General features: G+C 52.9%; 52 protein-coding genes, 1 rRNA gene and 1 pseudogene (1 of these 54 running past the window's edge). 17 read left to right on the forward strand and 37 right to left on the reverse strand.

Features of this window, described 5'->3' with window-relative positions; all coding sequences use genetic code 11:
- Together OGV75_RS04920 and gmhB are read right to left on the reverse strand one after the other, a co-directional pair.
- Positions 1-454 (reverse strand): 16S ribosomal RNA (locus OGV75_RS04920); the annotation flags it as partial.
- A gap of 364 nt (positions 455-818) precedes the next feature.
- A complete protein-coding gene (gene gmhB / locus OGV75_RS04925) occupies positions 819-1385 on the reverse strand; it encodes a D-glycero-beta-D-manno-heptose 1,7-bisphosphate 7-phosphatase (protein ID WP_016151783.1) in 567 nt (188 codons plus the stop codon).
- 189 nt (positions 1386-1574) lie between these two features.
- Here gmhB and metN point away from each other — a divergent pair, with 189 nt between their 5' ends.
- The 7 genes from metN to OGV75_RS04960 all read left to right on the forward strand — a co-directional run bounded on the left by metN (position 1575) and on the right by OGV75_RS04960 (position 8046).
- Positions 1575-2606, forward strand: a complete 1032-nt coding sequence (gene metN, locus OGV75_RS04930) for a methionine ABC transporter ATP-binding protein MetN (RefSeq protein WP_016151782.1) — start codon at positions 1575-1577, stop codon at positions 2604-2606.
- Entirely contained in the window at positions 2599-3252 is a 654-nt protein-coding gene (locus OGV75_RS04935) for a methionine ABC transporter permease MetI (RefSeq protein WP_016151781.1), read from the forward strand. Before metN ends, OGV75_RS04935 begins: the two co-directional genes overlap by 8 nt.
- 44 nt (positions 3253-3296) lie before the next feature.
- Positions 3297-4112: a methionine ABC transporter substrate-binding lipoprotein MetQ gene (gene metQ, locus OGV75_RS04940; RefSeq protein WP_006686809.1), complete on the forward strand. Its 816-nt coding sequence runs from the start codon at positions 3297-3299 to the stop codon at positions 4110-4112.
- A gap of 116 nt (positions 4113-4228) precedes the next feature.
- Positions 4229-4633, forward strand: coding sequence for an envelope stress sensor lipoprotein RcsF (rcsF, locus tag OGV75_RS04945; protein WP_016151780.1), 405 nt, complete (start codon positions 4229-4231; stop codon positions 4631-4633).
- Complete coding sequence (gene tsaA / locus OGV75_RS04950) at positions 4630-5337, forward strand: tRNA (N6-threonylcarbamoyladenosine(37)-N6)-methyltransferase TrmO (protein ID WP_047417110.1); 708 nt, start codon at positions 4630-4632, stop codon at positions 5335-5337. Before rcsF ends, tsaA begins: the two co-directional genes overlap by 4 nt.
- Positions 5338-5450: 113 nt before the next feature.
- Positions 5451-7169 carry a proline--tRNA ligase gene (gene proS / locus OGV75_RS04955; RefSeq protein ID WP_016151778.1) on the forward strand — a complete coding sequence of 573 codons (1719 nt, stop codon included), beginning with the start codon at positions 5451-5453 and terminating at the stop codon, positions 7167-7169.
- 52 nt (positions 7170-7221) lie between these two features.
- Positions 7222-8046 carry a YaeF family permuted papain-like enzyme gene (locus tag OGV75_RS04960; protein ID WP_115190976.1) on the forward strand — a complete coding sequence of 275 codons (825 nt, stop codon included), beginning with the start codon at positions 7222-7224 and terminating at the stop codon, positions 8044-8046.
- Positions 8047-8093: 47 nt separating this feature from the next.
- Here OGV75_RS04960 and nlpE read toward each other — a convergent pair whose 3' ends face one another.
- Genes nlpE through OGV75_RS04975 form a run of 3 tightly spaced genes read right to left on the reverse strand, consistent with a single transcriptional unit; the run spans position 8094 to position 9790 of the window.
- Complete coding sequence (nlpE, locus tag OGV75_RS04965; protein ID WP_087121852.1) at positions 8094-8795, reverse strand: envelope stress response activation lipoprotein NlpE; 702 nt, start codon at positions 8793-8795, stop codon at positions 8094-8096.
- Between the two features lie 30 nt (positions 8796-8825).
- Entirely contained in the window at positions 8826-9248 is a 423-nt protein-coding gene (arfB, locus tag OGV75_RS04970; protein WP_016151775.1) for an alternative ribosome rescue aminoacyl-tRNA hydrolase ArfB, read from the reverse strand.
- On the reverse strand, positions 9245-9790 hold the full coding sequence (locus tag OGV75_RS04975) for a YaeQ family protein (protein WP_046275338.1): 546 nt from the start codon (positions 9788-9790) through the stop codon (positions 9245-9247). Before OGV75_RS04975 ends, arfB begins: the two co-directional genes overlap by 4 nt.
- Positions 9791-9978: 188 nt before the next feature.
- Here OGV75_RS04975 and OGV75_RS04980 point away from each other — a divergent pair, with 188 nt between their 5' ends.
- Together OGV75_RS04980 and rof are read left to right on the forward strand one after the other, a co-directional pair.
- Positions 9979-10179 (forward strand): YaeP family protein, encoded by a 201-nt coding sequence (locus OGV75_RS04980; RefSeq protein WP_003018499.1) that lies wholly within the window; start codon positions 9979-9981, stop codon positions 10177-10179.
- Positions 10166-10426: a Rho-binding antiterminator gene (gene rof, locus OGV75_RS04985; RefSeq protein WP_016151773.1), complete on the forward strand. Its 261-nt coding sequence runs from the start codon at positions 10166-10168 to the stop codon at positions 10424-10426. The genes OGV75_RS04980 and rof overlap by 14 nt, the downstream gene beginning before the upstream one ends.
- 54 nt (positions 10427-10480) lie before the next feature.
- Here rof and tilS read toward each other — a convergent pair whose 3' ends face one another.
- From tilS to rpsB, 20 genes are all read right to left on the reverse strand, one after another.
- Entirely contained in the window at positions 10481-11773 is a 1293-nt protein-coding gene (gene tilS, locus OGV75_RS04990; RefSeq protein WP_080859351.1) for a tRNA lysidine(34) synthetase TilS, read from the reverse strand.
- Positions 11774-11834: 61 nt separating this feature from the next.
- On the reverse strand, positions 11835-12224 hold the full coding sequence (locus tag OGV75_RS04995) for a VOC family protein (protein ID WP_016151771.1): 390 nt from the start codon (positions 12222-12224) through the stop codon (positions 11835-11837).
- A 66-nt stretch (positions 12225-12290) separates the two neighbouring features.
- Positions 12291-14429 (reverse strand): lysine decarboxylase LdcC, encoded by a 2139-nt coding sequence (ldcC, locus tag OGV75_RS05000; RefSeq protein WP_046275340.1) that lies wholly within the window; start codon positions 14427-14429, stop codon positions 12291-12293.
- A 99-nt stretch (positions 14430-14528) separates the two neighbouring features.
- Entirely contained in the window at positions 14529-15488 is a 960-nt protein-coding gene (accA, locus tag OGV75_RS05005) for an acetyl-CoA carboxylase carboxyl transferase subunit alpha (RefSeq protein ID WP_003018513.1), read from the reverse strand.
- A gap of 12 nt (positions 15489-15500) precedes the next feature.
- Positions 15501-18983 (reverse strand): DNA polymerase III subunit alpha, encoded by a 3483-nt coding sequence (gene dnaE / locus OGV75_RS05010; RefSeq protein ID WP_286480409.1) that lies wholly within the window; start codon positions 18981-18983, stop codon positions 15501-15503.
- A gap of 24 nt (positions 18984-19007) precedes the next feature.
- Positions 19008-19604, reverse strand: coding sequence for a ribonuclease HII (gene rnhB, locus OGV75_RS05015; protein ID WP_019078405.1), 597 nt, complete (start codon positions 19602-19604; stop codon positions 19008-19010).
- On the reverse strand, positions 19601-20749 hold the full coding sequence (gene lpxB, locus OGV75_RS05020; protein ID WP_080859352.1) for a lipid-A-disaccharide synthase: 1149 nt from the start codon (positions 20747-20749) through the stop codon (positions 19601-19603). Before lpxB ends, rnhB begins: the two co-directional genes overlap by 4 nt.
- Positions 20749-21537, reverse strand: a complete 789-nt coding sequence (lpxA, locus tag OGV75_RS05025; protein WP_003018525.1) for an acyl-ACP--UDP-N-acetylglucosamine O-acyltransferase — start codon at positions 21535-21537, stop codon at positions 20749-20751. The genes lpxB and lpxA overlap by 1 nt, the downstream gene beginning before the upstream one ends.
- 3 nt (positions 21538-21540) lie before the next feature.
- Complete coding sequence (fabZ, locus tag OGV75_RS05030; protein WP_003018528.1) at positions 21541-21996, reverse strand: 3-hydroxyacyl-ACP dehydratase FabZ; 456 nt, start codon at positions 21994-21996, stop codon at positions 21541-21543.
- Positions 21997-22099: 103 nt separating this feature from the next.
- On the reverse strand, positions 22100-23125 hold the full coding sequence (lpxD, locus tag OGV75_RS05035) for a UDP-3-O-(3-hydroxymyristoyl)glucosamine N-acyltransferase (RefSeq protein WP_003018531.1): 1026 nt from the start codon (positions 23123-23125) through the stop codon (positions 22100-22102).
- Between the two features lie 3 nt (positions 23126-23128).
- Complete coding sequence (gene skp / locus OGV75_RS05040) at positions 23129-23614, reverse strand: molecular chaperone Skp (RefSeq protein WP_016151765.1); 486 nt, start codon at positions 23612-23614, stop codon at positions 23129-23131.
- Positions 23615-23736: 122 nt separating this feature from the next.
- The gene (gene bamA, locus OGV75_RS05045) at positions 23737-26151 is read right to left on the reverse strand and encodes an outer membrane protein assembly factor BamA (RefSeq protein WP_016151764.1); all 2415 of its coding nucleotides are present in this window, start codon (positions 26149-26151) and stop codon (positions 23737-23739) included.
- 29 nt (positions 26152-26180) lie between these two features.
- Positions 26181-27533 carry a sigma E protease regulator RseP gene (gene rseP, locus OGV75_RS05050; RefSeq protein WP_046275344.1) on the reverse strand — a complete coding sequence of 451 codons (1353 nt, stop codon included), beginning with the start codon at positions 27531-27533 and terminating at the stop codon, positions 26181-26183.
- 11 nt (positions 27534-27544) lie between these two features.
- Positions 27545-28402: a phosphatidate cytidylyltransferase gene (gene cdsA / locus OGV75_RS05055; protein WP_047358501.1), complete on the reverse strand. Its 858-nt coding sequence runs from the start codon at positions 28400-28402 to the stop codon at positions 27545-27547.
- Between the two features lie 12 nt (positions 28403-28414).
- Complete coding sequence (ispU, locus tag OGV75_RS05060) at positions 28415-29173, reverse strand: (2E,6E)-farnesyl-diphosphate-specific ditrans,polycis-undecaprenyl-diphosphate synthase (RefSeq protein ID WP_137352557.1); 759 nt, start codon at positions 29171-29173, stop codon at positions 28415-28417.
- Positions 29174-29485: 312 nt separating this feature from the next.
- Positions 29486-30682, reverse strand: a complete 1197-nt coding sequence (gene ispC / locus OGV75_RS05065) for a 1-deoxy-D-xylulose-5-phosphate reductoisomerase (protein ID WP_046275346.1) — start codon at positions 30680-30682, stop codon at positions 29486-29488.
- A 219-nt stretch (positions 30683-30901) separates the two neighbouring features.
- Positions 30902-31459: a ribosome recycling factor gene (gene frr, locus OGV75_RS05070; RefSeq protein WP_016151760.1), complete on the reverse strand. Its 558-nt coding sequence runs from the start codon at positions 31457-31459 to the stop codon at positions 30902-30904.
- Between the two features lie 139 nt (positions 31460-31598).
- On the reverse strand, positions 31599-32324 hold the full coding sequence (gene pyrH, locus OGV75_RS05075; protein ID WP_005132114.1) for a UMP kinase: 726 nt from the start codon (positions 32322-32324) through the stop codon (positions 31599-31601).
- 145 nt (positions 32325-32469) lie between these two features.
- Positions 32470-33321 carry a translation elongation factor Ts gene (gene tsf, locus OGV75_RS05080; protein WP_016151759.1) on the reverse strand — a complete coding sequence of 284 codons (852 nt, stop codon included), beginning with the start codon at positions 33319-33321 and terminating at the stop codon, positions 32470-32472.
- Positions 33322-33455: 134 nt separating this feature from the next.
- Positions 33456-34181 (reverse strand): 30S ribosomal protein S2, encoded by a 726-nt coding sequence (rpsB, locus tag OGV75_RS05085; protein WP_016151758.1) that lies wholly within the window; start codon positions 34179-34181, stop codon positions 33456-33458.
- A gap of 449 nt (positions 34182-34630) precedes the next feature.
- On the opposite strand from rpsB, the gene map reads away from it, so the two are divergent.
- The 4 genes from map to OGV75_RS05105 all read left to right on the forward strand — a co-directional run bounded on the left by map (position 34631) and on the right by OGV75_RS05105 (position 39564).
- Positions 34631-35425, forward strand: a complete 795-nt coding sequence (gene map / locus OGV75_RS05090; protein ID WP_016151757.1) for a type I methionyl aminopeptidase — start codon at positions 34631-34633, stop codon at positions 35423-35425.
- A gap of 114 nt (positions 35426-35539) precedes the next feature.
- A complete protein-coding gene (gene glnD, locus OGV75_RS05095) occupies positions 35540-38212 on the forward strand; it encodes a bifunctional uridylyltransferase/uridylyl-removing protein GlnD (RefSeq protein ID WP_286480410.1) in 2673 nt (890 codons plus the stop codon).
- A gap of 31 nt (positions 38213-38243) precedes the next feature.
- Entirely contained in the window at positions 38244-39068 is an 825-nt protein-coding gene (gene dapD, locus OGV75_RS05100; protein ID WP_003829186.1) for a 2,3,4,5-tetrahydropyridine-2,6-dicarboxylate N-succinyltransferase, read from the forward strand.
- Between the two features lie 109 nt (positions 39069-39177).
- On the forward strand, positions 39178-39564 hold the full coding sequence (locus OGV75_RS05105; RefSeq protein ID WP_003018562.1) for a DUF3461 family protein: 387 nt from the start codon (positions 39178-39180) through the stop codon (positions 39562-39564).
- A gap of 42 nt (positions 39565-39606) precedes the next feature.
- On the opposite strand, the gene cdaR is transcribed toward OGV75_RS05105, so the two are convergent.
- From cdaR to dgt, 3 genes are all read right to left on the reverse strand, one after another.
- Positions 39607-40764, reverse strand: a complete 1158-nt coding sequence (cdaR, locus tag OGV75_RS05110; protein ID WP_016151755.1) for a DNA-binding transcriptional regulator CdaR — start codon at positions 40762-40764, stop codon at positions 39607-39609.
- Positions 40765-40912: 148 nt separating this feature from the next.
- Positions 40913-42346: a serine endoprotease DegP gene (gene degP / locus OGV75_RS05115; protein ID WP_016151754.1), complete on the reverse strand. Its 1434-nt coding sequence runs from the start codon at positions 42344-42346 to the stop codon at positions 40913-40915.
- Between the two features lie 129 nt (positions 42347-42475).
- Entirely contained in the window at positions 42476-43993 is a 1518-nt protein-coding gene (gene dgt / locus OGV75_RS05120; RefSeq protein ID WP_016155724.1) for a dGTPase, read from the reverse strand.
- Positions 43994-44076: 83 nt separating this feature from the next.
- Between dgt and mtnN the strand changes: the two genes are divergently transcribed.
- The 3 genes from mtnN to OGV75_RS05135 are packed head-to-tail and all read left to right on the forward strand — an operon-like array spanning position 44077 to position 46230.
- Complete coding sequence (gene mtnN / locus OGV75_RS05125; protein ID WP_016151752.1) at positions 44077-44775, forward strand: 5'-methylthioadenosine/S-adenosylhomocysteine nucleosidase; 699 nt, start codon at positions 44077-44079, stop codon at positions 44773-44775.
- Positions 44768-45568 carry a vitamin B12 ABC transporter substrate-binding protein BtuF gene (gene btuF / locus OGV75_RS05130; protein WP_016155723.1) on the forward strand — a complete coding sequence of 267 codons (801 nt, stop codon included), beginning with the start codon at positions 44768-44770 and terminating at the stop codon, positions 45566-45568. The genes mtnN and btuF overlap by 8 nt, the downstream gene beginning before the upstream one ends.
- A 38-nt stretch (positions 45569-45606) precedes the next feature.
- On the forward strand, positions 45607-46230 hold the full coding sequence (locus OGV75_RS05135) for a TRIC cation channel family protein (protein WP_006686772.1): 624 nt from the start codon (positions 45607-45609) through the stop codon (positions 46228-46230).
- A gap of 119 nt (positions 46231-46349) precedes the next feature.
- Here the strand turns inward: OGV75_RS05135 and erpA are convergent, their stop codons facing one another.
- From erpA to clcA, 3 genes and pseudogenes are all read right to left on the reverse strand, one after another.
- A complete protein-coding gene (erpA, locus tag OGV75_RS05140; protein WP_003018581.1) occupies positions 46350-46694 on the reverse strand; it encodes an iron-sulfur cluster insertion protein ErpA in 345 nt (114 codons plus the stop codon).
- Positions 46687-46752 (reverse strand): annotated as a pseudogene (yadW, locus tag OGV75_RS05145) (small protein YadW). The gene erpA and the pseudogene yadW overlap by 8 nt, the downstream one beginning before the upstream one ends.
- Positions 46753-46775: 23 nt before the next feature.
- The gene (gene clcA, locus OGV75_RS05150; protein ID WP_019078400.1) at positions 46776-48197 is read right to left on the reverse strand and encodes a H(+)/Cl(-) exchange transporter ClcA; all 1422 of its coding nucleotides are present in this window, start codon (positions 48195-48197) and stop codon (positions 46776-46778) included.
- A 168-nt stretch (positions 48198-48365) separates the two neighbouring features.
- Here clcA and hemL point away from each other — a divergent pair, with 168 nt between their 5' ends.
- Positions 48366-49646, forward strand: a complete 1281-nt coding sequence (gene hemL / locus OGV75_RS05155) for a glutamate-1-semialdehyde 2,1-aminomutase (protein ID WP_016151749.1) — start codon at positions 48366-48368, stop codon at positions 49644-49646.
- A 100-nt stretch (positions 49647-49746) separates the two neighbouring features.
- Here the strand turns inward: hemL and fhuB are convergent, their stop codons facing one another.
- The 6 genes from fhuB to OGV75_RS05185 all read right to left on the reverse strand — a co-directional run.
- Positions 49747-51729 carry a Fe(3+)-hydroxamate ABC transporter permease FhuB gene (fhuB, locus tag OGV75_RS05160; RefSeq protein ID WP_019078398.1) on the reverse strand — a complete coding sequence of 661 codons (1983 nt, stop codon included), beginning with the start codon at positions 51727-51729 and terminating at the stop codon, positions 49747-49749.
- Complete coding sequence (fhuD, locus tag OGV75_RS05165; RefSeq protein ID WP_200013962.1) at positions 51726-52616, reverse strand: Fe(3+)-hydroxamate ABC transporter substrate-binding protein FhuD; 891 nt, start codon at positions 52614-52616, stop codon at positions 51726-51728. The genes fhuB and fhuD overlap by 4 nt, the downstream gene beginning before the upstream one ends.
- Positions 52616-53413, reverse strand: a complete 798-nt coding sequence (fhuC, locus tag OGV75_RS05170) for a Fe3+-hydroxamate ABC transporter ATP-binding protein FhuC (RefSeq protein ID WP_003845793.1) — start codon at positions 53411-53413, stop codon at positions 52616-52618. Before fhuC ends, fhuD begins: the two co-directional genes overlap by 1 nt.
- A gap of 47 nt (positions 53414-53460) precedes the next feature.
- Positions 53461-55710: a ferrichrome porin FhuA gene (gene fhuA, locus OGV75_RS05175; protein WP_016151746.1), complete on the reverse strand. Its 2250-nt coding sequence runs from the start codon at positions 55708-55710 to the stop codon at positions 53461-53463.
- 223 nt (positions 55711-55933) lie between these two features.
- Positions 55934-56929 (reverse strand): fimbrial protein, encoded by a 996-nt coding sequence (locus OGV75_RS05180; protein WP_082137235.1) that lies wholly within the window; start codon positions 56927-56929, stop codon positions 55934-55936.
- A gap of 14 nt (positions 56930-56943) precedes the next feature.
- Positions 56944-57671, reverse strand: partial view of a fimbria/pilus outer membrane usher protein gene (locus tag OGV75_RS05185; protein ID WP_131405610.1) — the final stretch only. The gene runs 1759 nt beyond the window's last position; only the last 728 of its 2487 coding nucleotides appear in the window; its start codon lies beyond the right edge, outside the window; its stop codon occupies positions 56944-56946.

Here is a 57671-nt window from a genome sequence, read left to right on the forward strand (position 1 = left end):
CCTTCCTCCTCGCTGAAAGTACTTTACAACCCGAAGGCCTTCTTCATACACGCGGCATGGCTGCATCAGGCTTGCGCCCATTGTGCAATATTCCCCACTGCTGCCTCCCGTAGGAGTCTGGACCGTGTCTCAGTTCCAGTGTGGCTGGTCATCCTCTCAGACCAGCTAGGGATCGTCGCCTAGGTGAGCCGTTACCCCACCTACTAGCTAATCCCATCTGGGCACATCCGATGGCAAGAGGCCCGAAGGTCCCCCTCTTTGGTCTTGCGACGTTATGCGGTATTAGCTACCGTTTCCAGTAGTTATCCCCCTCCATCGGGCAGTTTCCCAGACATTACTCACCCGTCCGCCACTCGTCACCCAAGGAGCAAGCTCCTCTGTGCTACCGTTCGACTTGCATGTGTTAGGCCTGCCGCCAGCGTTCAATCTGAGCCATGATCAAACTCTTCAATTTAAGTTTGATGCTCGTGAATTAAACTTCGTAATGAATTACGTGTTCACTCAGAGACTTGGTATTCATTTTTCGTCTTGCGACGTTAAGAATCCGTATCTTCGAGTGCCCACACAGATTGTCTGATAAATTGTTAAAGAGCAGTTGCGACGCGCTTTAGCGCTCTGTCGCGAGGTGGCGTATATTACGCTTTCCTCTTTCAGAGTCAACCCTCATTTTCAGGTTTTTCTCTTCAACCGAACCGGCTGTTTGTGTGAAGTGATTCACATCCGCCGTGTCGATGGAGGCGCATTATAGGGAGTCGACTCAGGAAGACAAGCGGAAAAATGCATTTTTGTTTCAACCGCTCACCTTTTATCCATTGCGCTTACTTTTGCTGCTTTTTTATCGCCATTGGCAGGTCTGCCAGACTGTTTATGACCAAATCTGCCGCATTTTCTGCTTCCGGCGTAACAGGTTTGCCCGTGCGCACCAGAACCTTCGTTCCAACATTCGCCGCTGCCGCTGCCTGCATATCTTCTATCTTGTCGCCTACCATATAGGAAGCGGCCATATCGATATGCAGGAAGTCTCGGGCGGAGATCAACATTCCAGGATGCGGTTTACGACAGTCGCAGACCTGACGATACTCTTCTACTGTGCCCTGCGGATGATGCGGGCAATAGTAGATACCATCCAAATCAACGTCGCGATCGGCCAGCGACCAGTCCATCCATTCGGTCAACGTTTCAAACTGTGCCTCAGTAAATTTGCCACGAGCGATACCAGACTGGTTTGTCACGATAATGAGCGCGTAACCCATATTTTTAAGTTCACGCATGGCATCAATAACGCCGTCGATAAACTCGAACTCGTCAATCTCGTGTACGTAACCGTGGTCCACATTAATGGTGCCGTCGCGGTCGAGAAAAATTGCGGGTACAGATTTTGCCACCTTTTATAGCTCCTGAATAAGGCATGTGGCTCTAGTATCGCATGTTTCGGCGGGCAAGAAAGTGCTCATCGTGCAAAGCTAGATTGATTTAGACGTCTGGATGCCTTAACATCCATCTTGTTGACGGCTTCGACCGTCCCAGACAGACGAAAATGCCACGGCTAACTTAATTACGATAATAAATAACCAATGATTAAACTTTCGAATATCACCAAAGTGTTCCAGCAGGGGACTCGCACCATTCAGGCGCTAAATAAAGTCAGCCTGCACGTTCCTGCCGGGCAGATTTATGGCGTCATTGGTGCCTCCGGTGCCGGTAAAAGTACGCTCATTCGCTGCGTTAACTTACTTGAACGCCCAACCGAGGGCAGTGTTCAGGTTGGCGGTCAGGAGCTGACGACGCTTTCTGAATCCGAGCTGACTAAAGCTCGCCGTCAAATCGGCATGATTTTCCAGCACTTTAACCTGCTTTCTTCCCGTACCGTGTTTGGCAACGTCGCGCTGCCGCTGGAACTGGATAACACGCCAAAGGAAGAGATCAAACGCCGTGTAACAGAACTGCTGGATTTAGTCGGCCTTGGCGACAAGCACGACAGCTACCCGGCCAACCTTTCCGGCGGACAAAAACAGCGAGTGGCGATTGCGCGTGCGCTGGCCAGCAATCCAAAAGTGTTGCTGTGTGATGAAGCCACCAGCGCACTTGATCCGGCAACAACCCGCTCGATTCTGGAATTATTGAAAGACATTAACCGTCGTTTGGGACTCACCATTCTGCTGATCACCCATGAGATGGACGTTGTAAAACGCATTTGTGACTGCGTGGCGGTCATCAGTAATGGTGAGCTGATTGAGCAGGACACCGTCAGCGAAGTGTTCTCCCACCCGAAAACGCCGCTGGCACAGAAATTTATCCAGTCCACGCTACACCTGGATATCCCGGAAGATTATCTGGAACGTTTAAAAGCAAAGCCAGAAGCCGACAGCGTGCCAATGCTGCGCATGGAATTCACCGGTCATTCGGTTGATGCGCCATTACTTTCGGAGACGGCCCGTCGTTTTAACGTGAATAACAACATTATTAGCGCGCAGATGGATTACGCCGGCGGCGTGAAGTTCGGCATCATGCTGACTGAAATGCACGGCACACAGGAAGATACACAAGCAGCCATTAACTGGTTGCAGGAACACCATGTAAAAGTAGAGGTACTGGGTTATGTCTGAGCCGATGATGTGGCTACTGGTTCGCGGCGTATGGGAAACGCTGGCAATGACCTTTGTGTCCGGTTTTTTTGGTTTTGTGATTGGCCTGCCGGTTGGCGTGTTGCTGTACGTAACGCGGCCGGGGCAAATCATTGAGAACGCGAAGCTCTACCGCACGCTCTCTGCACTGGTGAATATTTTCCGTTCCATCCCGTTCATTATCTTGCTGGTGTGGATGATTCCGTTCACCCGCATGATCGTTGGCACCTCTATTGGGCTGCAGGCCGCTATCGTCCCGCTGACCGTTGGCGCCGCGCCGTTTATCGCCCGTATGGTGGAAAACGCGCTGCTCGAAATCCCGACCGGGCTGATTGAGGCCTCCCGGGCAATGGGCGCCACGCCGCTGCAAATTGTACGTAAGGTATTACTACCAGAAGCACTGCCTGGACTGGTCAATGCGGCCACCATCACCCTTATCACGCTGGTGGGTTATTCCGCGATGGGCGGTGCCGTCGGTGCCGGTGGTCTTGGCCAGATTGGTTATCAGTACGGTTATATTGGCTACAACGCTACCGTCATGAATACAGTGCTGGTATTGCTCGTCATTCTGGTTTATTTAATTCAGTTATCCGGTGATCGCATCGTCCGGGCTGTCACGCACAAATAACGTTGCACACAACACTAAAAACTCATTAAGAAAAGGAAATAAGCATGGCGTTCAAATTCAAAACCTTTGCGGCAGTTGGGGCCCTGATCGGTTCTCTGGCACTTGTGGGTTGCGGTCAGGATGAAAAAGATCCTAACCACATCAAAGTGGGCGTTATTGTTGGCGCAGAGCAGCAGGTCGCAGAAGTCGCGCAGAAAGTGGCTAAAGAAAAATACGGTCTGGACGTTGAGCTGGTCACGTTTAACGATTACGTCCTGCCTAACGAAGCGCTGAGCAAAGGCGATATCGATGCTAACGCCTTCCAGCACAAACCGTACCTGGATCAACAGATCAAAGATCGCGGCTACAAACTGGTTGCCGCAGGTAATACTTTTGTTTACCCGATTGCGGGCTACTCTAAAAAAATCAAGTCACTGGATGAGTTGCAGGAAGGCTCTCAGGTCGCGATTCCAAACGATCCGACTAACCTTGGCCGCTCCCTGCTGCTGCTGCAAAAAGTGGGCTTAATCAAACTGAAAGACGGTGTTGGTCTGCTGCCGACCGCGCTGGACGTGATTGAAAACCCGAAAAACCTGAAGCTGGTTGAACTGGAAGCGCCGCAGCTGCCGCGTTCCCTGGACGATGCGCAAATCGCACTGGCGGTCATCAACACGACCTACGCCAGCCAGATCGGCCTGACCCCGGCTAAAGACGGTATCTTTGTTGAAGATAAAGATTCTCCGTACGTAAACCTGATCGTGACTCGTGAAGACAATAAAGATGCTGAGAATGTGAAGAAATTCGTTCAGGCATACCAGTCTGACGAAGTGTACGAAGCAGCAAACAAAGTCTTCAACGGCGGTGCTGTTAAGGGCTGGTAATTTTAGGCTGTTTCCAGAATCTGTAATATCATCAGGACGGGCGCTTGCCCGTCTTGTCATTTATGCAAGCACCTGATTCAATATCTGACGTTTAGATCATTCATTGAGGAAATATTATGCGTGCTTTACCGATCTGTTTAGTAGCACTCATGCTGAGCGGCTGTTCTATGTTAAGCAGATCCCCTGTTGAACCCGTTCAAAGCACCGCTACCCCGCCTAAAGCGGAGCCGGAAAAACCCAAAGCACCGCGCGCGGCGCCGGTAAGAATCATTACTAACGCTGAAGATTTAGTTGGCAAACCGTTCCGCGATCTCGGCGAAGTCAGCGGCGAATCCTGCCAGGCATCCAACCAGGATTCTCCGCCGAGCATTCCAACCGCACGCAAACGCATGCAGATTAACGCATCTAAAATGAAAGCAAATGCGGTATTGCTGCACAGTTGCGAAGTAACCAGCGGAACGCCGGGTTGCTATCGCCAGGCGGTTTGCATCGGTTCTGCACTGAACATTTCGGCGAAATGAGCCATTTTCAGTTCGAGCAAATAGGCGTTATCCGCTCACCTTATAAAGAAAAGTTCGCCGTTCCACGCCAGCCTGGTCTGGTGAAAAGTGCCAGCGGTGAACTGCATTTGCTCGCACCTTATAACCAGGCCGATGCCGTTCGCGGCCTGGAAGCCTTCAGCCATTTGTGGGTGATTTTTGTTTTTCACCAGACAATGGAAGGTGGATGGCGTCCAACCGTGCGCCCTCCCCGTCTTGGCGGCAATGCCAGAATGGGCGTCTTTGCCACGCGTTCAACGTTTCGTCCGAACCCTGTTGGCATGTCGTTGGTTGAGCTGCGGGGCATCCGTTGCCATAAAGAGCACGTAATCCTTGAGCTCGGCGGGCTGGATCTTGTTGATGGCACGCCGGTAGTGGATATAAAACCGTATCTGCCGTTTGCCGAATCGCTGCCTGATGCTCGCGCCAGCTATGCTCAGGACGCGCCGCAGGCCAGTGTAGACGTGACGTTCAGTGAAGAGCTCGCTGAGCAACTACCAAAGCTCGAACAGCGTTACCCGCATCTTCGTCAGTTTATTGCCGAAGTGCTGGCGCAGGATCCGCGTCCTGCCTACCGTAAAAACGAGGAAGAAGGCAAAACCTATGCCGTCTGGTTGCTGGACTTTAACGTCCGCTGGCGCGTGACGCCGTCAGGATTTGAGGTCTTTGCTCTGGAAGCCCGCTAATTTGCATCGCGTACTCTTTTGACATCCCCTTCTCGCTGGTAAACTAAACCACTTTTGTTTTGTGCCAGGCTCATTTTGAGCCTGTTCGATCGTTCAACTGGAACCGTAACAACATGCGTACTAGCCAATATCTGCTCTCCACTCTGAAGGAGACACCTGCCGACGCCGAGGTCATCAGCCACCAGCTGATGCTGCGCGCCGGGATGATCCGCAAGCTGGCCTCCGGGTTATATACCTGGCTGCCGACCGGCGTGCGCGTCCTGAAAAAAGTCGAAAACATCGTGCGTGAAGAGATGAACAACGCCGGTGCGATCGAGGTGTTGATGCCGGTCGTTCAGCCTTCTGAACTGTGGGAAGAGAGCGGCCGTTGGGAACAATACGGCCCGGAACTGCTGCGTATTGCTGACCGTGGCGATCGTTCGTTCGTACTCGGCCCAACGCATGAAGAAGTGATCACCGACCTGATCCGTAATGAGCTGAGCTCTTACAAACAGCTGCCGCTGAACTTCTATCAGATCCAGACCAAATTCCGTGACGAAGTGCGTCCGCGCTTCGGCGTGATGCGTTCCCGCGAATTCCTGATGAAAGATGCCTACTCTTTCCACACTTCTCAGGAATCTCTGCAGGAAACCTACGACGCGATGTACGCTGCGTACAGCAAAATCTTCAGCCGTATGGGGCTGGATTTCCGTGCGGTACAAGCGGATACCGGTTCTATCGGCGGCAGCGCCTCTCACGAATTCCAGGTGCTGGCGCAGAGCGGTGAAGACGATGTGATCTTCTCTGACTCTTCCGACTATGCGGCAAACATCGAGTTTGCCGAAGCTGTTGCACCGAAAGAACCGCGCGCCGCTGCAACACAGGAAATGACGCTGGTTGATACACCGAACGCTAAAACCATCGCCGAGCTGGTTGAACAATTCAACCTGCCTATCGAGAAAACCGTGAAAACCCTGCTGGTGAAAGCGGTTGAAGGCAGCAGCTACCCGCTGGTTGCGCTGCTGGTTCGTGGCGATCACGAGCTGAACGAAGTCAAGGCGGAAAAACTGCCGCAGGTTGCCAGCCCGCTGACCTTCGCCACCGAAGAAGAAATTCGTGCGCTGGTTAAAGCAGGTCCAGGATCTCTGGGTCCGGTGAACATGCCGATTCCGGTGGTTATCGACCGTACCGTTGCGGTAATGAGCGATTTTGCTGCCGGTGCCAACATCGATGGTAAACACTATTTCGGTATCAACTGGGATCGCGATGTGGCCACCCCGGAAGTGGCTGACATTCGTAATGTGGTCGCCGGCGACCCAAGCCCGGATGGCAAAGGTACGCTGATGATCAAACGCGGTATCGAAGTGGGCCACATCTTCCAGTTGGGTACCAAGTACTCTGAAGCGATGAAAGCCGCCGTTCAGGGAGAAGATGGTCGTAACCAGACGCTGACCATGGGCTGCTACGGTATCGGGGTCACTCGCGTTGTGGCTGCTGCGATTGAACAGAACTACGACGATCGCGGCATTGTATGGCCAGACGCCATTGCCCCGTTCCAGGTTGCTATTCTGCCGATGAACATGCACAAATCCTACCGTGTGCAGGAGCTGGCTGAGAAGCTGTACGCGGAGCTGCGCGCGCAGGGTATTGAAGTGTTGATGGACGATCGTAAAGAGCGTCCAGGCGTGATGTTTGCTGATATGGAGCTCATCGGTATTCCGCATACCATCGTGCTGGGCGACCGTAACCTCGACAACGACGATATCGAATACAAATACCGTCGTAACGGCGAGAAAGAGCTGATTAAAACCGGCGACATCGTCGACTACCTGGTCAAAGCTATTAAAGGCTAATACCAGCACAAGGCCCTGAGGATCAGGGCCTTTTTTACATGGATTGTATAAAATGGCTAAACCAACGGCGTATTACCGCCTGCTCCTCCCCTTCGTTCTTCTGCTTTCAGCCTGCACGATTGACGTCAGTCAGCAAAATTCATCAGCAACCGCTGTTGATGCCCAGGCAAAGAAATGGGAGGTAAAACTCCAGCATCAAAGTTCATTTACCGATCAAGCGCTGCATGAAATTACGGATACCGACCTCAGGCCGGGCGACCTGCTGTTCTCCTCCAGTCTTGGGGTGACCTCATTTGGTATTCGCGCGTTCAGCACCTCTTCTGTCAGCCATGTCGCCGTTTACCTTGGCGATAATGAAGTTGCCGAAGCGACCGGGGCGGGAGTACAAATCATTTCGCTTAAAAAGGCTGAAAATCACAGCGATAAGCTTTTTGCTCTGCGGGTCCCCAACCTCACACCGCAGCAGGCCGAAGAAATCAAAACATTCGCTTATAAAATCAAAGATAGCGGCTATAACTACCGCGGCATCGTCGAATTTATTCCGTTTATGGTGACCCGGCAAATATGTTCATTGAATCCTTTCTCAGAGGATTTTCGCCAGCAATGCGTCAGCGGGCTGGCAAAAGCACAGTTGAACAATACCAGCGAAGGAGAAAAGAAGGTGTGGTTTTGCTCCGAATTTGTAACCGATGCGTTTGCCACAGCCGGGCATCCGCTAACAATGGCGCAGCCGGGTTGGATTAGCCCTTCCGACCTGATGCATATGCGCGAAGGTGACATTTCCGCGTTTAAGTCTGAAACGCAGCTACAGTATATCGGCCACCTGAAGTTAGGGATTTATATCAAAACCAGCCGTTTTGTTGGATTGATCCGATAAGAAAAAACTGTCCGGGCGATCGCCGGACAGTTTTTATAAGCTGCAGATTAATCATCGCAACTCTGGCCAGGGATAAACTTAATTTCTTTATCCGCTCTTAAGGTTTTCACTGGCGTGCCTGTATCAGGATTTTCTTCCATCGTGAAGTGCCCTTCCACAGTAAGCAGAACTGCCTTATCCGTTGCACCACGCGCAGTCAGATAATCTCGCTCCAGTTGTGCATTGTTCGCGACAGAGACTCTTTTACCCGTCGCACAATCAGTGAAGGTTGCCGCGTCAGCCATATAGAAGTACATCCCCCGCATCGGCATTGGCGTCACCGGTAAGCTGGCGGAAACTGGCTCAAGCGTGTAGTTGAACTGTGACTCAATCGGGTTACCTTCACGATCGAGCATCTCCAGCGCTTCACCTTTTGCCCGGTAGTACGACTTCTCACCTTTGCTGTCAGTCAGCACCAGCTTATCGGCAGTGCGCGCCCATGTACCATAAGAAGCAAAGGAGGACGGTTCATCTCGCACGCCCTGATAGCGTTCATTCATCACCCATGTGCCGTCTTTTTCCAGGAACAGAGAGGTTTCAATTCCTTCGCAGTCCGCGCAAGGCAAAATGCCACGCCAGCTTTGCTGCATCGGTTTTAATTCTGCCGCCCGCGTCGGCTGTAGTACATCGACTTCAGTACGGTTGTTACAGCCGATCAAGGAAAAAAGCGTGCATGCAGCCACCACGGACAATATTGCTGTTTTCACTATGAATTCCTTATAATTTTTTATTCCCGCTCGTCAGTCTTGCGTTCGACGAACTCTCCCACGCAGTGCTTTCACTGTGGATTTTTGCGCCTTCGATGACAACCTGCGCTCTTTCGAGGCGCGCGTAGGACGTGTTGCCTGTCGGCTTTTTTGCACCGCGGTTAATTCTTTTATCACCGCCACCAGTCGGGAGATTGCCGCTTCCCGATTTAGCTCCTGGCTACGGTATTCCTGCGCCTTTATGATAATAACGCCATCGCTGCTAATCAGATGATGGCTGGCGGCCAGCAGACGTTCCTTGTAATACTCTGGCAGGCCTGAGGCCCGAATGTCAAAGCGCAAATGGATAGCCGTGGAGGTCTTGTTAACGTGCTGACCGCCCGCGCCCTGTGCCCGAATCGCCGTGATTTCCAGCTCACTGTCAGGGATAGAGACGTTTCGGGAGATAACAATCATGAACGCGGCTGCCACGCGGTCAGATGAATTTCCAGATTGTTCTGAGAATCAGACAGCCAGATAGCGCCATCCTGGATAGTTGCCTGCAGCGCCATTGTACGACCAGCAAAATCACTCAGTTGCGCCAGCTGTTCATCATCCAGATACCACACGGTGAGATTTTTAAACTGCGCACACTTGTTCTGGTTTTGCTGCCACCAGATCTGGGCCGCACGGCTGTTGTAAGTAAACAGAGCAACCTCACCAGACTGGGTACAGGCTTTTTTAATACGACGCTCATCCGGCAGACCCAGTTCAATCCAGAGATCGATGCCCAGATGGTCGTTACGCAGCCATGCTTCAGGCTCGTCTTCAGCACTCAGGCCACGCGTGAACTGCAGCCGTTCATCGGCATATTTAATCCAGGCCAGCAGGCGCAGCATCATGCGCTCCTGGGTTTCAGAGGGATGACGCGCCAGCGTCAAGGCCGCGTCAAGGAACTGGTTGCGATCGAGATCCGCTACGTTGACGACGGCTTTATAAATTGTCGCTTTAAGCGCCATGAGAGAACTCCTTTCGAATCAGGCGCTCATTGTAGCGAAAACCGCGGCAAAAGGCTGCTAACAGCTCCTCAATCAAGGCGCTGATATTGCTTGAATGAGTATGGTATAGTCACCTTGCTAAACAGAGTTTATCTTCGTAGGCTTAGACTTGCATCCACGGTTAAGTCAGAGTGCTGACAGGAGGGCATGTGGAAAAATATTGTGAGTTAATACGCAAGCGGTACGCGGAAATCGCCAGCGGAGACTTAGGGTATATCCCGGATGCGCTGGGTTGCGTATTGAAGGTGCTTAATGAAGTGGCGGCAGATAGCGCCCTTCCAGAGTCGGTCAGGGAAAAAGCGGCCTATGCTGCCGCCAACTTACTGGTGAGCGATTATGTCAATGAATGAAACGTATCAACCCATCAATTGTGATGATTACGACAATCTTGAACTCGCCTGCCAGAACCATTTGTTACTGACGCTGGCGCTAAAAGATGGCGAAGTTTTGCAGGCGAAAGCGAATGACCTGGTTTCACGCAAAAACGTGGAGTATCTGGTCGCAGATGTCGCAGGTGAAATCCGGGAGCTTCGTCTCGATAAAATTGCCAGCTTCAGCCACCCGCAAATCGGTACCGTGGTTGTCAGCGAATCTTAGCTTTTCTTGCGCCTTATCAGGCCTAAATGACCAGGCCTGATAATCGCACCGCCATCAGGCATGCCAAATCAGACTCATACCTTCTTCATCTACCGCCGCACCCTCACGCGTCACAAAAACACCCGCAGCCGCTATCAACGTTTCACCGTAAAACAACAACGGCGTGGTATCTCGTCGCCAGGGCGGGATCCCCTGCTCCTGCCAGATTTTCTTTAATTTACGTCCACCGTTACGCCCGACAATATGCAATACGCCTGGCGCTTTAAAACGAATACTGATCGCTTCACCTGCTTGCGGCATGCGCAATTCGCCAGCCGAGATTAGCTGCACCGAGCCTAACCCGGTAGGCAGCGTCAACGGCGTTTCCCGGCATGACCACGGGATGACGGTTTCGCTTTGCCCGTCGACCGATTTAACCCACCATAGCTGTGACTGATAGCGACGGACCTCATATTCTCCCAGACGAAAACAGGGGGAAGCATCTTCTCGCGCCAACGCCACTTCCTGCCAGATACGTTCCAGCCCGTCCCGGGAAGGCATCGGTGCATTTACCCCCGCCAGCCAGCGACGCAGCAGAGCGGCACGCCGCACGCCACTCATCATCATTAACGGTGCCAGTAATAGTGTGCCTTGGGCAGTCACGCAGTCGGCTAAATCATTGGCCAGCAGTTCATCCAGTAAACTCTCCTGCTCTGCGCACAGCGCGGCGCTGCGGGCTGCGGCTTGCGCGAAGTGCGGCCATCGTTGTTGGAGCAAAGGGTTAACGCGCAATCTGAGAAAATTGCGATCGTAGGCATCATCCTGATTACTTTCATCTTCGATCCAGCATAATTCATGCTGTCGCGCCCATGCTTCAAGCGCCTCTCGCGTTTGCGCCAGCAGCGGTCGAATCAGTTGGGTTCCGGCAAATGGTGAGCTTTCGCCCATGGCGGAGAGCCCGGCAGGACCACTGCCGCGTTTAAGCGCCAGTAGAAAGGTTTCACACTGGTCGTCGAGATGCTGGGCGGTCATCAGCACTTCACCCGGTAGTAAGATCTGCGCAAATGCCTGATAGCGCGCGCGTCGCGCCTGAGCTTCGATGCCCAAACCATCATCCTCAAGATGGACCCGTTCAACCACCAGCGGCACCTGCCACTGTGCGCATACCGACTCACAGTGTTGCACCCAACTGTCTGCCTGCGGGCTTAATCCGTGATGAATATGGATTGCGCGCAAGGCAACCTCAGGATTTTGCGCTCGCCACAGTACCAGCTGATGCAGCAGCACGGTGGAGTCCAGCCCGCCGCTAAAGGCGACCAGAATCGATTGAAAATTCAGCAGTGAAGTGTTCAGCGTGAGTGTCGTCATGATGGTTACTTACAAGGGCATTGCCCGGCACATTGCCAGGCTAATGCCACAATGATAAGACTTACAGCTCGTACAGTTCGAGCGGTAATCCGTCCGGATCGTTAAAAAACGTAAAGCGTTTGCCGGTAAACGGATCGATACGCACGGATTCGCACTTCACGTGGTGAGCTTCCAGATGCGCGATCGCTTTTTCCACGTCATCTACGCTGAACGCCAGATGGCGTAAACCGCAGGCTTCCGGTCGGCTAGGACGGCAAGGCGGAAATGGAAAAGAAAAAAGCTCAATCACATACTGACCGTTCAATGCCAGATCACCCTTCCACGAGTCACGTTCTTCCCTGTAGGCTTCGCTGATTAACGTAAAGCCCAGCACATCACAGTAAAATGCCTTACTCGCCGCGTAGTCCGTCGCAATAATGGCAATATGGTGAACCTGTTTTAATCCCAGCATAGCGTCATCGCCTCTTTCGTTTTTCTGCCAGCACATTACTCGTGCGTAATGGGTTCACGCAAGTCGTCATGCCATTTTTAGGACTCGCACGCGATACACGCCATCTTCACCCAGTTTAGCGCCATGGATATCGGTTTCAAATCCAGGATAGTGATGGCCCACTGAACACAACATCAGCAGAAAATCGAGTACAGCCCGACTTTTGGCCGTGATCATTTCCCCGGGCATCAAGAGCGGCACACCGGGAGGATAAGGCAGAATCATATTGGCAGAAATGCGCCCCACCAGTTGATCGAGCGCCACCGTTTCGACCTCACCTTTGATCTGCCGCTGCCAGGCCTGGTGCGGGGTCATTTTCATTTCCGGTAAGGTATCAAATGCCCGCAGCATCAGCCCGGAGAGATCGTGCTGGCGGATCAGCTTATGGATCCCCTGCGCCAGATCCTGAATACGCATATTACGATAGAAATCGGGATCCTCGGCATACAGATCCGGCAGTATATTTTTCACGCGTAAATTCAGATCGTACGAGCGTTTAAATTCCGTCAGGCCGCGCAGTAGCCCCATCGCCCGGGTTTTATCAATGCCAATACTGAACAGGAACAACAGATTATACGGTCCCGTTTTCTCGACAACGACGCCGCGCTCATCAAGGAATTTCGCCACCAGCGCCGCAGGGATCCCCTCTTCACTCATATTTCCCTGTTCATCCATTCCCGGCGTAAGAATGGTGACCTTCACCGGGTCGAGGAACATATGGTCGGCGTCAGCATCAACAAATCCGTGCCAGTCTTCACCAGGCGCTACCGGCCAGCACTCCGCTTCATCGACTCTTTCCGGCTGCCAGATATCAAAGAACCAGCCATCCGACTCTTCGCGTAGCCGCTGCACTTCTTTACGGAAATGCAGCGCCCGCTCCACCGAACGATTGATCAACCGCTTGCCTGAATTGCCACGCAGCATTGCCGCCGCCGTTTCTATCGACGCGACAATCGGGTAGCTCGGGGAAGTGGAAGTGTGCATCATAAAGGCTTCGTTGAACGTCTCTTCGTCGTAGTCGCCCTTAATGTGGATCAGAGAAGCCTGTGATAGTGCCGCCAGCATCTTGTGGGTTGACTGGGTTTCAAAAATCACTTTCCCCGGCACCCGTTCGCCGCTCATCCCGCTTTTCCCCTGATAGATCGGGTGAAAATGGGTATACGGCACCCAGGCAGAATCAAAATGAATGGAGGGCACATCCAGGGTTTGCTTGATCCAGTTGGTGTTATACAACAGGCCGTCATAGGTGGAGTTGGTGATCACCGCGTGTACCGGCCATAGTGCCTGAGGGGTCTCTTCTACCTTGCGTTCAATGCTTGCGCGGGTGAATTCCCGACGAGGTATACCGCCGAGGATCCCCAGCGCATTGCGCGTAGGCTTCAGCCAGATTGGCACCACATCGCTCATCATTAGCAAATGCGCCAGCGACTTATGACAGTTGCGATCAATCAGGAGCGTACTGCCTGAAGGCGCGGCATACATGCCGACAATCTTGTTCGACGTCGAGGTGCCGTTGGTCACCATATAGCTCTGCTCGGCGCCAAAGGTGCGCGCGATATACTCCTCCGCTTCCAGATGCGGGCCGGTATGATCCAGCAGCGATCCGAGTTCAGTCACGGAAATAGACACGTCGGCCTTCAGCGTATTGCCGCCAAAGAAATCATAGAACAGGCAGCCTACCGGGCTTTTCTGATACGCCGTTCCCGCCATATGTCCGGGTGTGCAGAAGGTGTACTTTCCTTCCTTCACATAGGTAAACAGCGCCTTGGTGAAAGGAGGCGTGATGTTATCGAGGTATTCGCTGGTGTACTGACGGATGCGGGTTGCAATATCTTCAGACTGGCCCAGCGCATACTCAAAAAACCACAGCGCCATGCGCAGGTCGTGCGCGCTGACATCCATCGTCGAATGGGTATTAATAAAGGCGTAGAGCGGGAGATACTCGTTGAGCTGGTTGATGTCACTGCACAGATCCAGACTGTATTCATCCCAGTCAAAAATGACACCGCAAATTCGTGGGTTATGTTCGATAAACTTAAGCAGGTCGACGCTATTCTGCGGCCAGATAATCTGAAACCCCTGCTGTTGCAGCGCACGCTCAAGTTCCTTGATGGGCTCATCTTTATAAAAGACGCCATGCGGTCCCATGATGGCAATGATATTCATGCGTTCCTCCTGGAAAAACCTTAGTTAATCATAGCCTGGTGAAACCACAGGTAAAAAAAAGGGCCACAGCGTTGTGGCCCTTTTCAGAATTAATGCAGTTTACGCGTAACCGTAGCTCATCAGACGCTGGTAACGACGGTTTTTCAAATCATCTTTGCTTAACACGTCGAGGTCGGCAAGATCGGCCAGCAACTGTGCTTTCAGGGACGCAGCCATCACTTCCGGGTTGCGGTGCGCGCCGCCCAGCGGTTCCGGGATGATAGAGTCGATAAGCTTCAGCTCTTTCAGACGCGGCGCGATAATCCCCATCGCTTCTGCGGCCAGCGGCGCTTTGTCGGCGCTTTTCCACAGAATGGAGGCACAACCTTCCGGGGAGATAACGGAATAGGTGCTGTATTGCAGCATATTCACTTTATCGCCTACGCCGATCGCCAGCGCGCCGCCGGAACCACCTTCACCAATAACGGTGCAGATTACCGGTACGCTCAGACGCGACATTTCACGCAGGTTGCGCGCAATCGCTTCAGACTGACCACGTTCTTCCGCGCCCACGCCCGGATAAGCCCCTGGGGTGTCGATGAAAGTAATGATCGGCATATTGAAACGCTCGGCCATTTCCATCAGACGCAGCGCTTTGCGATAGCCTTCCGGTGCCGGCATGCCGAAATTACGACGAATTTTTTCTTTGGTCTCACGGCCTTTCTGATGACCAATGATCATCACCGGACGGCCATCCAGACGCGCGATGCCGCCGACAATAGCTTTATCATCCGCATAGGCACGATCGCCCGCCAGCTCATCAAATTCATCAAATGCCAGGCGGACATAATCCAGGGTGTACGGACGCTGTGGATGGCGCGCCAGTTGGGCTACCTGCCATGCGCCAAGATCGGCGAAGATTTTACGCGTCAGCTCTACGCTTTTTTCACGCAGACGATGCACTTCTTCATCGATGTTAATATCCAGTTTCTCATCCTGACGGCTAACCGCAGTCAGAGAATCGATTTTTGCTTCCAGCTCTGCAATCGGCTGTTCAAAATCAAGGAAATTCAGACTCATAGTATTCCTGTATTAGTCAAACTCCAGTTCCACCTGCTCCGAACCAATAAGGCCACGGAGATCGTTTAGCAAACGATCGCTCGGAGAGACACGCCACGTTGCGCCAAAACGCAATCGCGCACGTGCATCCGCCCTCTGATAGTAGAGATGTACTGGAATTGTCCCCGAGCGGTGGGGTTCCAGAGACTGACGGAGTCGGTTTAAAAGCTGGTCATCAATTTGCCTGTCCGTCAGCGAGATAGCAAGCCCGCGAGCATATTTTTCCCGGGCTTCGTCAATATCCATGACTTCACGGGCCATCATTTTAAGCCCGCCGCTGAAGTCATCAAAGCTGACCTGTCCGCTGACGATAAGTATGCGGTCTTTTTCCAGCAATTGCTGGTATTTATCCAGAGCATCGGTAAACAACATAACTTCCAGACGCCCGGAACGGTCATCCAGGGTACAGATGCCGATACGATTGCCGCGCTTGGTGACCATTACCCGCGCAGCAATGACGAGCCCCGCAGCCGTGGTGACTTTACCACGTTCTGTCGGATGCATGTCTTTCAGCCTGTGGCCTCCAACATAGCGCTCAATTTCTTTTAAATACTGGTTGATGGGGTGTCCCGTCAGGTAAAGCCCTAACGTTTCACGTTCCCCTTCTAATACCACCTGCTCCGGCCACGGTGTACAGTTAGCATAAGACTGTTCAATTTGTTCCGGCTCTTCAGCCAGCACGCCAAACATGTCCGCCTGACCCGTTGCCTCGGCTTTCGCATGCTGATCGGCGGCTTTTAGCGCATCGTTGAGCGAATTCATCAGCGCCGCACGATGCGGACCAAGGCGGTCAAACGCCCCGGACATGATTAACTTTTCCAGCACCCGGCGGTTGAGTTTTTTGATGTCCGTGCGCGCACAGAGATCAAACAGCTCGCGGAAGTAACCGCCTTCGTTGCGCGCCTCAATAATAGCTTCAATTGGCCCTTCACCCACGCCTTTTATCGCGCCGATGCCATAGACAATTTCGCCATCATCATTCACGTGAAAATGATAAAGCCCGGAGTTGATATCCGGCGGCAGGATTTTGAGCCCCATACGCCAGCATTCATCCACCAGCCCGACCACTTTCTCGGTGTTATCCATATCGGCGGTCATTACCGCCGCCATAAACTCGGCGGGGTAATGCGCCTTCAGCCATAGCGTCTGGTAAGAGACCAGCGCATAGGCAGCGGAGTGCGATTTGTTAAATCCGTAACCGGCGAATTTCTCCACCAGGTCAAAGATTTTCATCGCCAGTTCGCCGTCGACGCCGCGCTTTTTCGCCCCTTCTTCAAAGGTGCCGCGCTGCTTAGCCATCTCTTCCGGCTTTTTCTTACCCATCGCACGACGCAACATGTCCGCACCGCCAAGGGTATATCCGGACAACTCCTGGGCAATCTGCATAACCTGTTCCTGATACAGGATAATGCCGTAGGTCGGCTCCAGTACCGGTTTCAGACACTCATGCTGCCATTGTACGTCCGGGTAGGAAATCTCTTCGCGACCATGCTTACGGTCGATAAAGTTATCTACCATCCCCGACTGTAGCGGACCGGGACGGAACAGGGCCACCAGGGCGATCATATCTTCGAAGCAGTCAGGCTGCAGACGTTTGATAAGATCTTTCATGCCGCGGGATTCAAGCTGGAAGACCGCCGTGGTCTCCGAGCGTTGCAGCATGTCGAAGCTTTTCTTGTCATCCAGCGGGATAGCGGCGATATCCAGCGGCGGCTCGCCGTTCTTTTCACGGCGCGCGTTAATCATTTCCAGCGCCCAGTTGATGATGGTGAGCGTACGCAGGCCGAGGAAGTCGAACTTCACAAGGCCAGCATATTCCACGTCGTTCTTATCAAACTGAGTAACCGGGTGCAGCCCCTGTTCATCGCAGTACAGCGGCGCAAAATCGGTAATTTTGGTCGGCGCGATAACTACACCACCGGCGTGTTTACCGGCGTTACGCGTGACGCCTTCCAGCTTACGCGCCATATCGATCAGCGCTTTAACCTCTTCATCTGCCTCATAGATTTCCGGCAGTTGGGGTTCGGCTTCAAAGGCTTTTGCCAGCGTCATGCCCGGATCGGGCGGCACCAGTTTCGAAATACGGTCAACGAAGCCGTACGGGTGTCCCAGCACGCGCCCCACGTCGCGGATAACCGCTTTGGCCGCCATCGTACCGAAGGTAATAATCTGCGAAACCGCATCACGACCGTACATTTCCGCCACGTGTTCAATTACCCGGTCGCGTTTCTCCATACAGAAGTCAACGTCGAAGTCGGGCATTGAGACACGTTCCGGGTTCAGGAATCGTTCGAACAGCAGGTCAAATTCCAGCGGATCCAGGTCGGTAATTTTCAGCGCATAGGCGACAAGCGAGCCCGCACCGGAACCGCGTCCTGGACCTACCGGTACGCCGTTATCTTTCGACCACTGGATAAATTCCATCACGATCAGGAAGTAGCCAGGAAATCCCATCTGGTTGATAACTTTAAGTTCAACTTCCAGACGTTCGTCATAAGGCGGGCGCTTCTGCGCGCGAACTTCAGGGTCCGGGAACAAAAACGCCAGACGTTCTTCCAGACCTTCGCGCGATTTCGCCACGAGGAAATCCTCGGTGGTCATATCACCGGTCGGGAACTGTGGCAGGAAATACTCACCCAGACGTACCGTCACGTTACAGCGCTTAGCTATCTCAACGGTGTTTTGCAGCGCTTCCGGAATATCGGAAAACAGCTCGCACATCTCATCTTCGCTACGCATGTACTGCTGCGGCGAATAATTACGCGGGCGTTTCGGGTCGTCAAGGGTGAACCCGTCATGGATTGCCACGCGGATTTCATGCGCGTCAAAATCACCGGTTTCAAGGAAACGAACATCGTTGGTCGCCACCACCGGAAGACCACGCCTTTCCGCCAGTTCTACCGCTGCATGCAGATAATTTTCTTCATCTTGCCTGCCGGTGCGGATAAGCTCGAGGAAGTAGCAATTTGGAAAATGGTCTTCGTAAAACGCTACGCACTCATCAACCAGTGCGCTATTACCGCGCAGCAGGCTGCGCCCAACGTCGCCCATGCGGCCGCCGGAGAGCAAAATCAAACCTTCTTTTAACTCGGCCAACCAATCCCGGTCAATGACCGGCCCTTCTGCGCCATAACCACGCTGATACGCTTTCGATATCAACAACGTCAGGTTCTGATAGCCGGTATTGTTTGCGGCCAGCACGGTGAGCTGCGTGAGTTCATCGCCCAGCAGATCGCTACGGACATGAAAATCTGCGCCAACTATCGGCTTGATACCCGCACCGTGACCCGCTCCGTAAAACTTCACCAGACCACACAGGTTGGTAAAATCGGTGATCGCCAGCGCAGGCATGCCTAACGCGGCCGCCTTTTTCACCAGCGGCCCGGTTTTCGCCAGCCCATCGATCATGGAGTAGTCGCTGTGCACCCGCAGGTGGACGAAACGAGGTTCAGACATCTTCAGATTCCTTCGACACAAGAATCAGGACGTGAGTCCCAGTGCGCGTTTGACGGGGCCAAAACTACGGCGATGGTGCTCTGTTGCGCCATGCATTGCCAACTTTTCCAGATGAAAAGCGGTTGGATAGCCTTTGTGCTGTGCAAAGCCATACTGCGGGAACACCGTATCCAGGGCCGCCATTTCAGCATCACGAGTGACTTTTGCCAGTATCGACGCCGCGCTAATCTCCGCCACACGGCTATCACCTTTTACCACCGCCAGCGATGGCACCGGTAATGCCGGGCAACGATTGCCGTCGATCAGTACGTATTCCGGCGCTATATGCAGACCCGCAACCGCACGCTGCATGGCCAGCATAGTGGCATGTAAAATATTCAACTCGTCGATTTCATGTGGTTCCGCACGCCCCAGGCTCCAGCTTAACGCTTTTTCTTTAATCTCATCGAATAGCGCCAGGCGACGTTTTTCCGACAGTTTTTTTGAGTCGTTAAGACCGATAATAGGGCGAGCCGGATCCAGAATGACGGCGGCAGTGACGACCGCGCCGACCAAAGGACCACGTCCAACTTCATCTACACCCGCCACTAAATGCGTATGCGGATATACAAATTCAATCATTGCGCTAACTCCAGGACCGCATCCGCCGCCTGCTCATCAGCGTTGCAACGGATCTGCTGATGCAGTTCACGGAATGTGTCGTGCATTGCATGGCTGGTTTTGCCATTCGCCAGCAACGGCAACAGCGCTTGCGACAGCGCCTGCGGTTCGCACTCTTCCTGCAACAGCTCTTTAACCAGTTCTCTTCCCGCCAGCAGGTTAGGTAGCGAAACGTAATCGGTCTTCACCAGACGCTTTGCCAGCCAGAAGGTGAAAGGTTTCATACGATAGCCAACCACCATCGGGCATTTTGCCAGCATACATTCCAGCGCAGCGGTGCCGGAAGCCAGCAGTGCGGCATCGCTGGCAACCATCGCTTCACGTCCCATCCCATTAAGCAGATGTACGGAAAGCTCCGGTGCAACTTCAGCTTTAATGCGCTCAAACTGCTCGCGACGTTTGGCATTCACCAACGGCACTACCACTTCGAGATCTGGATAATGCTGGCGTAACAACTGCGCCGTTTTCAGAAAATCGGCGCTGAGCATCTCCACTTCTGCGCCACGGCTTCCTGGCAATAGCGCCAGGCAGTGAGCGTCATGGGGAATACCCAGAACATCGCGAGCCGCGTTTTTATCCGGGTCTAACGGCATGGCATCTGCCATGGTATGACCGATAAAGCGGCACGGGACATTAAATTTGTCATAAAACGCTTTTTCGAAAGGCAGAAAGGCCAGCACCATATTGGTGGATCTGCCTATTTTGAAAACGCGTTTCTGTCGCCAGGCCCACACAGAGGGGCTGACGTAATGAATGGTTTTAATGCCCTGCTTTTTCAAATTCCCTTCGAGGGTAATATTGAAATCAGGCGCATCAATACCGACGAAAACATCCGGCTTTAAGTCGGTAAATCGGCGAGTGAGATCGGCGCGTATTTGCAGTAAACGGCGCAGGCGTCCGAGCACTTCAACAATGCCCATTACCGCCAGCTCTTCCATTTCGTACCAGGCTTCACAGCCTTCGGCCTGCATCAGCGGACCCGCCACGCCAACAAAACGCGCATTGGGAACGCGAGCCTTGAGTGCACGGATTAACCCTGCACCAAGAATATCGCCGGAGGTTTCTCCGGCGACGAGGGCAATCGTTAAAGGACGCTGCTCAGTCATTAACGAATCAGACCACGCGTTGAGCGCTCAAAGAAGTCGCTGAAAGCCTGAACTTCAGGGTACTGTTTCGCCAGTTCCGCGATTTCCGGTTTCACTTCTTCCAGCGTTTTACCGCTACGGTACAACGCTTTGTAGGCATTACGAATCGCGGTAATCGCTTCGCGGGTGAACCCACGACGCTTCAGACCTTCGATATTGACGCCAAATGGCGTTGCGTGGTTGCCCTGGGCGATAACGTATGGAGGCACGTCCTGAGCAACGCCAGAACAGCCGCCAACCATCACATGCGCGCCGATGATGCAGAACTGATGCACCGCAGTCATGCCGCCGATGATAACAAAATCATCCAGCGATACATGCCCGGCAAGCGTGGCGTTATTCGCCAGAATACAGCGGTTGCCTACCGTACAATCATGCGCGACGTGCGCATTAATCATCAGTAAGTTATCGCTGCCCACCTTCGTCACTCCACCGCCCTGCACTGTGCCACGATGAATGGTGACGCTTTCGCGGATGCGGTTGCGATCGCCAATTTCCACGCGGGTCGGTTCGCCAGCATATTTCAGATCCTGGTTAACTTCACCGATGGAGGCAAACTGATAGATCTCGTTATCGCGACCAATTTTTGTATGGCCATTCACGACAACGTGAGACTTCAGTACGGTACCCTCACCAATTTCAACATGGGGTCCAACAATACAAAATGGGCCAATGTGAGCGTTAGCGCCAATGCTGGCGCCTTCTTCCACAATGGCAGTTGGGTGAATAAAGGCGGATTTATCAATCACGTATCAGGCCTCCCGGCTACGGGCACACATCATCGTTGCTTCGCACACAACTTTACCGTCGACCAGCGCAACCCCTTTAAAACGGGTCAGGCCGCGGCGCGTTTTCTCGAAAGTCACTTCCATGATCATCTGATCGCCTGGCACGACAGGACGCTTAAAGCGCGCTTCGTCAATACCCGCAAAATAGTACAGTTCACCTGGTTCCAGTTTCCCTACGCTTTTAAACGCGAGGATACCAGTGGCCTGCGCCATTGCTTCCAGAATCAGTACGCCAGGGAAAATAGGTTTACCCGGGAAGTGGCCCTGGAAGAAAGGCTCGTTAACAGATACATTTTTCACTGCGCGCAGAAAGCGACCTTCTTCAAAATCCAGCACGCGGTCAACCAGCAGAAACGGAAAACGGTGCGGCAGAAGTTCTAAAATCTCTTCAATATGCAGAGTATGAGTGTTAGTAGTCAAAATACTCTTCCTGTCAAAATATACTAAAAGGCAATAATAACACGGCCTGTCGCAATCGTATGAATGGGACAGGCCGAAAAGTCAGACATGCAAAAACGGTGCTTTAGTCTTGTTGATTAACCTTGCGCTCAATCGCTTTGAGACGCTTGCTCATATCATCAATATTCATCACCAGTGCAGCTGTTTTACGCCATACCTTATTGGGCTGTAGCGGAATGCCTGAGGAATAGACGCCAGGTTCGGTGATAGGACGCATCACCATACCCATGCCAGTAACCGTGACTTTATCGCATATTTCCATATGCCCATTGATCACGCTGGCGCCGCCAATCATGCAGTAACGGCCAATCTTCAGGCTACCCGCCATAATGACGCCACCGGCTACCGCCGTATTGTCGCCAATCACAACGTTATGCGCAATCTGGCACTGGTTATCAATGATAACACCATTACCGATCACAGTATCGTCCAGCGCACCACGGTCAATGGTGGTACAAGCGCCGATCTCGACGCGATCGCCGATAATCACGCGACCAAGCTGCGGGATCTTCACCCAGTTACCGCGATCGTTCGCGTAACCAAATCCATCAGATCCGACGACAGTGCTGGACTGGATCAGGCAATTCTCACCGATCTGAATGTCGTGGTAAATCGTCACATTCGCCCACAAGCGTGAACCTGCGCCGATTTTAGTATTTTTTCCGACGAAGCAGCCTGCGCCGATAACGACGTTATCGCCCAGTTCTACGCCAGACTCAATGACCGCATTTGCGCCCACAGAAACATTATTACCCAGCTTCGCCGTCGCATCGATCACTGCACTCGGTGCAATGTTTTGTGCGGGCTGCGGCGTGGTATCTAAGATTTGCGCCATACGTGCATAGGTCAGGTAGGGATTCTTCACTACCAGCGCAGCACTCTTAGCAAAAGGAAGATCGTCCTGCGTCATCACAACGGCAGAGGCCTGGCATACGCCTAAGTGTTCACGGTACTTAGGATTCACCATGAACGTGATATTGCCAGTTTGCGCAGATTGCATGGACGCTACGCCGGTGATGACGATATCGCCATCACCGTGTAATTCTGCATCCAACTGCTCTGCTAAATCAGCCAGTCGAATTGAAGGCATTACTTATTTAACCTGTTTCAGTACGTCAGCGGTGATGTCTTTTACATCGCTGCTGTTGTATGCAACGGTGTTTGCGTCAACAACCAGATCGATGCTCTGACTGTTAGCAACAGATTTCACAGCTGTCTGGATACGAGTAACCAGTTTGCCACGTTCTTCGTTGGAACGACGCGCACGATCCTGCTCAAAAGCCTGAGCTTTCTGAGAGAAAGTCTGACGCTGAGCCATGACGTCTTTTTCCAGCTTGGTACGATCGCTACCCGCTTTCATGGATTGCAGACGCTGCATTTTAGATTGCAGATCAGATTCCATACGCTGCAGTTCGCTGGCACGGCCTTTGAACTCGTTTTCCAGCGTAGCAGAAACGCCCGTCTTCTGTGCAACCTGTTGGAACAAGCTACCCATGTTGACGATTGCAATTTTGTCAGCAGCCTGTGCGGACGTTGCCATCGCTAAACCGAGACCTGCAGCTAATAACCACTTTTTCACAATTAACTCCTTACCATCCCATTTGCACCCGAAGGTACAGTTCTTTGCGTGGCCAGGCGATCCCATGCAAGATCGCCTAAAGTCATCGCTACACTACCACTACATTCCTTTGCGAAGAACAATTACCAAGTTTTACCAATGTTAAACTGGAACTGTTCCGCTTTGTCTCCATCGTACTTCTTGAACGGCTGGGCGTAGGAGAAAACCAACGGCCCCAATGGGGACATCCATTGTAAAGCGATACCCGCTGACATACGGATATTGTTCGGATCGCTGTAGTCCGGATAACCAGAGTACTTAGCTGAATCCCAGTTCGTATCCCAAACGGTACCCATATCCCAGAAGAACGAGGTACGGACCGAGTTGGCATACTTGTCGCTGATAAACGGCGTCGGGGTAATGAATTCCAGGCTGGCGACAGCCATGGCGTTACCGCCCACCGCATCATCCGATTTACACGGTGAAGTATTGGTGGCGTCACATTCGTTATCGTAATCGCTATCGTTGTTATAACGATTAGCCGGTAAATAGACAGCCTTTGGACCGATGGTGTTGGACTGGAAACCACGCACGGTGCTGGAACCACCGGCATAGAAGTTCTCGTAGAATGGCATCTCTTTGCTGCCGATGCCGTCACCATAGCCCCACTTCGTGCGACCCAGAACAACCCATTTGTGATCGTCATCGATCGGCACATAGGTCGCGGTATCCAACGTCGCTTTGTAGTATTCGTTGTCAGAACCCGGAATGGTTACTTTACCGTTCAGGTTGACACGCGTACCTTCCGTTGGGAAGTACCCACGGTCCAGCTTGTTATATGTCCACCCATAGTTGAAGGTGAAATCGTCTGATTTAAAGCTATCAGCGTCAGGATCCTTACCCATTGAAACCAGATAACGTTGCATTGCAACCTGTGGATCCATGTTAGACAAGGAGTTATGCACATAACCCACACCCGCACGTAAGGTGTTGTATTCGTTGATCGGGAAGCCGAGCGTTGCGTCAGTACCATAACTTTTGTTGGTATAGTCGGACAGGTCTGCATCATCCGCTTTAAAGTCATTGTAGAAAACGCGACCACCAAGGCTCACCCCATCAACGGTGAAATATGGGTTGGTGACAGACAACTCAGTATAGGTCTGATAGTCGTTTTTGGTGCCGTTGATCCCGACTGAATAACCGGTACCTAACCAGTTATCTTGCTGAACGCCAGCCTGGAAGCTCACGCCGCTTTCAGTACCGTAACCAACGCCGAAGTTAAAGCTACCGGTGTTACGCTCTTTAACCTTATAGACCACATCAACCTGATCCGGGCTACCCGGTACACGCTGAGTATCTGTATCGACGGTTTCAAAGTAACCCAGACGGTTCAGACGCTCTTTACCCTGATCGACCAGATCGCTACCCAACCAGGCACCTTCCATCTGGCGCATTTCGCGACGCAGAACGGAATCTTTAGAGGTGTCGTTACCTTCAAAACGAATCTTACGCACGTAGAAACGGTTACCTGCATCCACGTTTACGCGTAATTTAACGGTTTTGTCGGCGTCGTTGATTTCAGGTTGCGACTGTACGCGCGGATAGGCATAGCCATAGCGACCCAGAAGCTTCTTGATATCATCTTCCATTTTGGTCACTTTGGTGCCGTTATAGAGTTCGCCTGGCTCGATTTTGGTCAGGGTCTCAATTTCGGCGGAGTGCCCAGCCAGGTTACCGCTCACCTGTACCCCTGAAAGCTTGTATTGATCGCCTTCAGTGATGTTAACGGTAATGTAGATACCTTTTTTATCCGGCGTCAGGCTAACCTGGGTGGAATCGATATTGAAGCGAGCATAACCGCGATCCAGATAGTAGCTGCGCAAGGTTTCAAGATCGCCCGCCAGTTTCTGTTTCTGGTATTTACGATCGCCCACCACGTTCCACCACGGCACTTCATCACGCAGTTGGAAGTGAGAGATCAGTTCGTCGGTCGAGAAAGCATGGTTGCCGACGATATTGATCTGTTGGATCTTCGCCGAAACGCCTTCCTGGAAGACCAGCTTGAGGTCAACGCGGTTACGCGGCAACGGCGTTACCACCGCTTTCACACTGGCGCTGTACTTACCGACGCTATAGTAGAAATCTTCCAGCCCTTTTTCGATATCGGCTAGCGTGGTGCGATCCAGAGACTCGCCAACACGCACACCAGAAGCCTCGAGGTTTTGCTTGAGCATGTCATCTTTCACCGATTTGTTACCGGAGAAAGTGATGCTGGCAATCGTCGGACGTTCTTTTACCTGAACCAGAAGGGTATCACCATCGCGCAGGACGCGGACATCCTCAAAGTTACCGGTGGCGAACAGAGCACGAATGGTATTACTGATGTCTTCATCATTAACCGTGTCGCCTGTGCGCACCGGCATACTGAGGAGAGCCGCACCAACGGCGACTCGCTGTAGGCCTTCGAAATGAATGTCTTTCACTACGAACCCTTCAGCACCGTATACGGTGGCGCTGCTAAACAGCAGCGACGCTATGAGCAACTTTTTCATCGCCATCGTTATTATGCGTTCTTCCTAACACTCTCTTACAACCGAGAGAAATCATTGAAAAGTGCAAGCCCCATTAACAACACCAGCAAGATAGAGCCAATGCGATAACTAAAGTCTTGAACCCGCTCGGATACCGGACCGCCCTTCAGCTTTTCAATCGCCAGGAACAGCAGATGCCCCCCGTCAAGAACGGGCAACGGAAACAGGTTGATTATCCCTAAGTTCACGCTGATAAGCGCAAGGAACATCAGGTAATAAATAACCCCGAACTCCGCTGACATCCCAGCCCCCTGGGCGATAGAAATCGGCCCACTGAGGTTGTTCAGTTTTACATCACCGGTAATCAATTTTCCCAGCATACTGACCGTCAGCTTCATCAACTGCCACGTTTTATCCGAGGCTTCGAGGATGGCGCTGAATGGCCCATACTGGCGTACAGTCTTATACTCATCAGGCAGAGGAATAACTTTAGGCACCACGCCCGCAAAACCCTCTGCCTTCCCGTTAACCTGTTTTGAATCTGGGGTTAACGTTAAAGACAAGGAACTTCCTTGTCTTTCAATATCTAGCGCTAACGGCTTATCCGGATTATCGCGCACCAGCGTCACGAACGTCATCCATTGCGTCAGCGGCTGACCATTGACTTTAACGATCCTGTCGCCAGCTTGCAAACCCGCCTTACTTGCAGCGGAGTTTACCTGCACTTCTGACAGCACCGATTCAATCTGCGGACCGCGTGGGCGAATCCCTAAACTGGAAACAGGATCCTCTTTGTCTGGCTCAAATGCCCAATGGCGTAAATCCAGCGTTTTGTCCTGCCGCTGGTTGCCGCCAAACTGCGCCACGCTGAGAGTCGTATGTTCATCGCCAATTTTGGATACCAGTTGTAATCGCACGGCATCCCAATCAGGGGTTTCGATACCATCAACCGCTTTTAGTTCCGTACCCGGCTGAATTTGCGCCTGTGCGGCAATCGAGTTGGGTGTTATTTCACCAACAACCGGACGAACGCCAGGGACACCGATGATAAACACCAGCCAATACGCGAAAATAGCAAAAAGGAAGTTGGCAATCGGACCTGCGGCGATGATGGCTGCGCGTTGTCCAACCGTTTTATTGTTGAAAGCGTAATGGCGCAGCTCCGGTGCGACCGGTTCAGCGCGCTCATCCAGCATCTTGACGTAACCGCCGAGGGGAATCAGGGCGATGACGTATTCCGTACCTGATTTATCGGTACGCCGCCAAAGCGCTTTTCCAAAGCCAATGGAAAAGCGTTCGACGCGGACTCCGCAGCGCCGTGCAACCCAGAAATGACCAAATTCATGCACGGTGATAAGCACACCAAGTGCAACGATGAATGCAGCCAGATTCCAGAGAATACTCAGCATAAGACCATCCGTTAGAGTGTCCTGAATACCAGTAACAACAGGCAGGCAAAGACCGGTACCGCAGCCGTCAGGCTATCAATACGATCCAAAATACCGCCGTGTCCTGGTATTAAGTGACCACTGTCCTTAATACCTGCTTCACGCTTAAACATACTCTCGGTCAGGTCACCCAGCACGGAGGCCAGGGCTGCAACGATGGAGCAAATAAGCAAGGTGACAGGCGCAACCTCAAGATTCGCCCACATGCCATAACCCCATGAGATCACGGCCGCAGTGGCGAGTCCGCCAATAAAACCCTGCCAGGTTTTACCAGGAGAAACCTTCGGCGCCAGCTTATGTTTGCCAAATAGCTTACCAAACATATAGGCACCCGAGTCCGCTCCCCAGACGAGGATCATGACATACAGCAGCCATAACGCGCCACTATAATGATTCTCATCATAGTGCCATACACGTAGCGCCAGCATTCCCCAAAAGAAAGGGACTATGGTTAACACGCCGAAAATTATGCGTAATGTTTTGGAATTACGCCAGACCGACGCAGAGCCGGGATAAAACAGCACCAGTAACAGCGCCACGACCCACCAGCCCAGCGACGCCCACAGCGATACTTCAACCAGCGGCTGATGAATATTGCGATGGTATTCCGGCAACAAAAATAGCATCAGTGCCAGCAATAGCCCGCACAAAACAGCCAGCCAGACTCGCTGCGTACGCGTGGTAAAACCGCTTAACTGTCCCCATTCCCAGGCGGCCAGCATACAGACGGCCAGCGTAACAATGGCGAACCCCACCGGCGGCAGCAAAAACAGCGCCGCGATGACAACGGGTATTAAAACAAAAGCAGAAATCAGGCGATACTTCAGCAAAAGCGACCCCCATCAGGCTTTTTCATCACCGGGCTCGGTGCCGCCGAAACGACGCTCACGATTAGCAAAGGCATGCAGCGCACCTTCAAAGTCTTGTTCATCGAAATCGGGCCAGAGAACATCCGTAAAGTAAAGTTCGGCATAGGCAATTTGCCACAACAGAAAATTACTAATTCGATGCTCTCCCCCAGTCCTTATCACTAAATCCACAGGAGCCAGTTCATGCATACAAATTTGCTGCCCCAGCATCTCTTCATCGATTTGCTCTGGACGCAGCAGACCATCCTGCACCTGTTGTGCCAGTTGTCTGACTCCCTGGACTATATCCCACCGTCCACCGTAATTCGCTGCAATATTTAGCGTCAACCCGGTATTCTGGGCGGTAATCGCTTCTGATTTGCGAATCCGTTCTTGCAAACGTGAGTTAAATCGACTGATATCCCCGATAATACGCAGACGTACGTTATGGCGGTGCAGGTTTTTCACTTCGCTATCAAGCGCCCACACAAACAGCTCCATTAACGCGCTCACTTCCTGCGCAGGTCGGTTCCAGTTCTCACTGCTAAAGGCATACAGCGTTAACGCATCAATACCGTTATTGGCAGCAAAAGAGACAGCCCGGCGGACGGACTTTGCTCCGGCCTTATGTCCAAAGGCGCGAATCTTCCCTTGCTTTTTCGCCCAGCGGCCATTGCCATCCATGATAATTGCTACATGGCGACAACCATGTACTGGCAAATTTTCGCTTAATGGTTTAGTTGCAGACAACATAACGCGTTTTTAGTCCCTGAAAGGATTATACGGTACTCAGGAATACTGAAGCCTTTTGCGCTTCATCCTTCAGGCTGCTCCTTCGTCGGCTGTGATCTTCGCCCAAGTCACATACTCTTTGTATGCTCCAGGGGACTCATCCACTTGCCACCTTGATGCAACCTGAATGATTTTGTGCATCCACAAAAAAGCCGTGTCAAACCACGGCTTACCCGACCGAAAAAAAACAAATACCCGCGATCGAGTGGCGCAGACTATATCACTGAAGCCCAACGCTAACAAATATCGCGATTCTCCGAGGAGGGATTATCATCAGCTTGAGCGTCGCATCACTTCTTTTCTGGCGACTTCCCGCGCGATAGCATCAACCTTCAGCACGTCATCAACGCTCTGTGGCTCCTGCAAATCCATCTTATCCAGTACGGATAAATTCAGGTCAGCAATATCGGTAAATCGGATCTGCTGCGCCAGGAATGCGGCAACGGTAATTTCATTCGCTGCGTTCAAAGCGGTCGTCGCCGCCTGCCCTTGCTCAAACGCGTCCATCGCCAGTTTCAGGCATGGATAACGCTGGTAATCAGGTGCGGAAAACGTCAACGCACTGAGCTTGCAAAAGTCGACAGGCTTAACGCCGGACGTCACTCGTTCTGGCCATGCCATCGTATGAGCAATAGGTGTACGCATATCAGGTTCCCCCAACTGCGCCAGAACGCTACCATCCTGATAACGCACCATCGAATGAATAACCGACTGCGGGTGAATCAGCACTTCCATCTGGCTTGCATTGGCATTAAATAACCAACGCGCTTCAATGTATTCCAGACCTTTATTCATCATGGTGGCTGAATCGACAGAGATTTTTCGTCCCATCGACCAATTCGGATGACGACATGCCTGATCGGGGGTCATAGAAACCAGATCGCGCAATGGCGTTTCACGGAAAGGGCCACCAGACCCGGTAAGCAAAACTGATATGACGCCATTTTGCTCAAGGTCAGCGTATCCCAGATTGTGTTGGATAGGTTGCGGTAAACTCTGAAAAATCGCGTTATGTTCGCTATCTACCGGCAAAAGCTGTGCTTTGTGGCGTTGCACGTCGTCCATAAACAGACGCCCGCAGGTCACCAGAGACTCTTTATTCGCCAGCAAAATGCTTTTGCCCGCGCGGATTGCCGCCAGCGTCGGTAGCAAGCCCGCCGCGCCGACAATCGCCGCCATAACCTGATCAACATCATCCAGCGCAGCCATATCACAGGCAGCCTGCTGCCCGCTCATAACCTCAGTACGACTGCCCTGCTCCAGCAGAGCTGCTTTTACCAACGCAGCGCTTTTTTCATCGTCCATTACCGCATAGCGAGGAGAAAATTCCAGACATTGCTCAACCATACGGACGACATTTTTACCCGCCACCAACGCAGCAACGCGAAATTTTTCCGGGTTATGGCGTACTACATCCAGCGTACTGCAACCAATGGAACCGGTTGATCCCAGGATGGTTAATTGCTTCATCAGACATCCAGAAGAATTTTACTCGTCATACTTCAAGTTGCATGTACGTTGGCTCTCCTCGTTCACCCCTGTCACGCACGGGTGTACGCTCCCGGGGATGCCCTGCGTCGCCGCCTTCCTGCAACTCGAATTATTTAGAGTATATAGACAGAAAAAAGCAAAACGCCGCCATCCAGCCTTCTCAGGCCTTCTAAGCGGCGTTTTTAGCGTACAGGCGAATCAGAACTGCATCAGTTCCGTTTCTTTCTCTGCCAGCGCCGCATCAACTTTCTTGATAGCTGCGTCAGTCAGTTTCTGTACGTCGTCCTGAGAACGGCGATCGTCATCTTCGCTGATCTCTTTTTCTTTCAACAACGCTTTCACTTTGTCGTTGGCATCACGGCGTACGTTACGTACGGCAACGCGCGCGCCTTCAGCTTCGCCACGCACGATCTTGGTCAGATCTTTACGACGTTCTTCAGTCAGCGGCGGCAGCGGAACGCGGATGTCGGAACCCGCAGAGCTTGGATTCAGACCGAGGTCGGAAGCCATAATCGCTTTCTCAACGGCTGGCCCCATAGAACGGTCGAACACGTTGATTTTCAGGGTACGGGAATCTTCAACCGTTACGCTTGCCAGCTGGCGCAGCGGGGTCGGTGTGCCGTAATATTCCACGACAATACCATCCAGCAGGCTAGGAGAAGCACGGCCCGTGCGAATTTTGCTGATTTGGTTTTTGAACGCTTCGACGCATTTGTCCATGCGTACTTCAGCATCTTTTCTGATATCGTTGATCACGTTACGAATCCTTGAAAGCTTGTTTCAGTCAGACCATACCCACCACGCAAGATGTGACAAGTATAGTCTTGATTAATTTTGAGGGACGTATCCCGCGACATTAAAGCGGAATATTACCTGCATTTAGCCGCAACGGGAATTATTCCGTGATTAACGTGCCTTCTTTTTCACCCATAACAACACGGCGCAGCGCACCCGGTTTGTTCATGTTAAAGACACGAATCGGTAATTTGTGGTCACGAGCCAGTGTAAACGCCGCAAGATCCATCACTTTCAGCTCTTTATCCAGTACTTCAGCATAGGTCAACTGTTCGTACATAGTCGCCGTTGGATCTTTAGCCGGGTCAGCAGTAAATACGCCATCGACTTTGGTGGCTTTCAGTACCACATCCGCTTCAATTTCAATACCACGCAGGCAAGCCGCAGAGTCGGTAGTGAAGAACGGATTGCCAGTACCCGCAGACAAAATAACAACGCGGTTGTTACGCAGCAGGCTGATTGCTTCCGCCCAGCTGTAGTTATCACACACGCCATTCAGAGGAATTGCGGACATCAAGCGAGCGTTCACATAGGCGCGGTGAAGCGCATCGCGCATCGCCAGACCGTTCATGACGGTGGCTAACATGCCCATGTGGTCGCCCACAACGCGGTTCATCCCTGCTTTCGCCAGACCAGCGCCACGGAACAGGTTACCACCACCAATCACTACGCCAACCTGGATACCCAGCTCAACCAGCTCTTTGATTTCCTGAGCCATACGGTCAAGGATGCTTGCATCAATACCGAAGCCTTCTGAACCTTGCAGAGCTTCGCCACTTAACTTAAGCAGAATACGTTTGTAGACGGGTTTTGCATTGGTAGCCATGTTTCTTTCCTGAGACTGTCAACGAATGAGATGAATTAATACCGGCGACATTGTATGTCGCTTTTCAGCATGACCAATATAGCGGTTCGCTGAATTTACAAGCCAGACACAAAAAGAAGCCGCCCTCAGGCGGCTCCTTTAAAAATTAAGACTGCTTGGACATTGCAGCAACTTCTGCTGCAAAGTCAGTCTCAACTTTCTCGATACCTTCACCCACTTCAAAGCGGATGAAGCCTGTTACATCAGCGTTGTGCTCTTTCAGCAGCTGACCAACAGATTTGCTCGGATCCATAACGAAAGGCTGACCAGTCAGAGAAACTTCACCGGTGAATTTCTTCATGCGGCCTTCAACCATTTTCTCTGCGATTTCTTTCGGCTTACCAGACTGCATCGCGATGTCCAGCTGAACCTGGTATTCTTTCTCTACCACTTCAGCAGAAACGTCTTCCGGCTTAACGAATTCTGGTTTGCTTGCAGCAACGTGCATTGCCAGCTGTTTAACCAGCTCTTCGTCAGCGCCAGTTGCAGCAACCAGAACACCGATACGAGCACCGTGCTGGTAGTTACCCAGAACTTCGCCTTCCAGGGAAGCAACACGACGGATGTTGATGTTCTCACCGATTTTAGCAACCAGAGCAACACGTTCTTCTTCGAACTGCGCTTTCAGAACTTCAACGTCAGTGATTTTGCCAGCAACGGCAGCGTCCAGTACTTTGTCAGCAAATGCCTGGAAACCAGCATCTTTAGCAACGAAGTCAGTCTGGCAGTTAACTTCCAGAATGAAAGCGATGTTGCCGTCGATTTTGGTTTTGATTACGCCGTCAGCAGCAACGTTGCCTGCTTTTTTCGCCGCTTTGATTGCGCCGGACTTACGCATGTTTTCGATTGCCAGCTCGATGTCGCCATTAGCTTCAGTCAGTGCTTTTTTGCAATCCATCATGCCTGCGCCAGTACGCTCACGCAGCTCTTTTACCAGGGATGCGGTAATTTCAGCCATTCTAAAATCCTCGGAAGATTTGATCTGCCCGGCATGAAACCGCACAGATTTAAAAGTGAAAAAGGGGCCTAAAGGGCCCCTAACCAAACGTGATACTACCTGGTTTATAAGGGGGCTCGAACGAGCGTGCCTTATTATTCAGCTTCTACGAAGCTTTCTTCCGCCTGGGAAGCCAGATCCTGAGAACGGCCTTCACGAACGGTAGTAGCTACAGCGCCCAGGTACAGGGTCACAGCACGGATTGCGTCGTCGTTACCCGGGATAACGAAGTCAACACCGTCCGGATCAGAGTTGGTATCAACAATAGCAAATACTGGGATACCCAGGTTGTTTGCTTCTTTGATAGCAATGTGCTCGTGGTCAGCATCGATTACGAACAGAGCGTCCGGCAGACCGCCCATGTCTTTGATACCGCCCAGGCTGTTTTCCAGTTTCTCAAGCTCACGAGTACGCATCAGCGCTTCTTTCTTGGTCAGCTTTTCGAAAGTACCGTCCTGAGACTGAGTTTCCAGATCTTTCAGACGTTTGATGGACTGACGAACGGTTTTCCAGTTAGTCAGCATGCCGCCCAACCAGCGATGGTTCACGAAGAACTGGTCGCAGTTGTTAGCAGCTTCTTTCACCGCTTCGCTTGCAGCGCGTTTAGTACCAACGAAAAGGATTTTACCTTTACGAGCAGAGATCTTGTTCAGTTCAGCCAGAGCTTCGTTGAACATCGGTACAGTTTTCTCAAGGTTGATGATGTGAACTTTGTTACGCGCACCGAAGATGAACGGCTTCATTTTCGGGTTCCAGTAACGGGTCTGGTGACCGAAGTGAACACCAGCCTTGAGCATGTCGCGCATGGAAACAGTTGCCATGATTAAAACCTCTATATATAAAAGTTGGGGTTAAGCCTCCACGCATCCCATATTACCGACCCCAAAGGGCACCCCGGAATATGTGCCGATACGTGTGTGTTGTTACACAAAGTGAGATTTGTCGCTCCCGTCCATCGTGTGTAGTCTTCAAATGGATCGGAAGTCCGGCGCGCTTTATACCACAAATACGCTACCGACACCAATAATTGTTGGCGGTGCGTGCTGAATGAACGATGAATTTCGTGTTACAGGGAGGCAGCCAATTTTTGCATCTCCGGGAGCCTACATGCAGTAAGCGGCTGGAGTGAGCAAATACAGCCAACACACCTGTGGCACGAAAGGCGAAGTTCAGAATGATTCTCAATTTGGCAGCATGTATGCCGGACTGATACCATTAGCACCACTTAAACAATTATTGCCGATATCATCGGCACTGATGGACAGAATTCATGGCTATCTCAATCAAGACCCCTGAAGAAATCGAAAAAATGCGCGTCGCTGGCCGTCTGGCCGCCGATGTACTGGAAATGATCGAACCGTTTGTTAAGCCAGGTGTCAGCACCGGCGAACTGGATCGCATCTGTAATGACTACATCGTGAATGAGCAGCAGGCCATTTCCGCCTGCCTGGGCTATCACGGTTATCCGAAGTCCGTGTGCATCTCTATTAATGAAGTGGTGTGCCATGGGATCCCGGACGACGCCAAGCTCCTGAAAGACGGCGATATCGTCAACATCGACGTAACCGTGATTAAAGACGAGTTCCACGGTGATACCTCGAAAATGTTCATCGTCGGCAAACCAACCATTCTGGGCGAGCGTTTGTGCCGCGTCACGCAGGAAAGCCTGTATCTGGCGCTGCGGATGGTAAAACCGGGTATTCGCCTGCGCACGCTGGGCGCTGCGATTCAAAAATACGCGGAAGGCGAAGGCTTCTCTGTGGTCCGTGAATATTGCGGTCACGGCATCGGTCGCGGCTTCCATGAAGAGCCGCAGGTTCTGCACTACGATGCAGACGACGGCGGTGTGGTACTGCAGCCGGGCATGACCTTCACCGTAGAGCCCATGCTGAATGCCGGTGATTACCGCATCCGTACCATGAAAGACGGATGGACGGTGAAAACTAAAGATCGGAGCTTGTCTGCTCAGTACGAGCATACTATTGTGGTGACGGAAAAAGGCTGTGAAATTCTGACATTACGCAAGGATGACACCATCCCGGCGATCATCACACACGACGAATAATGTTTTGCCTGATGGCGATGCGCCCGCATCTTATCAGGCCTACAAATTGTACTACTTCGTAGGCCGGGTAAGGCGTTCACGCCGTCATCCGGCTTTTTTAATGGGTGGCGCATAATGAATACTCTTCCTGAACAACACGCAAATACTGCCCTCCCCACCCTGCCAGGCCAACCGCAGAACCCCGGAACCTGGCCGCAGCAAGATCTCAACTGCCCCGGCATTAAAGCGCATATCGACACTTTCCAGCACTGGTTAGGTGACGCGTTTGACAGCGGGATTTCCGCAGAACAGCTGGTTGAAGCCCGCACCGAGTTTATTGACCAGTTACTGCAACGTCTGTGGATTGAAGCCGGTTTCGGTCAAATTGCCGACCTGGCGCTGGTTGCCGTTGGCGGTTACGGGCGCGGCGAACTGCATCCGCTTTCCGATATTGACCTGCTGATCCTGAGTCGTAAAAAGCTACCAGACGCGCAGGCCGAAAAAGTTGGCGAACTGTTAACGCTGCTATGGGACGTGAGGCTCGAGGTTGGGCACAGCGTGCGCACGCTGGAAGAGTGTCTGCTGGAAGGATTGTCAGATTTAACCGTCGCCACCAACCTGATTGAAACACGCCTGCTGATTGGTGATGTGGCGCTGTTTCTTGAGCTACAAAAGCATATTTTTAGCGAAGGTTTCTGGCCGTCCGATAAGTTTTACGCAGCCAAAGTTGAAGAGCAGAATCAGCGCCACCAGCGCTATCACGGCACCAGCTATAACCTGGAGCCGGATATCAAAAGTAGCCCCGGCGGCCTGCGCGATATTCATACCCTGCAATGGGTGGCCCGCCGCCATTTTGGCGCCACCTCACTGGATGAAATGGTCGGTTTCGGCTTTTTGACGCAGGCAGAACGTGCCGAGCTGAATGAATGTTTGCATATCCTGTGGCGCATTCGCTTTGCCCTGCATCTGGTCGTTAGTCGTTACGACAACCGTCTGCTGTTTGATCGTCAGCTCAGCGTGGCGCAACGCCTGAACTACGGCGGTGAAGGCAATGAGCCTATCGAGCGGATGATGAAAGACTATTTCCGCGTCACACGACGGGTCAGCGAACTGAACCACATGCTGTTGCAACTGTTCGACGAGGCGATCCTCGCCCTGCCCGCCGATGAAAAACCACGTCCGATTGATGACGACTTTCAACTGCGCGGCACGTTGATTGATCTGCGCGACGACGACCTGTTTATTCGCAAACCCGAAGCAATATTGCGGATGTTTTACATCATGGTGCGTAATAGCGCGATCAGCGGAATTTACTCCACTACGCTGCGCCATTTACGTCATGCCCGCCGTCATTTAACGCAGCCGCTGTGCTACATCCCGGAAGCGCGTTCGCTGTTTCTCAGTATGTTGCGCCATCCGGGCGCGGTGAGTCGCGGCCTGCTGCCTATGCATCGCCACAGCGTGTTGTGGGCCTATATGCCGCAATGGTCGCATATTGTCGGCCAAATGCAGTTTGACCTGTTTCATGCCTATACGGTGGATGAACACACCATTCGCGTAATGCTCAAGCTGGAAAGTTTTGCTAACGAAGAGACCCGTCAGCGCCATCCGCTGTGCGTGGATCTGTGGCCGCGTCTGCGACAGCCGGAGCTGATTCTGATTGCCGCGCTGTTCCACGATATCGCCAAAGGTCGCGGCGGCGATCACTCGGTTCTCGGCGCCCAGGATGTGCTCAAATTCGCCGAACTGCACGGTCTGAACTCCCGCGAAACGCAACTGATCGTGTGGCTGGTGCGCCAGCATTTGCTGATGTCGGTTACCGCTCAGCGCCGCGATATTCAGGATCCCGAAGTCATTAAGCAATTCGCCGAAGAGGTGCAAACGGAACATCGTCTGCGCTTTTTGGTGTGCCTGACCGTCGCAGATATTTGCGCCACCAACGAAACGCTGTGGAATAGCTGGAAGCAAAGCCTGCTGCGCGAGCTGTACTTCGCGACGGAAAAACAGTTACGCCGTGGGATGCAAAACACGCCGGATATGCGTGAGCGCGTACGTCATCATCAGCTTCAGGCGCTGGCGCTACTGCGCATGGACAACATTGATGAAGAAGCGCTACACCATATCTGGTCGCGCTGTCGCGCCAACTATTTCGTACGTCACAGCCCAAATCAACTGGCCTGGCATGCACGTCATCTGCTGCAACACGATCTCAGCAAGCCGCTGATCCTGCTCAGCCCGCAGGCCACGCGAGGCGGGACGGAAATTTTCATCTGGAGCCCTGACCGCCCTTACCTGTTTGCTGCCGTCTGCGCCGAACTGGACAGGCGCAATCTTAGCGTCCACGATGCGCAAATCTTCACCACCCGCGATGGGATGGCGATGGATACGTTCATTGTGCTGGAACCAGACGGTAGCCCGCTGTCGTCAGACCGACACGAAGCGATCCGTTTTGGGCTTGAACAGGCGATCACCCAGCGTAGCTGGCAGCCGCCGCAACCGCGTCGCCAGCCGGCAAAATTACGTCACTTTACCGTCGATACCGAGGTCACTTTTCTGCCGACTCATACCGACCGAAAATCATTTCTTGAGCTTATCGCTCTCGACCAGCCAGGACTGCTGGCGCGGGTCGGGCAGATTTTTGCCGATCTGGGAATTTCGCTGCATGGCGCCCGAATTACAACTATTGGCGAGCGAGTAGAAGATTTATTCATAATCGCCACCGCAGACCGGCGCGCCCTTAATAATGAGCTGCAGCAGGAAGTGCATCAACGGTTGACAGAGGCCCTCAATCCAAACGATAAAGGGTAATGTTTTTATTTATTATGGAAAGAGTTTAACAATGCAGCAGTTACAGAACGTTATTGAGTCCGCTTTCGAGCGCCGTGCCGACATTACTCCGGCAAATGTAGATACCGTAACCCGCGAAGCGGTGAATCAGGTTATTTCTTTACTGGATTCCGGTGCACTGCGCGTCGCAGAAAAGATTGAGGGTCAGTGGGTCACGCATCAGTGGCTGAAAAAGGCGGTCCTGCTCTCTTTCCGTATTAACGATAATCAGGTTATCGAGGGTGCGGAAAGCCGTTACTTCGATAAAGTGCCGATGAAATTCGCCAACTACGACGAAGCGCGCTTCCAGAAAGAAGGTTTCCGCGTGGTTCCGCCTGCGGCAGTGCGTCAGGGCGCGTTTATCGCCCGTAACACCGTGCTGATGCCGTCTTACGTGAACATCGGCGCTTATGTTGATGAAGGTACGATGGTTGATACCTGGGCGACCGTAGGTTCCTGTGCGCAAATCGGTAAGAACGTACACCTGTCCGGTGGCGTTGGTATTGGTGGCGTACTGGAACCGTTGCAGGCTAACCCGACCATCATCGAAGACAACTGCTTCATCGGCGCGCGCTCTGAAGTGGTTGAAGGCGTGATCGTCGAAGAAGGCTCCGTCATCTCTATGGGTGTGTATATCGGCCAGAGCACCCGTATTTACGATCGCGAAACCGGCGAAGTGCATTACGGCCGCGTTCCAGCGGGTTCCGTGGTCGTCTCCGGCAACCTGCCGTCGAAAGATGGCAAATACAGCCTGTACTGCGCGGTGATTGTGAAGAAAGTCGATGCCAAAACGCGTGGCAAAGTGGGAATCAACGAACTGTTACGCACCATCGACTAACAGCGATTTGAAAAAGCGGGCTTAGCCCGCTTTTTTTACATCTGCGAGTGGCATAAACAAGGCTTTTCGTTAATTATTCAATGGTTATAGTGAGCTTAAGGGTACCGCTATGTATGACAATCTGAAAAGTCTGGGCATTACTAATCCTGAAGAGATCGATCGTTACAGTCTGCGGCAAGAAGCCAACAACGATATCCTGAAAATCTATTTCCAGAAGGATAAAGGCGAGTTTTTTGCCAAGAGCGTGAAGTTCAAATATCCCCGTCAGCGTAAAACGGTTGTCGCCGATGGCGTCGGTCAGGGTTACAAAGAAGTGCAGGAGATCAGTCCCAACCTGCGCTACGTGATCGACGAACTGGATCAGATCTGCCAGCGAGATCGCAGCGAAGTCGATCTTAAACGCAAGATCCTCGATGATTTACGTCATCTGGAAAGCGTCGTGACCAACAAGATCAGCGAGATTGAAGCCGATCTGGAAAAACTGACGCGCAAATAAGTAGATTGTTGCCTGATAGCGCTACGCTTATCAGGCAATTAATCAATGCTGCTCATCCAGCTGCAACGCCACATACAGCAGCAGTCGATCGTCAAAATTCCCCAGATCCAGCCCGGTCAGCTCTGAAATACGGTTCAGGCGATACTCCAGCGTATTGCGGTGAATAAACAATGCTTTTGAGGTCGCCAGCGGCTGAACGTTATGTCGAAACCATGCCGATAATGTTCGACGCAGCAAACCGTTGTTATCCATCGCTTTCAGCCTTACCAGCGGGCGCGCCAGCTCATTGGCCTGCCAGCCGCCGCGCAGGCTGTCCAGCAGCACCGGCAGCATCAAGTCCTGATAGAAATAGCTCCGGCTTTCCGGCATCCGCTGCTTGCCGACCATCATGGTGGTGCGCGCCGTACGATACGAACGGGCAATGCTGCCGGGCCCGGTAAAATAGTTGCCCAGCGACACGCGAAAACGCAGTTGTCCATTCTCTTTCATGCGGGCAATCAGTTGCTCAACGCGCTTGCGATGATCTTCAGCGTCCCAGCGGCCAAACTGATTGAGCGCTGGTTTCAGCACCACCATCTCGGTCAGAGAAACAATCGCAATCAGATTATTACGTTCGGGCGTAGTCAACGCGTTCTGCAATTGCTGTAGCTCCGCCATCGCACTATCAACGCCAAGCTGACCGCTGTCGACCTCCACTACCGCCACCACGCGCGGCTGGTTCAAATCAATGCCCAATCGCTGTGCCCATTCCATCAGCGCCGGGGTATTCTCTTCAGCCTGAATCAGGTTCATCACCAGCTCTTCACGCAGACGGCTATCCTGCGCTAACAGATGCATCAGACGCGACTGTTCCAGCATCATTTCGGCGGTCATGCACACCAGTTCGCCATACTTGCGCAGATGTTCCGGCTCGCCGGTAAGACCGATAACGCCAACGATTTCGCCTTCCAGACGCAGCGGCAGGTTTATCCCCTGACGCACTCCATGTAAATGCCGGGCTACCGCATCATCAATATCGACCACCCGACCTTGCGAAAGCACCAGCAGCGCGCCTTCGTGCAATTCACCAATTCGTTCGCGATCGCCGCTGCCAATGATCCGCCCGCGGGCATCCATTACGTTGATATTGGTATCAATGATGCGCATGGTTCGCGCTACGATATCCTGCGCCATTTTGGTATCAAGATGCCAGCCAGCCATAAACCCCTCCTGTGAGCAGAGCTCAAGCATAGGGAAGATAATAAGCGGCGGCATTGTGCAACTGCACAAAGCGAGAGGGAGAAGTATGGAGTTGTGGGAAGTATCACAAAAAGAAACCCCTTCCTGTGCAGGAAGGGGTTTAGTGAGATTACTGCATCAACAGATAGATGGAGCTGTCACCACGCTGAATGTTCAGCGCTAGTACAGCCGGTTTGCTGTCGAGGATTTTGCGCAGTTCGGCGATATTTTTCACCGGCTGCTGGTTCGCGCCGATAATCACATCCCCTTTCTTCAGGCCAATCCGTGCAGCCGGAGAATTCGCTTTCACCTCGCTGACCACGACCCCTTTGTCCTGGCCTTTGTTGCTCATATCAGCCCCTTCAATGCCTTTGAAGATAGAGCTGGAATCAACCTGAGTCTGGCTGCTCTGCTGCAGTTCCAGATTCACAGTGACCGGCTTACCGTCACGCAACAGGCCAAGGTTAATTTTGCTGCCTACCGGCATCGTACCCACCTGCGCACGCAGGGCGGCGAAGCTGCTGATCGGTTTACCGTTCAGGGAGGTAATCACATCCCCGGCTTTAATACCTGCTTTCGCTGCGGAAGAGTTCGGCATCACCTGGCTGACAAATGCGCCACGCTGAGCATCAACTTTCATCGCTTTCGCCAGCTCAGAGCTCAGCTCGGTACCCATAATACCCAGCTCACCGCGTTTAACCTGACCAAACTCAACCATCTGCGACGTCAGGTTTTTCACCATGTTGCTCGGGATTGCAAAGCCGATACCGATGTTGCCGCCGTCCGGCGCAAGGATCGCGGTGTTAATACCGATCAGCTCACCGTTCAGGTTGACCAGTGCGCCACCGGAGTTACCCCGGTTGATCGCGGCATCCGTCTGAATAAAGTTTTCGTAGTTTTCCGCGTTCAGGCCGCTACGGCCCAGCGCAGAAACAATACCGGAGGTCACGGTCTCACCGAGGCCAAACGGGTTACCAATTGCTACGGTGTAATCACCCACACGCAGCGCGTCGGAATCTGCCAGCTTAATCGCCGTCAGGTTTTTCGGATCCTGAATTTGGATCAGCGCGATATCGGAGCGCGGATCTTTACCCACAATCTTCGCATCAAATTTACGGCCATCGCTCAACTGAACCTTAATCACCGTGGCGTTATCTACCACGTGGTTGTTGGTCACGACATACCCTTTCGCGGCATCAATAATTACGCCGGAACCCAGCGCCATAAATTTCTGCTGCTGGCCGCCGCCGTTGTCAGCGCCCGGCGCGCCGCCCTGGCAGAACGGTGAACTCTGGAACGGTGAACCGTCCTGGCAGAATGGTGAATTATCACCGAAGAACTGCTGGAAATTACGCGGCATACGCGGCGTATTTACCGTCGTGCTCCCCTCGACGTTAATACTTACCACCGATGGCATCACTTTTTCGAGCATCGGGGCCAGGCTTGGCATCTGTTGGGCGGTCATTGCTGAAGACGACGTCTCAGCCGCTGTGGCAGACAGGGGGGACAACGCCAAACCTAAACTCAGAGCCAGTGCACTCATTGCTAATGTGGTTTTTTTCATGTGTTTCGTTCTCGATTAACAGGTAACGCAAAATTGCTGTATACGTCAGAGTCGTTTTATAGCGCTAAGTTCCAGAATTGAGTTTAAGGAAAAAGTAAAATTTTATTGGCCGTCTTTACAAATGAGTATTTATTGTTCTACGGCCATCAAGCGACGATATTCATCCCAGGCATACAGATCGGTCATCCCGCTGATATAATCCTGAATCAGCCGGCAGCGATAATAATATTCCATTACCGAAAACTCAGCGCAACCCGTTGATATTTTACTAACCGCCTCGACATAAGCAAGACGATGGCGAGTAGACAACTTCTGAAATAATCGTGATTCGATAGGAAAACGTTTAACTCTTTCATTGTCGACCAGCTCAGTAAAATCTGACTGGGACATTTTTAATAAAGGCTGATAGATCTCCAGCAACCCGCTGATCACCCGATACCCCTGCAATTCCAACTGCTCAACGTCCGGATGACTAAATACGTGTTTTACCGCCACATTTTTATAGACCCCCAGCAACTGACTAAAGCTACTGGCATCTTCTAATAGCGCGTGATTAAAGCTGCCGTCAAAAACCTGCGGTAAATTATCAATAAACCGCTGGGCTGCATACGGCACCAGTTTATTCAGCGTATTGACGCGTAAATACATAAAGAACTGATCTTCCGTGCTCCGGCTTAATGTATTTGAACGTGATTTCTCCCAGGCATTCTCAACAACCTGACTAAACAGGGAACCTTTTTCGTGATGCCCCCACGCCTCATGCAGATGGTGATAAAGTTGCTCGACGCTAAAGATTCTTTTCTCAACGGCATCTTCCAGGTCGGCCACGCAATAAGAGATATCATCGGCAGCTTCCATTATCCAGGTTAATGGAAAGCGACTGTAGGGCGCTAATGATAATTCTTTACGTAACCGTTCAATATACGGTTCTTCAGAAAGGTAATAGCCCGGTTTCTTCATTAAATAGTCATGCGTCGTAGGCGTACTTCCGCGCCACCACGCCGGACGGGTATATTTTAAAATACCACCAACCTGGGCCCAGGTAAGATTCATACGCATCAAAGTATGCACCAGACGAATCCCCTGGGCATTACCTTCAAAATGGCACAGGTCCTGGCGCACCTTACGGCGAATATCATTCAGCGACTCTTCGCCTTCGCGCAAACGTAACGCCGCCACCAGACAGCGGTCATCGCTGAGGGGCTGACTTTCCGCGTCGGCGGGATACAGCCGCTGGCGGAACCAGTCATTAATCGCCGCTTCACCAAAATGACCAAACGGCGGATTGCCGATGTCATGCATCAGGCACGACATTTCGACAATACTCTCAAACGGTCCCGTCAGTTCATCCAGACCATACTGCTCCAGCAGTTTTAGTTCCTTCAGTCGGCTGAGGATCTCTTTAGCGATATAGCGCCCAACTTGCTGAACTTCCATCGAGTGCGTCAGGCGCGTGCGCACCGCCGCGTTACGCTCCAGCGGAAAAACCTGGGTTTTTTGTTGCAGTCGGCGAATAGCCGGAGAATTGATAATACGTCCACGATCGCTTTCGAAAATACGCAGGATCTCATGCTCCGTCTTCACGCCCTGCGGCGAACGGTAACGACGATGCCAGTTTATTTTTTTTCGGAAATCGATCTGTACCATATCCTCTCCCGCCTGAGAAATGCGCTACCCCTTAAGCGCATGATAGACTATGCCCTCAAATCTGGCTTATCGCGAGTAAATCTATGAAAATCGGCATCATTGGTGCAATGGAAGAAGAAGTTACGCTGCTGCGTGACAAAATCGAAAACCGTCAGACCCTCTCTCTCGGCGGTTGTGAAATTTACACCGGCCAACTGAACGGTACAGAGGTTGCGCTACTGAAATCAGGTATCGGTAAAGTGGCGGCGGCGCTGGGCGCTACGCTGCTGCTTGAACGCTGCAAGCCGGATGCCATCATTAACACCGGTTCCGCGGGCGGCCTGGCCTCTACGCTGAAAGTCGGCGATATTGTGGTTTCTGACGAAGCGCGCTATCACGATGCCGACGTTACCGCCTTTGGCTATGAATTTGGTCAGTTACCGGGCTGCCCGGCTGGTTTTAAAGCCGATCCTGCGCTGATTGCTGCAGCAGAATCCTGCATTGCGCAACTCAATCTGAACGCCGTTCGCGGACTTATCGTCAGCGGCGATGCCTTCATTAATGGCTCCGTGGGTCTGGCTAAAATTAAGCATAACTTCCCGCAGGCCATTGCCGTTGAGATGGAAGCGACCGCGATTGCGCATGTTTGCCATAACTTCAATGTGCCGTTTGTCGTGGTTCGCGCCATCTCTGACGTCGCCGATCAGCAGTCCCATCTCAGCTTTGACGAGTTCCTGGTTGTTGCCGCGAAACAGTCAAGCCTGATGGTTGAAACGCTGGTACAGAAACTGGCGCATGGCTAAATTACTCTCCAGGGCGCTGGTCGCCCTGCTATTCACTCTTCCGGCGTTTCTGTATGCCGCACCGCGTGTTGTGACGCTTTCTCCAGCCAATACCGAACTCGCCTTTGCCGCCGGCATTACACCCGTAGGCGTCAGTAGCTACTCAAACTACCCGCCAGCGGCCAAAAATATCGAGGAGGTTTCCACCTGGCAAGGTATGAACCTTGAACGCATTGTGGCGCTTAAACCGGATTTAGTCGTCGCCTGGCGCGGGGGAAATGCTGAGCGGCAGGTGAATCAACTGACCGCCCTGGGAATTAAGGTCATCTGGGTGGACGCCGTTACCATCGAGCAGGTCGCCGATGCGCTCCGCCAGCTGGCAGCGTGGAGCCCAAAGCCTGAGCAGGCCAAACAGGCGGCGCAAACCATGCTTGATGACTATGCTTTACTAAAATCTCGGTATGCCAACAAACCGAAAAAACGCGTGTTTCTCCAGTTTGGCGCAAATCCTCTGTTTACCAGTGGAAAAGGCTCCATTCAGCACGAAGTTCTTGAGGTATGCGGTGGAGAAAACATCTTTGCCGGCAGTCGGGTCCCCTGGCCACAGGTTAGCCGTGAGCAGGTCCTGGCACGAGCGCCCCAGGCTATTGTTGCAACCGGAGGACCAGGCGAAACTCTGAAAATTGAACAATACTGGGGAAACCAGCTAAAAATACCCATTATTACACTTAATAGTGACTGGTTCGAACGCGCGAGCCCGCGTATTATCCTCGCCGCAAAACAACTCTGTAATGCGCTTTCACAGATAAATTAGCGCCTGCCCCCCACCAGGTCTGTTGTGAGGATTTAAAAATGCTCGTCTATTGGCTGGATATTGTCGGCACCGCGGTATTTGCTATCTCTGGCGTCTTACTGGCCGGAAAATTGCGAATGGACCCGTTTGGCGTCCTAGTCCTCGGGGTGGTTACCGCCGTTGGCGGCGGAACGATCCGCGATATGGCGCTGGATCATGGGCCGGTATTTTGGGTTAAGGATCCCACCGATCTGGTGGTGGCAATGATCACCAGCATGCTGACAATCCTGCTGGTACGTCAGCCACGACGTTTACCGAAGTGGATCCTTCCGGTGCTGGATGCCGTTGGCCTGGCTGTGTTCGTGGGGATTGGCGTCAATAAAGCATTTCTCGCAGGGACGGGCCCCCTGGTGGCGATCTGTATGGGGGTGATTACCGGTGTCGGCGGCGGGATCATTCGCGACGTGTTAGCTCGTGAAGTCCCGATGATTCTGCGCACCGAAATCTACGCCACGGCATGTATTATCGGCGGGATCGTGCATGCGACGGCGTTTTATACCTTTAATGTATCGCTAGAAAACGCCAGTATGATGGGGATGATCGTCACCCTGCTGATTAGGCTTGCCGCCATTCGCTGGCATTTGAAATTGCCGACGTTTGCACTGGATGATAACGGGCGTTGATGTGATGATGCAAAACATGTAGGCCGGATAAGGCGTTTACGCCGCCAACCGGCACATTGCCCGGTGGCGCTACGCTTACCGGGCCTACACCATCAGACCATCGGTATTACAGACAGCAATCAGATGCTGAAAGAAGAACCACACCCGCAGGTGCTTTTCGCATTGGGGTTAGTCACAACGAAGCGGGAACCTTCCAGACCTTCGGTATAGTCAACCGCGCCGCCCACCAGATATTGCAGGCTCATCGGATCAACCACCAGACCCACACCTTGTTTCTCAATGGTCATATCACCATCGTTCACCTGATCATCAAAGGTGAAACCGTACTGGAAACCGCTGCAACCACCGCCGGTGATATACACGCGTAATTTCAGATTCGGGTTATCTTCGTCAGCGATCAGGCTTTTTACTTTATTGGCTGCTGCTTCAGTAAATTGCAGTGGCAGCGCTACGTCATCACTCATATTTTGCTCCAAACGACATTGGCAATTGGGCAAATTATAACCCAATGGTTAAGGCCATTATCTAATACCCTGGTATTTCGTTCAAGTATTCTCGCCAGCGGCGGTACTCTGGCTTTTTGCCGCCTGCTCCGCTTCCTGTTTTGCCAGCGTGCGGGCAAGGATAGTCGAGTATAGCGGCTTTCCACCCATAAATTGGGCTAATAGTGTTGCGCCAAGACAGGTAATAATCATTGGCAAAATGAGCTGATAGTTATCGGTCATCTCCAGCACCAGTACAATACCGGTTAGCGGTGCACGTACCGAAGCCGCCAGCAAAGCTCCCATTCCGGCAATGGCAAAGGTTCCGGCCTCCAGATGATACTGTGGAAAAGAGGCCGCCGCGGCCATACCGAACGCAGTGCCAAGTAATGTGCCCAACGCCAGCATCGGGGCAAAAATCCCACCGGGCGCGCCGGACGAGAAGCACAACAGCGTGGTGATCACCCGGGTAATAAATATAAACAGCAGTAAACCGACGCTAAAATTACCCGCCGCGGCGATAGGAATCAGGTTAAACCCGCCGCCTGCCGCTTCCGGTTTAATTAATCCCAGGATCCCACACAGGCCACCAATCGCGCCGCCCATCAGCACCCATTTTTTAATTTCACCGCCGTGGAAGCGCTGGAACATATCCTGGGTACGCAACACCATGGTGTTGAACAACGGCCCGACACAGCCAAAAATAAGCCCCAGCACAAGATACAGCCACAGCGTATTTACCGGCGCATTAGACAGCTTCCCGACTTCAATAATCGGTGCTTCACCGTTGAACACACGAAACACGATGCTCGACATAATAACGCCGGTAAACACGGCTTTGATCGAGACGAGGTTATAGCGAAACTGCGGGCGCATCTCTTCAATAATGAACAGGATCCCCGCCAGAGGCGCATTAAACGCCGCCGACAAACCCGCAGCCGCACCGGTGGCCAGCAGGGTATGTCGCGCTTCAGCGCTGCGCATGCGGAAAATATCCAGCACCATGCGCCCAATGTTCCCGCCTATCTGTACGGTCGGCCCTTCTCGCCCGAGCACCATACCGGCTCCCAGCGTGCCCATGCCGCCAATAAATTTCACCGGCAGAACGCGCCACCAGCGCACAGGTCGTAGCTCTTCCAGCGCGCCTTCAATCTCAGGGATCCCCGAGCCTCCCGCTTCCGGCGCAAATTTACGAACCAGAAAATAGCCGACCATCGCCAGCAATGCAGAGAGAATAAACGCCAGCGGCCACAGCAGAATGGCATGGTCCGCAACCTGGGCCAGGGCGCCAATGCGCTGATTTTGCACCCAGGTCACCGCTTTCTCAAATGCCACGCCAACAAGCCCCGTCACGGTACCGACAACGGCGGCCATCAACAGGATCGCCAGCGGCGTTTTATCGCGTTCCAGGAGTCGACGGATTTGATCCCTGCGGCGTAAACGCACAATTTGTTGTGCTTCAAAAGAGGGAGAGTCAGTCTTCATCAGATGATCATTAATTGGTAATACAAATACGGAATCGGCATTCTACTCGCACATTTCACGAAAATCCCCTGCAAATCGCATTGTTTCAAATGCGTAAAACTTTCATAACCTTCTCTGAATAACTAGAATAGCGGGCATTTACTTTTTCTACGAACCAGGACCCCATCCATGAGTAAGTCTGAAAATCTCTACAGCGCAGCACGCGAACTTATCCCTGGCGGCGTTAACTCCCCCGTTCGCGCCTTTACTGGCGTGGGTGGTACTCCGCTGTTTATCGAAAAAGCGGACGGCGCGTATCTGTACGATGTCGATGGTAAAGCCTATGTCGATTACGTCGGTTCCTGGGGACCGATGGTACTGGGCCATAACCACCCGGCAATTCGCAATGCGGTGATTGAAGCCGCAGAGCGCGGTTTAAGCTTCGGCGCGCCGACCGAGATGGAAGTGAAAATGGCGGAGCTGGTCACTGAACTTGTGCCGACCATGGATATGGTGCGTATGGTGAACTCCGGTACGGAAGCGACGATGAGCGCCATCCGTCTGGCGCGCGGTTTCACCGGTCGCGATAAGATCATCAAATTTGAAGGCTGCTATCACGGTCATGCCGACTGCCTGCTGGTTAAAGCTGGTTCCGGCGCGTTAACGCTGGGTCAGCCAAACTCCCCGGGCGTTCCAGCCGATTTTGCGAAACACACCCTGACCTGCACCTACAACGATCTCTCTTCAGTTCGTGCGGCATTTGAACAGTATCCGCAGGAGATCGCCTGCATTATCGTTGAGCCGGTCGCAGGCAACATGAACTGCATCCCGCCGCTGCCAGAATTCCTGCCGGGCCTGCGTGCCCTGTGTGATGAGTTTGGCGCACTGTTGATCATCGATGAAGTCATGACCGGTTTCCGCGTGGCGCTGGCCGGTGCGCAGGATTATTACGGCGTCGTTCCGGATCTGACCTGCCTTGGCAAAATCATCGGTGGCGGGATGCCCGTTGGCGCATTCGGCGGTCGCCGTGATGTGATGGACGCGCTGGCGCCGACCGGTCCGGTGTATCAGGCGGGTACGCTTTCAGGTAACCCGATTGCGATGGCGGCAGGTTTTGCTTGTCTGAACGAAGTGGCCCAGCCGGGTATTCATGAAACGCTAAATGAACTGACGACGCGTCTGGCGGAAGGTCTGCTGGAAGCCGCCGCAGAAACGAATATTCCGCTGGTGGTTAACCATGTGGGCGGGATGTTCGGGATTTTCTTCACCGATGCAGAAACCGTGACCTGCTATCAGGATGTGATGGCATGCGACGTTGAACGCTTCAAGCGTTTCTTCCACATGATGCTGGATGAAGGGATTTACCTGGCGCCGTCCGCCTTCGAAGCGGGCTTTATGTCCGTCGCGCACAGTGAAGACGATATCAATAACACCATCGACGCCGCGCGCCGGGTGTTTGCGAAATTGTAAAAGATAACGCCCAGAAATAACGTAGGCCGGGTAAGGCGAAGCCGCCACCCGGCTTTTTTATTGCCGAATGGCGACGCAGCCTAAATGGAAGGGTTAAACCTCAGCGACTCTGCTTACGTAGCAGATAGATAAAGTACGGCGCGCCAATAAACGTCGACAGTAATCCTGCCGGGATCTGGTACGGAAACAGCACCATCCTGCCGCACCAGTCAGCAAAGACCAGCAGCACACCTCCCGCCAGCGCCGAAATCAGCATATGCGGCATCGCGCGACGAAAACCCATCATTCGGGCAATATGCGGAGCCATCAGCCCGACAAAACTCAACGGTCCAATGGTCATGGTTGCTGTCGCCGTTAGTCCCGCAGCCAACAGCAGTAACCCCACGCGTGACGGCGTGATCGCCATACCCACCGCACGCGCCGTATCGCCGCCGAGCGGTAAAATCGTCAGCCAACGACGACACAGCGGTGTCAGTGCCAGCAGGATAACCATCACAATCCCGGTGCGCAGTACCTGTTCGCCCGTCGCGTTATAAGTTGAGCCGGAGATCCAGGTCAGCACGCCCGCCATACGCGGATCGCCGCTGGCCTGCAGCATCATCAACAACATAGTAAACGCCGTACTGAGCGCCATCCCTGCCAGCAGCATACGGTGCGGCGAAAAACCACCGCGCCCGGCGGCAATCATAATGATAAGCAAGGTGACCGCAGCCCCGAGGCTCCCTGCGGGCAGCAGCCAGCCAAAGGCATTTCCGGGGACCAGAAACAGCATTAACACCACGCCAAATGCCGCGCCGGAGCTAATGCCCAGAACTTCCGGGCTAGCCATTGGGTTTCCGGTCAGACGCTGAATAATACAGCCCGCTACCGCCAGCATAACCCCGGCAATCAACGCCGCCAGAATACGTGGCCAGCGCCAGGGCATCAGTTCATCCAGCATCGCGCCGCTGGCCCATGTCCAGCCGTGCGCATCGCGGCCAAACGACAGCGCCACCACCAGAGTCAGCAGCAAAACCACCCCGCCCGCCAGCGCAAACATCAGTACATTCTGACGCTCCGCGGCGATACGGTTGCTGGCATTCATATCCGGTGCGCTCATACTTCTAAGGCGCGGCAACAACCACAGCAGCAATGGCGCGCCAATCAGCGCCGTCACCGAACCGGTGGAGACCTCCATCCATACGCGGGTCAGCCACAGAATGATTTGGTCAGAGAGCCAGAGGATCAACGCACCAATCAGCGGGGCCAGCATCAGACGCGCCAACAGACGCCGCGCGCCGAGCATTTTCGCCAGCAGCGGTGCAAAGAGGCCAATAAAGCCGATAATCCCAACCGCGTTAACCAGCAAGGCGCTGATGACAATCGCCAGCGATAAGGCCGCCAGGCGCGCCAGCGACAACGCCAGACCGAGGTTACGCGCCACGCCGTCATCCAGTCCCATCAGCGTCATTGGACGCAACAGCAGCAGAGTCAGCATCACGCCGCCCAGCAGCTGTGGCCACAGTCGCTGTACGCCGCTCCAGTCGGTTTGGGTTAGCGTGCCGCTGCTCCATAAAAACATGCTTTGCAGTTGATCGTGATGGAAGATAACCATCAACTGGTTAATCGCCCCGCAGTACAGGCTGACCACCAGTCCGGCGAGGATTAACGTCACCGGAGAAAGACGTTTGCCCCAGGCGACGCCAAACACCAGCGCCCCAACGACACAAGCACCTGCCAGCGCAGCAAATTGCGTGGTGAGCGCACCGGGAATAGCCCACAGCGTCGTGACGGTAATGCCCAACTGCGCACCGGTCGCAACACCTAGCGTGGTTGGCTCCGCCAGTGGGTTACGCAGCACTTGCTGAAACAATACGCCGACCAGTCCCAGCCCGGCACCGACCAACAGCGAAATAGCCAGCCTCGGCAGCAGGCTGTAGTGGAAAACCATCTGTTTAATGGCATCGATATCCGGTGACCAGATAGCCTGTTGCCACTGGTTGCGCGGTAGCGCAACGGAGAAGTTAACCCATGTGAGCCAACAGGCGGCAACAAACAGAACCGTCAGCAGGAGAATGGGGAACAGCGCGATACGTTTACTCACGCTTTGCCTCCCAGCGCATTATCCAGAATGCGGGCAAAATGCATGGCTGATAGCGTTGCGCCATAGAACCAGACGGCCGGCACGCACTGAAAACGTCCGCTGCGAACAAAGGGCATCGCCTGCCACAACGGCGTAGACATCAGTGCAGCCATCTCTTTATCGTTGCCGTGATCAAAGCACAATACATCGACATCCTGAAAAGCAGCCAGACGGTCAATACTCACGGCAGTGCTGCCCCAAAAGTTTGTCTCTCCCTGCCAGGCGTTGGGGATCCCATATTCGTCCAGCACGTCCTGAAACAGGCTGTTTGGGCCAAACACCAGCATATGCCGCGAATCAAGCAGGGAGGTGAGAAGCACAGGGCGCGCGCCGCGTTGAATGAAGCGCGGCTTCAGGCTGGCAATAAAACGATCGTACTCAGTCAGATGGCGTTCAGCAGAGGCCTGCAGATTGAACAATTGCGCCATTTCCTGCAGCGATTGTCGCGCAACGACCAGCGGTTTTTTACCGTCGCTGAAGTTAAATCCCCGACCAGGTGCAATACGTGCCAGCTTTTCCGGGGAAGGACCATATCCTGCCGACCAGAGCAGAAACGAGGGTTTCATTTCGGTCAGCAGTTCAAGATTGGGTTCCGTGCGTAGCCCGACATCAATCACCGAGTCCGGTAGAGGTGGCTCACTGACCCACAGCTTGTAGTTAGGGATATCCGCAATGCCATACGGCGTAATACCCAGCGCCAGCAACAGCTCTACCGGCAGCCATTCCAGCGCCACAATACGCTGCGGATCAATCGCCGCGGCGGACGCCGTATTCATCCGCCACAGCAGCGGCGAGAGCGCCATCGCCGTAAGCAGACGCCGACGGGTAATATGATGTAATTCAATCATTAATAGACAAAACTCACGGGTGCGGCACCGGCCGGATGCGGCAAAATGCCCATCGGGATACCGTAAATCTGTTCCAGAGTTTCACTGCGCATCAGTTCAGCAGGCGTTCCTTGCGCAATCATTTCACCACCGCGCAGCGCAACTAAGTAATCGCAGTAGCGGGCCGCCATGTTGATATCATGCAGCACCGCAATCACCGTTAGCCCACGCTGCTGGCTTAAGCGATGCACCAGCGCCAGCACGTCAACCTGATGAGCGATATCCAGCGCGGAAGTCGGCTCATCAAGCAGCAGACAGCGGCTGTCCTGCGCCACCAGCATGGCAATCCACGCACGCTGGCGTTCTCCGCCGGACAGGCTATCCACCAGGCGGTGCGCCAGCGGTTTTAAGCCGACCAACGAAATAGCTTCTTCTACTTTCTCTCTGTCGGCAACGCCAAAACGTCCCAGCGCCCCGTGCCACGGATAGCGGCCAATCGCCACCAGTTCACGCACCGTCATCCCTTCGGCCTGCGGCAACTGCTGCGGCAGATAGGCGACCTTGCGGGCAAACGCTTTACTGCTCCAGTTCTCCAGCGGCTGTTCGTCGAGCAGGATTTCACCTTCCGACGGCGGCTGATGACGTCCCAGCATTTTCAATAACGTCGATTTTCCGGACCCGTTGTGGCCGATAAGGCCGGTTACTTTCCCCACCGGAAAAGTTAATGAGAGAGGATGCAAAAGCGTGCGGCCAGGCACACGAAAGGAGACATTACGCAACGCGAAAGTGGTGTCGGGATGGGATCTGTTTTCCTGCATAGCAGCCAACTTGTAAAACGGGCACGCAAAGCGTGCCCAAAAAGAAATTAGAAACGGAAGGTTGCGGTTGCAACGACCTGACGTTCTGCGCCCCAGAAGCAGCCATAGGTATTGAAGCAGCTGGCGACGTACTCACGGTCAAACAGGTTGTTCACATGCAGCGCCACGTTGGAACCCGCCATGCCGACGCGCGCCAGATCGTAACGTACTAACGCATCCACCAGCGTATAGCTTCCCACTTTGAAGGAGTTTGCCGGATCGCCATAGCTGGAGCCAGTATAACGAACACCCGTACCCAATGTCAGCCCGGAAAGCGCGCCGTCATAAAGGGTGTAATCCCCCCACAGTGATGCCATATGTTTTGGCACCTGAGCAGGCGTGTTACCTTTGTAGTTGGTGTCAGTGGTGTATTCCGCATCGGTATAGGTATAAGAACCGACCACGTTAACGCTGGCTGACAGCGCCGCTTTCGCTTCAATTTCCACACCACGTGAGCGAATTTCACCGCCTTCAACTGACCAGAATGATCCGTTCGGGTCGGCCATCAGGTTGTTGGTTTTGGTCAACTGGTAAACAGCACCGGTGATCACGATCGGACGATCGCTCGGCACATACTTCACGCCCGCTTCGTACTGCTTACCTTTAGATGGAGTAAAGATATTACCGCTTTCCCCGACCTGAGAACTAGGTTCAAACGATTCGCTGTAGCTGAAATACGGAGTCACACCGTTGTCGAACAGGTAGTTAACACCGCCACGCCAGGTGAACTGTCTGTCATCACGGGAATCCAGCACGCCAGAAACACGGTTCAGTGAGTCCTGCTTAGCCCAGTCGTAACGACCACCCAGAGTGACCAGCACCTTATCCCACTGCATCTGATCCTGAGCGTACAGGCCCGTTTGTTCCTGTTTATTCAGAACTCGGTAGGCAGCGCCCGGTCCAGTATGTGCCCCAAAATCAAAGTCGCTGCGATCAAGGTTATAAATATCTGAAGGCGCTACCGAACCAGCCCAACCAAACCAGGAGTTGATATCGTTACGCATCCGCATATAGTCAACGCCAGTCAGCAATGTGTGATCCACGGAACCGGTAGCGAATTTGCTCTGCAACTGGGTATCAACAGCGAAGTTCTGCAATTTCTCATTATCGTCAACATACTGACGAGTCAGCGTGTGAGCCCACTCGGACTGAGGAACGCTGGCGCAAGGACTGTTAGCCGGATCCTTTGTATAGAGCGGATCAGAGCACATACCGTAGCCATACACGCTGTTCTGCGAAACCTTGTTTTGCGCGTAACGCAGGTTCTGACGCACGGTAAAGGTGTCGTTAAATTCGTGGTCGAAGCTGTAGCCCACCATCTTCTCGTTACGAGAGTAGGTATTGTTGTTCGCACCTTCGTTGAAATCGGTAGGCAGACGCTTGCCGTTCGGCAGCTCAGTCACCGTCCCCTCTTTGGGCAACCAGCCGTAATAGCCAGTTTCCGGCTCGTTCTGGAAGTAGGAGAGGAAGGTAAAGTTCGTTTTATCATCTGGACGCCATGTGAACGATGGCGCGATGGCGTAGCGTTGTTCTTCCGCGCCCTGCTGCTGCGCATTCGCGGAACGCGCCAGGCCGGTCAGGCGGTATGAGTACACACCATCGTCATCCAGCGCATCGCTGAAGTCAAAACCGGTCTGGAACAGGCTGTCAGTGCCCATCTTGAACTGAATTTCTTTTAACGGCTCTGTGGTCGGGCGTTTGCTGACCATGTTCAACAAGCCACCAGGGTTACTCTTTCCGTAAAGAACGGAAACCGGACCGCGCATCACTTCAGCGCGTTCCAGCATATACGGGTCGATTACCGCATCGTTGTAGAAGTTACCCTGCATCTTCAGGCCATTCAGATAGTTATTCTGACTTTGGCCGTCGGCGGCAAATCCGCGAATAATCAGGTAGTCATAGGTGTTAGACGCGCCGCGGGTGCCTACGGCTACGCCTGGCGTGTAGCTGAGCGCCTCTTTAACTGATTTCGGCTGATGCAACGCCATCTCTTCGGCGGTGACCACTGAAATAGACTGAGGAACTTTTTGAATCGGGGTGTCAGTTTTGGTCGCCGTAGCAGACTGTCGTGCGGCGATGGTTGCCGCTGGCCCCCATGCGCTTTCTTGTGCGGCAGGTGCAGCAGTTACGGTGATGGTTTCTTCTTTCGGGTCAACCGCCGCCTGTGCATAGACAGACATGCCGCTAACCGCTGTGGCTACCACTACTGCGATTTTACGCAGCGATGAACTTGGCTGAGCAGTTTTAAGACGCGCCATTGGTATTTCTCTGATGAAAGTGAATGATAACGTAAACGAGAATTATTATTATAACGGCAGCATAATATTCGAAACTCTGGCGAGATAGCAAGCAATACGCGTCCCTACTAAAACTGAGGGGTTAAGAAATAACCAGATGAAAAGAAAGGGTTAATAAATTAGGCTGGAATGTTAGGGCTCAGAAGGAGCCCCGTGGGGGGTATCGCGTCTGCACAAATGAACATTAGCGGTAATACACTTCAAAGGTAGCCACAGCATCGACTTGACCTCCCTTCACGTTACCCGTTTTGATATAGCGCGCCTGAAGTGGAATGGTCACCGACTGATCCTTCGTCGTTTGCGCGACCGCCGTATAGTTACGATCAAACTGCAGCACGTTATCGTTACTGTCCAGAATTTGAATACCGACACCGTCGGCAGCGTGATCGCCCGTAGCAATGTTCAGGATATTGCCGTCAGTAACACCGGTCGAGCCCGCGGAGGTGAATTGATAGTCAATCTGAATGCCCGCATCGCAGTTATTGAGCTGAATTTTAAAGCTGTCATCGGACACCGTTTTGGAAACACCATTAGTCAATTCGCTGGCAACGATTGTCGAAAGCGGAGCCAGAATATGGCTCTCCACCAGGTTGCAACTGTTTGACAGAACGTTGACAGGGGCAGGAGAAAATCTGATCCTCGCCACGGTTAATCCATCATATATCCAGTCGGCATTTAACCGTGCAGGATCAATGTCTCCAAGACCCACCTCTCCGGTGGCGACAAACTGAACCTGAGCACGTGAATGAATAGTATACGTACTCTTGCTTTGGGTTCGTGACGACCCCAGATGTATAGGTGTCACCAGAGCTCCTGACGTTATTGCCTGGCCGTCCTTTACCCATGCCATGCGCACACCAATACCCGCGATATTGGTCTGGTAAACCCGAGGTAACGGATTATCGGTACGTTCATCGCTGTCAGTTAATACGGTATAACCGGTATAAATTGCACCATCGCTGTTACAGGAAACAGTGGCTATATTGCCTGATACCTCCTGCGTATAGAGGATAGTTCCAGGTTCTACATCCGCATTAACCGTCAACGCTGGAATGGTAATCGTTGACGTCGAAGGCTCACCGTCACCTGAAATAGAACAACTGGCGCTTACGGTCTGAGAACACATAAGCAACCCAGCACACAGCAGCCCCCGACGCCACCCTTTAATCATCCTTTGCATATTGCCTCCTTTTATCAATGGCAGTTGAGCGTTGCGGTGAAAATTCCCGGTTCCGGTTGTGCCGGAACCCTCACATCCGCCGAGCAGCGCTGCTGCGCCGTATCACCCCATTGCGCGGTCACGCGCTGCGTACCTTTTAACCCGGTGACAAACACTTCGCCGTCTCCGCCAACGATAGAGGTTGCCCCATCCATACTTAGCATCGCGCCAAAAGGCACAACCCCCTGGCCATGTCGCAAAGTCAACAAGGCACGTTTACCCGAGCGCGCGGTAAAGTCTGCCGCCACTACCGCACCTTTAGTCGGAATCACGTCCAGAGACGCATCCTGAATATCTAAATCATCGCGCCCGAGGGTATTCACAGTGATGGTATTGCGCCGATAGTTGGTTAAGGTCGGCACAATCGCATTGCCCCAACGGTCGGTATACACCCCTTGTGAATTCTGTATTTTGACGTTATCGCCATCAGCGATATGCACCACCGCAAAGGCATCCTGGATTGATTGTCCCAGCGTTATTCCCTGCGAGTGCGCGACAACGGATCCCTGTGCGCTATAGCCCCACTGTCTGCTGTCTTGCTGATAGCTATAATTAGCGCTGAATTCCCCCACTGAAGCCCGATAACGCGAGGAGAGATAGGCGCCGTAGCCCACGTTATTATCGGTATAGGTTTGCTGGAGGTTGTAATTTACGTTGTTATTTTCCAGCAGCGTGCCGCTTACACCCACCTGGTGCGAGGTAT

Source organism: Citrobacter sp. Cb028 (assembly GCF_030336705.1).
In the GTDB taxonomy this organism is placed as follows: domain Bacteria; phylum Pseudomonadota; class Gammaproteobacteria; order Enterobacterales; family Enterobacteriaceae; genus Citrobacter; species Citrobacter braakii.

Excerpts from the sequence above, each read along its gene's own strand:
- cdaR (WP_016151755.1), bottom strand. The coding sequence starts at position 40,764 with ATGGCTGGCTGGCATCTTGATACCAAAATGGCGCAGGATATCGTAGCG.
- proS (WP_016151778.1), top strand. The coding sequence starts at position 5,451 with ATGCGTACTAGCCAATATCTGCTCTCCACTCTGAAGGAGACACCTGCC.
- dnaE (WP_286480409.1), bottom strand. The coding sequence starts at position 18,983 with ATGTCTGAACCTCGTTTCGTCCACCTGCGGGTGCACAGCGACTACTCC.
- arfB (WP_016151775.1), bottom strand. The coding sequence starts at position 9,248 with ATGATTGTTATCTCCCGAAACGTCTCTATCCCTGACAGTGAGCTGGAA.
- fhuC (WP_003845793.1), bottom strand. The coding sequence starts at position 53,413 with ATGCAGGAAAACAGATCCCATCCCGACACCACTTTCGCGTTGCGTAAT.
- glnD (WP_286480410.1), top strand. The coding sequence starts at position 35,540 with ATGAATACTCTTCCTGAACAACACGCAAATACTGCCCTCCCCACCCTG.
- hemL (WP_016151749.1), top strand. The coding sequence starts at position 48,366 with ATGAGTAAGTCTGAAAATCTCTACAGCGCAGCACGCGAACTTATCCCT.
- tsaA (WP_047417110.1), top strand. The coding sequence starts at position 4,630 with ATGAGCCATTTTCAGTTCGAGCAAATAGGCGTTATCCGCTCACCTTAT.
- rof (WP_016151773.1), top strand. The coding sequence starts at position 10,166 with ATGTCAATGAATGAAACGTATCAACCCATCAATTGTGATGATTACGAC.
- lpxD (WP_003018531.1), bottom strand. The coding sequence starts at position 23,125 with ATGCCTTCAATTCGACTGGCTGATTTAGCAGAGCAGTTGGATGCAGAA.
- lpxB (WP_080859352.1), bottom strand. The coding sequence starts at position 20,749 with ATGACTGAGCAGCGTCCTTTAACGATTGCCCTCGTCGCCGGAGAAACC.
- ispU (WP_137352557.1), bottom strand. The coding sequence starts at position 29,173 with ATGTTGTCTGCAACTAAACCATTAAGCGAAAATTTGCCAGTACATGGT.
- OGV75_RS04995 (WP_016151771.1), bottom strand. The coding sequence starts at position 12,224 with ATGCTGGGATTAAAACAGGTTCACCATATTGCCATTATTGCGACGGAC.
- metQ (WP_006686809.1), top strand. The coding sequence starts at position 3,297 with ATGGCGTTCAAATTCAAAACCTTTGCGGCAGTTGGGGCCCTGATCGGT.
- fhuD (WP_200013962.1), bottom strand. The coding sequence starts at position 52,616 with ATGATTGAATTACATCATATTACCCGTCGGCGTCTGCTTACGGCGATG.
- pyrH (WP_005132114.1), bottom strand. The coding sequence starts at position 32,324 with ATGGCTACCAATGCAAAACCCGTCTACAAACGTATTCTGCTTAAGTTA.
- tsf (WP_016151759.1), bottom strand. The coding sequence starts at position 33,321 with ATGGCTGAAATTACCGCATCCCTGGTAAAAGAGCTGCGTGAGCGTACT.
- OGV75_RS05180 (WP_082137235.1), bottom strand. The coding sequence starts at position 56,929 with ATGCAAAGGATGATTAAAGGGTGGCGTCGGGGGCTGCTGTGTGCTGGG.
- tilS (WP_080859351.1), bottom strand. The coding sequence starts at position 11,773 with ATGACGACACTCACGCTGAACACTTCACTGCTGAATTTTCAATCGATT.
- mtnN (WP_016151752.1), top strand. The coding sequence starts at position 44,077 with ATGAAAATCGGCATCATTGGTGCAATGGAAGAAGAAGTTACGCTGCTG.
- metN (WP_016151782.1), top strand. The coding sequence starts at position 1,575 with ATGATTAAACTTTCGAATATCACCAAAGTGTTCCAGCAGGGGACTCGC.
- btuF (WP_016155723.1), top strand. The coding sequence starts at position 44,768 with ATGGCTAAATTACTCTCCAGGGCGCTGGTCGCCCTGCTATTCACTCTT.
- dapD (WP_003829186.1), top strand. The coding sequence starts at position 38,244 with ATGCAGCAGTTACAGAACGTTATTGAGTCCGCTTTCGAGCGCCGTGCC.
- degP (WP_016151754.1), bottom strand. The coding sequence starts at position 42,346 with ATGAAAAAAACCACATTAGCAATGAGTGCACTGGCTCTGAGTTTAGGT.
- OGV75_RS04935 (WP_016151781.1), top strand. The coding sequence starts at position 2,599 with ATGTCTGAGCCGATGATGTGGCTACTGGTTCGCGGCGTATGGGAAACG.
- rcsF (WP_016151780.1), top strand. The coding sequence starts at position 4,229 with ATGCGTGCTTTACCGATCTGTTTAGTAGCACTCATGCTGAGCGGCTGT.
- OGV75_RS04960 (WP_115190976.1), top strand. The coding sequence starts at position 7,222 with ATGGCTAAACCAACGGCGTATTACCGCCTGCTCCTCCCCTTCGTTCTT.
- OGV75_RS05135 (WP_006686772.1), top strand. The coding sequence starts at position 45,607 with ATGCTCGTCTATTGGCTGGATATTGTCGGCACCGCGGTATTTGCTATC.
- ldcC (WP_046275340.1), bottom strand. The coding sequence starts at position 14,429 with ATGAATATCATTGCCATCATGGGACCGCATGGCGTCTTTTATAAAGAT.
- erpA (WP_003018581.1), bottom strand. The coding sequence starts at position 46,694 with ATGAGTGATGACGTAGCGCTGCCACTGCAATTTACTGAAGCAGCAGCC.
- OGV75_RS04975 (WP_046275338.1), bottom strand. The coding sequence starts at position 9,790 with ATGGCGCTTAAAGCGACAATTTATAAAGCCGTCGTCAACGTAGCGGAT.
- OGV75_RS05105 (WP_003018562.1), top strand. The coding sequence starts at position 39,178 with ATGTATGACAATCTGAAAAGTCTGGGCATTACTAATCCTGAAGAGATC.
- rpsB (WP_016151758.1), bottom strand. The coding sequence starts at position 34,181 with ATGGCAACTGTTTCCATGCGCGACATGCTCAAGGCTGGTGTTCACTTC.
- rnhB (WP_019078405.1), bottom strand. The coding sequence starts at position 19,604 with ATGATTGAATTTGTATATCCGCATACGCATTTAGTGGCGGGTGTAGAT.
- fhuA (WP_016151746.1), bottom strand. The coding sequence starts at position 55,710 with ATGGCGCGTCTTAAAACTGCTCAGCCAAGTTCATCGCTGCGTAAAATC.
- ispC (WP_046275346.1), bottom strand. The coding sequence starts at position 30,682 with ATGAAGCAATTAACCATCCTGGGATCAACCGGTTCCATTGGTTGCAGT.
- bamA (WP_016151764.1), bottom strand. The coding sequence starts at position 26,151 with ATGGCGATGAAAAAGTTGCTCATAGCGTCGCTGCTGTTTAGCAGCGCC.
- clcA (WP_019078400.1), bottom strand. The coding sequence starts at position 48,197 with ATGAAGACTGACTCTCCCTCTTTTGAAGCACAACAAATTGTGCGTTTA.
- map (WP_016151757.1), top strand. The coding sequence starts at position 34,631 with ATGGCTATCTCAATCAAGACCCCTGAAGAAATCGAAAAAATGCGCGTC.
- accA (WP_003018513.1), bottom strand. The coding sequence starts at position 15,488 with ATGAGTCTGAATTTCCTTGATTTTGAACAGCCGATTGCAGAGCTGGAA.
- rseP (WP_046275344.1), bottom strand. The coding sequence starts at position 27,533 with ATGCTGAGTATTCTCTGGAATCTGGCTGCATTCATCGTTGCACTTGGT.
- dgt (WP_016155724.1), bottom strand. The coding sequence starts at position 43,993 with ATGGTACAGATCGATTTCCGAAAAAAAATAAACTGGCATCGTCGTTAC.